At 72.4% G+C, this 56180-nt stretch carries 55 protein-coding genes, 1 tRNA gene and 1 riboswitch (2 of these 57 only partly in view); of the genes, 18 read left to right on the top strand and 38 right to left on the bottom strand.

Annotated elements, in window-relative coordinates:
* The 7 genes from HF995_RS12165 to HF995_RS12135 form a co-directional block, all read right to left on the bottom strand.
* Positions 1-610 carry the 5' portion of an HAAS signaling domain-containing protein gene (locus tag HF995_RS12165; protein WP_168448074.1) on the bottom strand. It extends 104 nt beyond the left edge of the window, so the window shows 610 of its 714 coding nt (coding positions 1-610); its start codon is at positions 608-610; its stop codon lies beyond the left edge, outside the window.
* Positions 610-975, bottom strand: a complete 366-nt coding sequence (locus HF995_RS12160) for a PadR family transcriptional regulator (RefSeq protein WP_168448073.1) — start codon at positions 973-975, stop codon at positions 610-612. The genes HF995_RS12165 and HF995_RS12160 overlap by 1 nt, the downstream gene beginning before the upstream one ends.
* A 68-nt stretch (positions 976-1043) precedes the next feature.
* Positions 1044-2303 (bottom strand): MFS transporter, encoded by a 1260-nt coding sequence (locus HF995_RS12155; protein WP_286189603.1) that lies wholly within the window; start codon positions 2301-2303, stop codon positions 1044-1046.
* Positions 2304-2528: 225 nt separating this feature from the next.
* Positions 2529-2927 carry a VOC family protein gene (locus tag HF995_RS12150; RefSeq protein ID WP_168448072.1) on the bottom strand — a complete coding sequence of 133 codons (399 nt, stop codon included), beginning with the start codon at positions 2925-2927 and terminating at the stop codon, positions 2529-2531.
* Positions 2924-3643: an anaerobic ribonucleoside-triphosphate reductase activating protein gene (locus HF995_RS12145; protein WP_168448071.1), complete on the bottom strand. Its 720-nt coding sequence runs from the start codon at positions 3641-3643 to the stop codon at positions 2924-2926. Before HF995_RS12145 ends, HF995_RS12150 begins: the two co-directional genes overlap by 4 nt.
* Positions 3640-5505, bottom strand: coding sequence for a ribonucleoside triphosphate reductase (locus tag HF995_RS12140; protein WP_168448070.1), 1866 nt, complete (start codon positions 5503-5505; stop codon positions 3640-3642). Before HF995_RS12140 ends, HF995_RS12145 begins: the two co-directional genes overlap by 4 nt.
* Positions 5506-5695: 190 nt before the next feature.
* The gene (locus tag HF995_RS12135) at positions 5696-6676 is read right to left on the bottom strand and encodes an LLM class flavin-dependent oxidoreductase (protein ID WP_168448069.1); all 981 of its coding nucleotides are present in this window, start codon (positions 6674-6676) and stop codon (positions 5696-5698) included.
* A gap of 361 nt (positions 6677-7037) precedes the next feature.
* Positions 7038-7145, bottom strand: a riboswitch (SAM riboswitch).
* 156 nt (positions 7146-7301) lie between these two features.
* Here HF995_RS12135 and HF995_RS12130 point away from each other — a divergent pair.
* Positions 7302-9884 (top strand): DEAD/DEAH box helicase, encoded by a 2583-nt coding sequence (locus HF995_RS12130; RefSeq protein ID WP_168448068.1) that lies wholly within the window; start codon positions 7302-7304, stop codon positions 9882-9884.
* On the opposite strand, the gene HF995_RS12125 is transcribed toward HF995_RS12130, so the two are convergent.
* From HF995_RS12125 to ssd, 10 genes are all read right to left on the bottom strand, one after another.
* Positions 9881-10591: an NAD(P)H-dependent oxidoreductase gene (locus tag HF995_RS12125; protein ID WP_168448067.1), complete on the bottom strand. Its 711-nt coding sequence runs from the start codon at positions 10589-10591 to the stop codon at positions 9881-9883. The two genes, HF995_RS12130 and HF995_RS12125, sit on opposite strands and share 4 nt — an antisense overlap.
* Entirely contained in the window at positions 10588-11022 is a 435-nt protein-coding gene (locus tag HF995_RS12120; RefSeq protein ID WP_168448066.1) for a MarR family winged helix-turn-helix transcriptional regulator, read from the bottom strand. The genes HF995_RS12125 and HF995_RS12120 overlap by 4 nt, the downstream gene beginning before the upstream one ends.
* Before the next feature lie 116 nt (positions 11023-11138).
* A complete protein-coding gene (locus HF995_RS12115) occupies positions 11139-11792 on the bottom strand; it encodes a maleylpyruvate isomerase family mycothiol-dependent enzyme (RefSeq protein WP_168448065.1) in 654 nt (217 codons plus the stop codon).
* Positions 11793-11852: 60 nt separating this feature from the next.
* Positions 11853-12248 carry an Rv3654c family TadE-like protein gene (locus tag HF995_RS12110; protein WP_168448064.1) on the bottom strand — a complete coding sequence of 132 codons (396 nt, stop codon included), beginning with the start codon at positions 12246-12248 and terminating at the stop codon, positions 11853-11855.
* Positions 12245-12604, bottom strand: coding sequence for a TadE family type IV pilus minor pilin (locus HF995_RS12105; protein ID WP_168448063.1), 360 nt, complete (start codon positions 12602-12604; stop codon positions 12245-12247). Before HF995_RS12105 ends, HF995_RS12110 begins: the two co-directional genes overlap by 4 nt.
* Entirely contained in the window at positions 12601-12918 is a 318-nt protein-coding gene (locus HF995_RS12100; protein WP_168448062.1) for a DUF4244 domain-containing protein, read from the bottom strand. Before HF995_RS12100 ends, HF995_RS12105 begins: the two co-directional genes overlap by 4 nt.
* Positions 12919-13050: 132 nt before the next feature.
* Complete coding sequence (locus HF995_RS12095) at positions 13051-13695, bottom strand: type II secretion system F family protein (protein ID WP_210727455.1); 645 nt, start codon at positions 13693-13695, stop codon at positions 13051-13053.
* Positions 13692-14399, bottom strand: coding sequence for a type II secretion system F family protein (locus HF995_RS12090; protein ID WP_168448061.1), 708 nt, complete (start codon positions 14397-14399; stop codon positions 13692-13694). Before HF995_RS12090 ends, HF995_RS12095 begins: the two co-directional genes overlap by 4 nt.
* Positions 14396-15613 carry a TadA family conjugal transfer-associated ATPase gene (locus tag HF995_RS12085; protein WP_168448060.1) on the bottom strand — a complete coding sequence of 406 codons (1218 nt, stop codon included), beginning with the start codon at positions 15611-15613 and terminating at the stop codon, positions 14396-14398. Before HF995_RS12085 ends, HF995_RS12090 begins: the two co-directional genes overlap by 4 nt.
* Complete coding sequence (gene ssd / locus HF995_RS12080; RefSeq protein WP_168448059.1) at positions 15610-16449, bottom strand: septum site-determining protein Ssd; 840 nt, start codon at positions 16447-16449, stop codon at positions 15610-15612. Before ssd ends, HF995_RS12085 begins: the two co-directional genes overlap by 4 nt.
* Before the next feature lie 163 nt (positions 16450-16612).
* Between ssd and HF995_RS12075 the strand changes: the two genes are divergently transcribed.
* Positions 16613-17416, top strand: coding sequence for an HAD family hydrolase (locus HF995_RS12075; protein WP_168448058.1), 804 nt, complete (start codon positions 16613-16615; stop codon positions 17414-17416).
* Between the two features lie 10 nt (positions 17417-17426).
* On the opposite strand, the gene HF995_RS12070 is transcribed toward HF995_RS12075, so the two are convergent.
* From HF995_RS12070 to HF995_RS12035, 8 genes are all read right to left on the bottom strand, one after another.
* The gene (locus HF995_RS12070) at positions 17427-20873 is read right to left on the bottom strand and encodes a proline dehydrogenase family protein (protein WP_168448057.1); all 3447 of its coding nucleotides are present in this window, start codon (positions 20871-20873) and stop codon (positions 17427-17429) included.
* A 113-nt stretch (positions 20874-20986) separates the two neighbouring features.
* Positions 20987-23008: an acetate--CoA ligase gene (acs, locus tag HF995_RS12065; RefSeq protein ID WP_210727454.1), complete on the bottom strand. Its 2022-nt coding sequence runs from the start codon at positions 23006-23008 to the stop codon at positions 20987-20989.
* 345 nt (positions 23009-23353) lie between these two features.
* Positions 23354-24199 carry a formate/nitrite transporter family protein gene (locus HF995_RS12060; RefSeq protein WP_168448055.1) on the bottom strand — a complete coding sequence of 282 codons (846 nt, stop codon included), beginning with the start codon at positions 24197-24199 and terminating at the stop codon, positions 23354-23356.
* Positions 24200-24252: 53 nt separating this feature from the next.
* Positions 24253-25638, bottom strand: coding sequence for an NAD-dependent malic enzyme (locus HF995_RS12055; protein ID WP_168448054.1), 1386 nt, complete (start codon positions 25636-25638; stop codon positions 24253-24255).
* Between the two features lie 269 nt (positions 25639-25907).
* The gene (locus HF995_RS12050; RefSeq protein WP_168448053.1) at positions 25908-26483 is read right to left on the bottom strand and encodes a hypothetical protein; all 576 of its coding nucleotides are present in this window, start codon (positions 26481-26483) and stop codon (positions 25908-25910) included.
* Between the two features lie 32 nt (positions 26484-26515).
* Entirely contained in the window at positions 26516-27730 is a 1215-nt protein-coding gene (locus tag HF995_RS12045; RefSeq protein WP_168448052.1) for an ABC transporter permease, read from the bottom strand.
* Positions 27727-28467, bottom strand: coding sequence for an ABC transporter ATP-binding protein (locus HF995_RS12040; RefSeq protein WP_168448051.1), 741 nt, complete (start codon positions 28465-28467; stop codon positions 27727-27729). The genes HF995_RS12045 and HF995_RS12040 overlap by 4 nt, the downstream gene beginning before the upstream one ends.
* Positions 28467-29849, bottom strand: coding sequence for an efflux RND transporter periplasmic adaptor subunit (locus HF995_RS12035; protein ID WP_168448050.1), 1383 nt, complete (start codon positions 29847-29849; stop codon positions 28467-28469). Before HF995_RS12035 ends, HF995_RS12040 begins: the two co-directional genes overlap by 1 nt.
* Before the next feature lie 127 nt (positions 29850-29976).
* Between HF995_RS12035 and mshD the strand changes: the two genes are divergently transcribed.
* The 3 genes from mshD to HF995_RS12020 are packed head-to-tail and all read left to right on the top strand — an operon-like array spanning position 29977 to position 34364.
* A complete protein-coding gene (gene mshD / locus HF995_RS12030) occupies positions 29977-30966 on the top strand; it encodes a mycothiol synthase (protein WP_168448049.1) in 990 nt (329 codons plus the stop codon).
* Positions 30967-31017: 51 nt separating this feature from the next.
* Positions 31018-33303: an RNA degradosome polyphosphate kinase gene (locus HF995_RS12025; protein ID WP_168448171.1), complete on the top strand. Its 2286-nt coding sequence runs from the start codon at positions 31018-31020 to the stop codon at positions 33301-33303.
* On the top strand, positions 33300-34364 hold the full coding sequence (locus tag HF995_RS12020; RefSeq protein ID WP_350308881.1) for an NUDIX domain-containing protein: 1065 nt from the start codon (positions 33300-33302) through the stop codon (positions 34362-34364). The genes HF995_RS12025 and HF995_RS12020 overlap by 4 nt, the downstream gene beginning before the upstream one ends.
* 85 nt (positions 34365-34449) lie before the next feature.
* Here HF995_RS12020 and HF995_RS12015 read toward each other — a convergent pair whose 3' ends face one another.
* From HF995_RS12015 to HF995_RS12005, 3 genes are all read right to left on the bottom strand, one after another.
* Positions 34450-35454: an inorganic phosphate transporter gene (locus HF995_RS12015; protein WP_168448048.1), complete on the bottom strand. Its 1005-nt coding sequence runs from the start codon at positions 35452-35454 to the stop codon at positions 34450-34452.
* A 6-nt stretch (positions 35455-35460) separates the two neighbouring features.
* The gene (locus HF995_RS12010; RefSeq protein ID WP_168448047.1) at positions 35461-36081 is read right to left on the bottom strand and encodes a DUF47 domain-containing protein; all 621 of its coding nucleotides are present in this window, start codon (positions 36079-36081) and stop codon (positions 35461-35463) included.
* Positions 36082-36395: 314 nt separating this feature from the next.
* Complete coding sequence (locus tag HF995_RS12005) at positions 36396-36992, bottom strand: hypothetical protein (RefSeq protein ID WP_168448169.1); 597 nt, start codon at positions 36990-36992, stop codon at positions 36396-36398.
* A 179-nt stretch (positions 36993-37171) separates the two neighbouring features.
* Between HF995_RS12005 and HF995_RS12000 the strand changes: the two genes are divergently transcribed.
* The gene (locus HF995_RS12000; protein ID WP_168448046.1) at positions 37172-37702 is read left to right on the top strand and encodes a MarR family winged helix-turn-helix transcriptional regulator; all 531 of its coding nucleotides are present in this window, start codon (positions 37172-37174) and stop codon (positions 37700-37702) included.
* Positions 37699-39318: an MDR family MFS transporter gene (locus HF995_RS11995; protein WP_168448045.1), complete on the top strand. Its 1620-nt coding sequence runs from the start codon at positions 37699-37701 to the stop codon at positions 39316-39318. The genes HF995_RS12000 and HF995_RS11995 overlap by 4 nt, the downstream gene beginning before the upstream one ends.
* Positions 39319-39441: 123 nt before the next feature.
* Here the strand turns inward: HF995_RS11995 and msrB are convergent, their stop codons facing one another.
* Entirely contained in the window at positions 39442-39843 is a 402-nt protein-coding gene (gene msrB, locus HF995_RS11990) for a peptide-methionine (R)-S-oxide reductase MsrB (RefSeq protein WP_168448044.1), read from the bottom strand.
* Between the two features lie 202 nt (positions 39844-40045).
* Entirely contained in the window at positions 40046-41602 is a 1557-nt protein-coding gene (locus HF995_RS11985; RefSeq protein WP_168448043.1) for a DEAD/DEAH box helicase, read from the bottom strand.
* Between the two features lie 333 nt (positions 41603-41935).
* Between HF995_RS11985 and HF995_RS11980 the strand changes: the two genes are divergently transcribed.
* On the top strand, positions 41936-42664 hold the full coding sequence (locus HF995_RS11980; RefSeq protein ID WP_350308880.1) for a M50 family metallopeptidase: 729 nt from the start codon (positions 41936-41938) through the stop codon (positions 42662-42664).
* Between the two features lie 119 nt (positions 42665-42783).
* On the opposite strand, the gene HF995_RS11975 is transcribed toward HF995_RS11980, so the two are convergent.
* Genes HF995_RS11975 through HF995_RS11965 form a run of 3 tightly spaced genes read right to left on the bottom strand, consistent with a single transcriptional unit; the run spans position 42784 to position 44766 of the window.
* A complete protein-coding gene (locus HF995_RS11975) occupies positions 42784-43623 on the bottom strand; it encodes a MerR family transcriptional regulator (protein ID WP_168448041.1) in 840 nt (279 codons plus the stop codon).
* 46 nt (positions 43624-43669) lie between these two features.
* Entirely contained in the window at positions 43670-44368 is a 699-nt protein-coding gene (locus HF995_RS11970; protein WP_168448040.1) for a HEAT repeat domain-containing protein, read from the bottom strand.
* Positions 44299-44766, bottom strand: a complete 468-nt coding sequence (locus tag HF995_RS11965) for a DUF2809 domain-containing protein (RefSeq protein WP_168448039.1) — start codon at positions 44764-44766, stop codon at positions 44299-44301. The genes HF995_RS11970 and HF995_RS11965 overlap by 70 nt, the downstream gene beginning before the upstream one ends.
* A 235-nt stretch (positions 44767-45001) precedes the next feature.
* On the opposite strand from HF995_RS11965, the gene HF995_RS14170 reads away from it, so the two are divergent.
* From HF995_RS14170 to HF995_RS11945, 4 genes are all read left to right on the top strand, one after another.
* Positions 45002-46261 (top strand): sensor histidine kinase, encoded by a 1260-nt coding sequence (locus HF995_RS14170; protein WP_168448038.1) that lies wholly within the window; start codon positions 45002-45004, stop codon positions 46259-46261.
* Positions 46258-46929: a response regulator gene (locus tag HF995_RS11955; protein ID WP_168448037.1), complete on the top strand. Its 672-nt coding sequence runs from the start codon at positions 46258-46260 to the stop codon at positions 46927-46929. Before HF995_RS14170 ends, HF995_RS11955 begins: the two co-directional genes overlap by 4 nt.
* A gap of 127 nt (positions 46930-47056) precedes the next feature.
* Positions 47057-47818, top strand: a complete 762-nt coding sequence (locus HF995_RS11950; RefSeq protein WP_168448036.1) for an ABC transporter ATP-binding protein — start codon at positions 47057-47059, stop codon at positions 47816-47818.
* A gap of 5 nt (positions 47819-47823) precedes the next feature.
* Positions 47824-49722, top strand: coding sequence for an FtsX-like permease family protein (locus tag HF995_RS11945; protein ID WP_286189619.1), 1899 nt, complete (start codon positions 47824-47826; stop codon positions 49720-49722).
* On the opposite strand, the gene HF995_RS11940 is transcribed toward HF995_RS11945, so the two are convergent.
* A complete protein-coding gene (locus HF995_RS11940; RefSeq protein ID WP_168448034.1) occupies positions 49694-50245 on the bottom strand; it encodes a HEAT repeat domain-containing protein in 552 nt (183 codons plus the stop codon). The two genes, HF995_RS11945 and HF995_RS11940, sit on opposite strands and share 29 nt — an antisense overlap.
* A 145-nt stretch (positions 50246-50390) precedes the next feature.
* On the opposite strand from HF995_RS11940, the gene HF995_RS11935 reads away from it, so the two are divergent.
* On the top strand, positions 50391-51017 hold the full coding sequence (locus tag HF995_RS11935) for a DUF6518 family protein (RefSeq protein ID WP_210727452.1): 627 nt from the start codon (positions 50391-50393) through the stop codon (positions 51015-51017).
* A gap of 1 nt (position 51018) precedes the next feature.
* On the opposite strand, the gene HF995_RS11930 is transcribed toward HF995_RS11935, so the two are convergent.
* Positions 51019-51636 (bottom strand): dihydrofolate reductase family protein, encoded by a 618-nt coding sequence (locus HF995_RS11930; protein ID WP_168448033.1) that lies wholly within the window; start codon positions 51634-51636, stop codon positions 51019-51021.
* A 149-nt stretch (positions 51637-51785) separates the two neighbouring features.
* On the opposite strand from HF995_RS11930, the gene HF995_RS11925 reads away from it, so the two are divergent.
* Positions 51786-51861: transfer RNA gene (locus HF995_RS11925), tRNA-Lys, on the top strand.
* Here HF995_RS11925 and HF995_RS14165 read toward each other — a convergent pair.
* The 3 genes from HF995_RS14165 to HF995_RS11910 all read right to left on the bottom strand — a co-directional run bounded on the left by HF995_RS14165 (position 51862) and on the right by HF995_RS11910 (position 53264).
* Positions 51862-52389 carry a hypothetical protein gene (locus HF995_RS14165; RefSeq protein ID WP_168448032.1) on the bottom strand — a complete coding sequence of 176 codons (528 nt, stop codon included), beginning with the start codon at positions 52387-52389 and terminating at the stop codon, positions 51862-51864.
* A 114-nt stretch (positions 52390-52503) separates the two neighbouring features.
* Complete coding sequence (locus HF995_RS14160; protein ID WP_350308879.1) at positions 52504-52611, bottom strand: hypothetical protein; 108 nt, start codon at positions 52609-52611, stop codon at positions 52504-52506.
* A 47-nt stretch (positions 52612-52658) separates the two neighbouring features.
* Complete coding sequence (locus HF995_RS11910; RefSeq protein WP_168448030.1) at positions 52659-53264, bottom strand: recombinase family protein; 606 nt, start codon at positions 53262-53264, stop codon at positions 52659-52661.
* On the opposite strand from HF995_RS11910, the gene HF995_RS11905 reads away from it, so the two are divergent.
* The 4 genes from HF995_RS11905 to HF995_RS11890 form a co-directional block, all read left to right on the top strand.
* The gene (locus HF995_RS11905; protein ID WP_168448029.1) at positions 53263-53892 is read left to right on the top strand and encodes a hypothetical protein; all 630 of its coding nucleotides are present in this window, start codon (positions 53263-53265) and stop codon (positions 53890-53892) included. The two genes, HF995_RS11910 and HF995_RS11905, sit on opposite strands and share 2 nt — an antisense overlap.
* An 18-nt stretch (positions 53893-53910) precedes the next feature.
* Positions 53911-55026 carry a helix-turn-helix domain-containing protein gene (locus tag HF995_RS11900; RefSeq protein WP_168448028.1) on the top strand — a complete coding sequence of 372 codons (1116 nt, stop codon included), beginning with the start codon at positions 53911-53913 and terminating at the stop codon, positions 55024-55026.
* 188 nt (positions 55027-55214) lie between these two features.
* Positions 55215-55772, top strand: a complete 558-nt coding sequence (locus HF995_RS11895) for a type I restriction-modification system subunit M N-terminal domain-containing protein (RefSeq protein WP_434060861.1) — start codon at positions 55215-55217, stop codon at positions 55770-55772.
* 74 nt (positions 55773-55846) lie between these two features.
* Positions 55847-56180, top strand: partial view of an AAA family ATPase gene (locus HF995_RS11890; protein ID WP_168448027.1) — the 5' portion only. 908 nt of this gene lie beyond the right edge of the window; 334 of the gene's 1242 nt are visible here — the first part of the coding sequence; its start codon is at positions 55847-55849; its stop codon lies beyond the right edge, outside the window.

Here is a 56180-nt window from a genome sequence, read left to right as displayed (position 1 = left end):
GCAGGACCGGGTCCCCCGCGCCCAGGGCGCGCGCCTGGACGACGCCGCCCACGGCGAGCAGCACCACGGCGAGGGCGAGTCCGGCCCACGGTTCGACGTCGGCCACCTGGGTCTGCCAGAGCAGCATCGGCAGGAGGCACGCCGTGGCCAGGAGACCGATCCCGACGCACCACGGCCAGGGACGCGCGATCATGCTCCGCAGCACCGCGTCGTGCCGCACCGCGAACGCGGCGAGGACGGCGACCATGATGCCGAGCGTGGTCACGCCGCCCGCCGAGACGGGCAGGCCCTCGCCGGTCGCGAGGGCTCCGACGGCCTGCGGCGCGAGCAGGAGCCCGATGATCTGGAGGCCGCTGCCGGCGAGCGTGCGACGCACGCCGGGCTCGTCGGGCTCGCTGGGCAGGTCGAGGCTGTCGGCGTACTCGACGGGGTCGCCGAACGCCTCGAGCGCGCCCTCTCCCGAGTCGGCGCAGTGGGCGTCGACCTCGGCGAGGGCGTCGCCGATGCGGTCGCCGGGAACGTCGCGCAGCCTCAGCCGGACCACGAACTCGTCGGTCCACGCGTCGTCGACGTGGGGTGCGAGGGACGCGAGGTCGGGGGCGTGTGCCATCAGAGCACCTCCGGGGTGTGGTCCGGGCCGTCGGGCGCGGGCGCGAGGATCGAACGGGTCGTCGTCGTGAAGAGGTCCCAGCGGGCGGTCGCGTCCGCGAGCGCGGTGCGCCCGGCCGCGGTGAGCTCGTAGAACTTGCGGCCGGGGCCGCCGTCGCCAGCGCGCCACTCGACGGTGACGTAGCCCGCGGCCTCCATGCGTCCGAGCAGCGGGTAGAGGGTGCCGCCCTTGAGCCGGCCCAGGCCGAGGTCCGCGAGCTTCTCAGCGATGGCGTAGCCGTACGTGGCGCCGTCGGCGAGGACCCGCAGGACGCAGGGTTCGAGGACGCCGCGGAGCCACTCGGCGGGCCACGCGGTCTCGGACATGACTAGAACGTACCGCTACCTAGTCAGATTGTCTACCTACCGTCGTCGGCCGAGTGCCACAGGCCCGGTCACCGCCGCGCGCGACGCTCCACGACGACGTTCGCGCCACCCAGCACCAGCAGCAGCACCGCCGCAGCGAACGGCAGCCACATCGCCGCCGACACACCCACACGCTCCGCCACCTGGCCCGTCAGCGCCGACGCGAGCGCCTGCGCGAGGCTCAGCGCCGCCGTCGCGAGCGTCATCGTCGTCGCCGCACGCCCGACCGGGCTGCGGTCCGACGCCATGCTCAACAGCGTCACGAGCACCGGCCCCACGCCCACACCCATGAGCAGCAGCACCGCCGTCGGCGACGCCGCAGCCCCGAGCTGCGCGTACAGCGCAGCCGACGCCGCGATCACGGCCGCGAACCCGACCCACCGCCACCGGGCCGCGAACGCACGCGGCAGCGCCGCCGCACCCAGCGCGAGCGCCGCAGACGTGAGGCCCAGCGCGCCGTACAGCAGGCCCGCGTCGTCCGCACGGCCCTGCACACCCATGTGCGCGGTGAGCGACGTCAGCGTCGTCCCGAAGAACAGGCCGACCGCGAACGCACCCGTCACGACGACCAGCACACGCACCCGCACGACCTCGCTCAGCGGCGCCCGCTCAGCATCGCGTGCCGCGTGCGAGCGCACCGCACCCGTCGGGTGCAGCGCGAACGCCACGACCGCCGTCAGGCTCAGCCCCGCCGCCGCGACGAGCGGCAGCCACGGCGCAACCCACGCCGCGAGCAGACCCACGAGCACCGGCCCGACCACGAACGCCGTCTCGTCGATCGCCGACTCGTAAGACATGACCCGCGAGAACGTCGTCACGCGTCGGCTCGGCGCGACGCGCTCACCGACGAGCGTCACGAGCCGCGTCCGCGACAGCGGCGCGACCTGCGGGACCGTGGCACCCGCGAGGAACGAGCACGCCACGACGACCGGCGTCGACACGCCCTGACCGACGACGAACGCGAGCGTGAGCACCGCCACGACGTTCGCGAGGGCAACAGCAGGCAGGACCTTGCGCTGGCCGCGACGATCGACCGTCGCACCGACGACCGGCCCGGCGATCACGACACCGACACCGACCGCAGCCGCCGCGAGGCCGCCGACGGCGACCGACCCGGACACCGCGACGACGTACGTGAGGACACCGACGACCACCATCGCGAACGGGAGGCGCGCGACGAACGCGAGCGGGTAGTAGCCGAGGCCGGTCGCGGCGATCAGGGTGGGGGCGTGCTCGGTGCCGGTCGTGGTGACGCGGGCGTCGGGGCGCGCGGGCGTGACAGTGCTCAACTCGATGCTCCTAGAAAAGGTCTGGCTGGTGCCGCCTTGCTGCGAGGAGCAGGTGATGCACGCCGTGGGTGAACCGCGCCGTCATGGCGAAGGGCTCACGCTCGATCGGGTGCCGATGGGCACCGTCGACGACGTTAGCACGGGGGTACCACCAGGGGCCCTGCGTGTGAGCGAGCCCACGTGAGGGAAGCCCGGCCCGGAGCAAGGACCCGCAGCAGCGGCGCGTCAGCGTCCCGTGGCGAGCGCGACGACGGCACCGCCGGGGGCGCGCACGTACGCGACCGTCTCACCCCACGGTCGGGCGCCCGCGGGAGACAGCTCGGCCGCGCCCAGCGCGACGGCGCGCTCCAGCTCGTGCGCGACGTCGTCCACGCGCAGGTACAGCTCCGCCGGGTGGACCTCGCCCGCGGCGAGGTCCCCGACCCCTGCGCCGAGGTTGGCGACATAGGACTCCCGGCGGTACCACGCGACGCCGGGCCCCGCGCCGTCAGGCGCCCCGTGCTCCGCGAACACGCCCGGCACGCGCTCGGTTGCCGACAGGCCCGTGAGCGCGGCCCAGAACGTCGAGGCAGCATCCACGTCGTCGACCGCGATCACGACGATCGCCAGCCGGGGCACCGTCACGACGAGACCACGTCGAGGTGCGCCGGTCCGTGCCCGGCGGCCCGCACCACGGCCGCTCCGTTCGACGCACGGCTCATCTCGGCGAACCGCTCGACGAACTCGGGCCGGGCGCCGTCCGTGCGCACCTCCTGCAGGACGTGGTCGGTGACGCCGGCCTCGGCGAGCTCGGCGGTCAGACGCGCGACGTCGTCGGGCGAGAGGACGGTCGGGTCGACCGTCGTGCGCACCTGCATCGGCACCCCGGCCTCCTGCAGGACGCGGAGCGTCTCGAACGCCGGCCGGGCGCCGCCCGGCCTCCGCGTGACGGCGTCGAACCGGTCGCGCGGGCCCTTGATGTCGAGGCCGACCCAGTCGAGCAGACCCTCCGCGGCGAGGTCACGCACCCGGCGCGGGTACGCGCCCCCGGTGTGCAGCCCGACGGCGTAGCCGGCCGCGCGCACCTCGCGCATCGCGGCGGCGAGCCCCGCCTGGCGGGTCGGCTCACCACCCGAGAAGACGACGCCGTCGAGCAGTCCGCGACGGCGCGCGAGGACCGCGCGCACCTCCGCCCAGCTCGACTCACCTTGCGCGCGCGGGTCGATGATCGCCGCGTTGTGGCAGTAGCCGCAGTCCCACGGGCAGCCCTGCAGGAAGACCGTCGCGACGAGACGACCTGGCCAGTCGCAGGACGAGAACGGCTCGAAGCCGGCGACGTTGAGGTCGTCCGCGAGGATCATGCTGACCGCAGGTGCGCTCGCGCCCGCTCCTCCGTGAAGAACTGCCGTTCCGCGTGCTCGCCCTTCTTCCCGATGTTGAACGAACTCACGGGCCGGTGGTAGCCCATGACGCGCGTCCACACCTCGCACACGACCGGCTCGGCGTCCGGTCGTCGCTCGGCGCAGCGCGGGCACGTCGGGTGCTCGCCCGCGAGGTAGCCGTGGTTCGGGCAGATCGAGAACGTCGGCGTCACGGTGATGTACGGCAGGCGGAAGTTCTGCAGGGACCGGTGCACCAGCTCGCGCGCGGCGTCCGCCGAGCTCATCTTCTCGCTCATGTACAGGTGCAGCACCGTGCCGCCCGTGTACTTGCCCTGCAGCTCCTCCTGCCGTTCGAGCGCCTCGAACGGGTCGGCGGTGAACCCGGCCGGCAGCTGGGAGGAGTTCGTGTAGTACGGGTTCGACTCGGTGCCCGCCTGCAGGATGTCCGTCCAGCGCGCCCGGTCCTCCTTCGCGAAGCGGTACGTCGTCCCCTCCGCGGGGGTCGCCTCGAGGTTGTAGAGGTGGCCCGTCTCCTCCTGGAACTCGACCATGCGCGCGCGGACGTGGTCGAGGATGCGCACGGCCATCGCGTGCCCCTCGTCGTCCGTGATGTCGAGAGCGCCCTGCGGCTGCTCGGCTGTCGCGGTGAAGTTGCGGACCATCTCGTTGAGACCGTTGACGCCGATCGTCGAGAAGTGGTTGTCGAGGTTGCCGAGGTAGCGGCGCGTGTACGGGAACAGGCCCTCGTCGATGTAGTGCTGCACCACCTGTCGCTTGACCTCGAGCGACTCCTTCGCGAGGTCCATCAGCTCGTCGAGCCGGGCGACCAGCGCGGACTCGTCGCCGCGGAACAGGTATCCGAGGCGTGCGCAGTTCACGGTGACGACGCCGATCGACCCGGTCTGCTCGGCCGACCCGAACAGTCCGTTGCCGCGCTTGAGCAGCTCGCGCAGGTCGAGCTGGAGGCGGCAGCACATCGAGCGGACCATCCCGGGCTCGAGCTCGGAGTTGAGGAAGTTCTGGAAGTACGGCAGCCCGTACTTCGCGGTCATCTCGAACAGTCGCGTCGCGTTCTCGGACTCCCACGGGAAGTCCTCGGTGATGTTGTAGGTCGGGATGGGGAACGTGAAGACGCGGCCCGACGCGTCACCCTCTGTCATGACCTCGATGTAGGCGCGGTTGATGAGGTCCATCTCGGCCTGGAGTTCGCCGTACGTGAAGTCCATCGGGGAGTCGTCGACGAGCGGCACCTGGTCGCGGAGGTCCTCGGGGCAGGTCCAGTCGAACGTGAGGTTGGTGAACGGCGTCTGCGTGCCCCAGCGGGAGGGGACGTTGAGGTTGTAGATGAGCTCCTGGACGCACTGCTTGACCTGGTCGTAGGTCATCGCGTCCTTGCGGACGAACGGCGCCATGTACGTGTCGAACGAGGAGAACGCCTGCGCGCCGGCCCACTCGTTCTGCATGGTGCCGAGGAAGTTGACGATCTGCCCGACGGCGGAGCTGAAGTGCTTGGGCGGGTTCGACTCGACCTTGCCCGGCACGCCGTTGAAGCCCTGCGTCAGGAGCATGCGCAAGGACCAGCCGGCGCAGTACCCGCCGAACACGTCGAGGTCGTGGATGTGCAGGTCGCCGTCGCGGTGCGCCTGCCCGACCTCGGGGCGGTACACCTCGGAGAGCCAGTAGTTCGCGGTGACCTTGCCGGCGGTGTTGAGGATGAGGCCGCCGAGGGAGTAACCCTGGTTGGCGTTGGCGTTGACGCGCCAGTCGGTCCGGTCCAGGTACTCGCGCATGGTCGACCCCACGTCGACCTGGGTCCGCGTCGCTGCGTCAGCCTGAGCCATTCGATTCCCCTACATCTAGTGGTCGAGTCACACCGTTGTCACTAGATGTTGATTCTGCTCTGCTGCACCCGCGTGGCGGAGGGGCCTAAAGTCCCAGCCGCGCCCACATCCGCAGAACGACGCGCGAAACTCCCCCGCACGCACCGCTGCCCCGCCCGGGATGCCCGGGCAGGGCAGCAGGCAGCGCGTCTCACACCCCGGCGAGGACCCCCACGCCCGACGGCGTGAGCGCGAGGCTCTCGCGCAGCGTCGCCCCCGGGTACTCGCGGCGGAACACGCCGCTCGCCCGGAGCGCGGGCACCACGCCGTCGACCAGGCCCGCGACGTCCGCGACGAGCGACGACGGCGTCACGACGAACCCGTCGACCGCACCCGCCTCGAACCACGCCTCGGCAAGCTCCGCGAGGTCGAGCGGCGTCCCCACGTGGATGAGCGAGTCGGAGTGCTGCGCGACGACGTCCGTCCCCTCGAACGCGTCGAGCAGCTCGACACGCGCCTGCGCGCTCTCCGCGTCCGGACCCGTGACGGCATACACGTCGACGAGGACGAGGACGTCGTCAGCCGCACGGCCCGCCTCGACGGCGATCGTCCGAGCCCGACGGCGCTGCTCGAGCGCCGAGTCGAGGTCCGTCGCGGCGATCCGCAGGACGTCCGCGTGCCGGGCGGCACGCTCGAGCTGAGCGTCCGAGCGCACGCGCACGACCGTCGGCGCGACCGACGACACGGCCCGCGTCACGGCCGTCACCGACCGGTCGGGCGCGCTGCCGTCGACCTGCCACCCTGCGCGGCCGCCGGACACCCGGCTGATCGTCTGCAGCGCCGTCGCGACGTGCTCCGGCTCGGTCGCCTCGGGCGAGATCGTCGCGACGAGACCCACGCCGTGCGTGACCTTCCCGAGGCGCGACGCGACGACCGCCGCGTCCAGGCGGCCGCGCAGCAGGCCGACCGTCTCGGGCTGGAGACGGAACGAGTCGTCGATCGCGACGAAGTCGAGGGTGCCGCGCTGCGCCGCGGCGACGAGGTCGGCGAGACGCTCGGCGTCGAACGCGCTCGCGAACGACGCGACAGGCACGCGGCTCGTGACGCGGCGCGCGCCCGCGCTCGTGAGGTCGATACCCAGGTGGATCTGACGGTCGGCGGTCGTGGGACGAGAAGGGGTGGTCGAGGTCATGGTCTTCGCTCTCTGCGTGACGGCGGCGCGCAGCACCGACCCCACGGACTCACGTCGTCAGGGGGGACGGTGCGCAGCGTGCGCCGAGGTGACTGCAACGGCCGGGGGCTCCTGAGGAGCCGGCATCGGCGGTGTCCGAGAAGGACGGTCAGGCGACGACGTGCGCGCTCGGGAGCGCGACGGCGGTCGCCGGCAGGGGTCCGCCGTGGGCGGACCTCAGCGGGTCAGTCGCGGGGACAACAGGCGACGGACCCGCAGGGCATACAGGTCGGACACATCACAGGGGCGAGCGAGATCGACGCGGGTGTGCGAAGCCGTCCTGCCATCATCGTGCGTGTCTCCTGTCCGAACCGCTCTCGCGGCTGCGCTCTTGCACCGAGATCCGGTGCCAGGTCCTCACCCGGAGCACCCCACCGCGCGGGAGGGTTGCTGACCAGCGAGCCGGGGCTTGTCGCTGATACTCGTGACCTTGTCCTGTCGAGTCCTTCCGGTCACCTGGTTTGACACCCTGCGTTCCGGAATTACTGCGCAATCTAGGCGCGGGGTCCAGGGGTGTCAACAGGTGTCCACGCCTGGACCGAGGTGCGGACACCTGGCGGCACGGTGCTGGTGCGAGGATGGCCCCGTGCCCGCACCCGACCTCCTCGACGTCCTCCTCGCCGGAGGGCGCCGCGCCGAGAACGCGACGCACATCGCCCACCTGCCGGCCCGCGAGGGCGTGCACGCCGACTGGCCCGCGTGGGCGGACCCTGCGCTCGTCGCGGGCTACCGTGCGCTCGGCGTCGAACGCCCGTGGCACCACCAGGTCGAGGCAGCCGACGCCGCGTGGCACGGCCGGCACACCGCGCTCGGCACGTCGACCGGCTCAGGCAAGTCGCTCGCCTTCTGGCTGCCCGCCCTCACCTCCGTGCGCGCCGACAGCCTCGCCGCCGCGGAAGGCACCGCCGCGTTCAGCCGCATCGAGAACGTCCGCTCGCGCGGATCCGTGCTCTACCTGTGCCCGACCAAGGCGCTCGCCGCCGACCAGCTCAGCGGTGTCGAACGCCTCCTGCGCGCCGCCGACGTCCGCGACCTCCGCGTCGCGACGTGCGACGGCGACACCCCGTTCACCGAGCGCCGCTGGGTCCAGGACCACGCCGACGCAGTCCTGACCAACCCCGACTTCCTGCACTTCTCGATGCTCCCCAGCCACGCCCGCTGGGTGCGGTTCCTACGCTCCTTGCGCTACGTCGTCGTCGACGAGGGGCACGCCTTCCGCGGCGTCTTCGGAGCGCACGTCTCGCTCGTCCTGCGCCGTCTCCAGCGCCTGTGCGCGCACTACTCCGGCGGTCCCGGGCCCGTCTTCCTCGTCGCGTCCGCGACGACCGCCGAGCCCGCGCGCAGCGCCGCGCGCCTCGTCGGGGTGGACGAGCGCGACGTCGTCGCCGTCACCGAGAACACCGCGCCGTCCGGCACCCGCACGTTCGTGCTGTGGGAGCCGCCCGAGCTCCCGCCCGCCGACTCCGGCATCGACGGGTTCCAGGTCGTCGCCCCCTCCGGACCCGGCGCCGACGGCGCCACGACCGGGACCGACGAGTGGTGGGTCGAGACTCCCGAGGTCGAGGACCGTCCCCGGCGGTCCGCGACCGCCGAGGCCGCCGACCTCCTCGCCGACCTCACCTGCGCGGGCGCCCGCAGCCTCGCGTTCACCCGCTCGCGCCGCGGCGCCGAGTCCGTCGCGCTGAGCGCCCAGCGCGCCCTGCACGCCGTCGACCCCGCGCTGCAGCACGCCGTCGCCGCCTACCGCGGCGGGTACCTCCCCGAGGAACGCCGCGCGCTCGAGGACGCGATCCGCACGGGCGCGCTGCGCGCCCTCGCGACGACGAACGCGCTCGAGCTCGGCGTCGACATCTCCGGGCTCGACGCCGTGCTCATCGTCGGGTGGCCCGGTACCCGCATGTCGATCTGGCAGCAGGCCGGGCGCGCGGGGCGCGCCGGCGCCGACGGGCTCGTCGTCTTCGTCGCGCGCGAGGACCCGCTCGACACGTACCTCGTGCACCACCCCGAAGCGATCCTCGACGCCCCGCTCGAGGCGACCGTCTTCGACCCCGGGAACCCGCACGTCCTCGCCCCGCACCTCTGCGCCGCCGCCGCCGAGCTCCCCGTGCGCCCCGACGAGCGCGACACGTTCGGCACGCACGCCGCCGAGGTGCTCGACGTCCTCACCGCGCGCGGCGCGCTGCGCCGCCGCCCGAGCGGCTGGTTCTGGACGCATCCCGAGCCCGCGTCGCAGCTCACCGACCTGCGCGGCACGGGCGGGCAGCCCGTCCGCGTCGTCGAGGCGGCGACCGGACGCATGCTCGGCACGATCGACCAGCCCGCCGCGGACGGGTCCGTGCACGACGGCGCCGTGTACGTGCACCAGGGCGCGACGTTCGTCGTCGACCACCTCGACCTGCAGGACCACGTCGCGCTCGTGCGACGCCGCGACGTCGACTACGGCACGTGGTCCCACGACGTCACGACGATCGCCGTGCAGAGCACCCTTCGCTCGCGGACGTGGGACTCCGGTCCCGCGCCCGTGACGTGGGGCGTCGGCGAGGTCGACGTGACGACGCAGGTCATCAGCTTCACGAAGCGGCGCCTGCCCGGGCTCGAGGTCGTCGGGTCGCAAGAGCTCGACCTGCCGCCGCGGACCCTGTCGACCGTCGCCGTGTGGTGGACCGCTCCTGCCGCGGTCCTCGAGGCGGCCGGCCTCACGGCCGAGACGGTTCCCGGCGCGCTGCACGCCGCCGAGCACGCCTCGATCGGGCTGCTGCCGCTCCTCGCGACGTGCGACCGCTGGGACCTCGGCGGGGTCTCGACCGCGCTGCACGTCGACACCGAGCACGCGACCGTCTTCGTCTACGACGCCTATCCCGGCGGCGCAGGCTTCGCCGAGCGCGGCTACGAGCTGGGCGCGACCTGGCTGCGCGCGACGCGCGACGCGATCGCCGCGTGCCCGTGCACGAGCGGCTGCCCCGCGTGCGTCCAGTCGCCCAAGTGCGGCTCGCAGAACAACCCGCTCGAGAAGGACGCGGCGGTGCGGCTCCTCGACGTCGTCCTCGCGTGCACCCCCGCCCCGCGCGGTGTGCGCGACGGCGAGGGCGCGGAGGGCGACCTCGACCCGGGGCGCGGCCGGAACCGGCGCCCGCACGGCGGACCCGACGCGGCGACAACCGCCCGCTAGCCGACCGGACCGGGTCGGAGCGTCTCGAACCTGGCTGGCGTGCGGCTCACCTTCGGCGTCCGCGCGGCATCGGTGCGACCCTGGCGCTCGGCCCGGGCGATCCATGCGGCGCGGCACTCGGCGGAGGAGAAGCGCACCCGCGCGAGACGAGTCGTTCCCACCGTCCGCACGCCGCAGTAGCCGAGCGTGGCGTGCGTGAGCGACCTGAGTGCGGCACGGCGGTACTGGACGGTGTCCCACCACGCGGGGCTGTCCATCGTCATGATGAGGCGTGCAGTGCGACCGGTGAGGTGCTTGTCCCAGAGCGACGAGCCTGCACGGTAGGAGAACGCAGACCTCGACAAGATCACCCGGTCGATCCACCCCTTGAGCAGGGCCGGGTAGGTGCCCCACCACTGCGGGAACACGAGCACGATGTGGTCGGCCGCGTGGACCGCCGTGATCATCGCCTCGACCTCGGTCTCGCGCGCCGGCTCCTGGTCAGGGCCGAGCCAGCGCTGGAGGCTGTGCTCGCGGGACGCGAGGTCGAAGTCCGTGTCGCCGAGCCGCAGGACGGTGACGTCGGCGCCCGCGGCTCGCGCGCCATCGGCGTACGCGTCTGCGAGCGCCCCGCACAGGCTGTCGCTGCGCGGGTGACCGAGGACGACGAGGATCGAGGGTCGCGCGGTCGAAGTCCGGGCGGGTGAGGGTGGCGTCGTCGAGGTCATCTCGCGCTCTCCTTGGACAGGACGGTACCGAGCATTGCGAGCACGTCAGCGTGGATCCGCTCGAGGTCGAGGTCGGGGCGGTCGACGAACATGTCCTCGAACTCAGCTTCGAGGACGTCCCCGGCCTCACGTGCGAGCCGCAGGCCTGCCTCGGTGAGGGTGAGGACGACCCGTCGAGCGTTCGCGGGATCGGTCTGGGTCTGCACGAGGCCCTTGCCGACGAGGACGGGGACACGCTTGCTCACCGCGGCCTTCGTGACGCCGAGACACTCGGCGAGGTGGGTGACGTCGATCGGTTGCCCCTCCTCGAGCACGGCGAGGAAGGTGAACTGGCTGATCGTGACTCCCCAACGCGCCTGCAGGATGCGGTCTGCGTACGCGTCGAGCGCGGTCGAGAGCTCGTTGATCGAGTAGGTGAGGCGTGTGCTCATACCCGAAGTCAACCCGTTGACACGCGCAGTGTCAACGGGTTGACATCTCGTCGTGCGTCAGGCGCGGACGACGCCGCGCAGCCCGGCCCCGCTCCTCGAGGCTCGGCTCTCGACCCTCAGCTACCTGTACCTGCAGACACCCTCGCCCGCAGGTCCTCGAGCCCCGGCCCCTCGAGCTCGTCGAGGTAAGCGTCCCGCCCTGCCATCGACATGACGAGCGCGAGCGTGCTGCCCTCGGCGCGAGGCCCGGCGCCTGCGCGGAACGGCCCGTCGGAAGCGACCAGCTCCAGGCCTGCGGCGACCTTTCGGCTCGAGACGGCGAAGTCCTGCTTCGCGAAGAACTCCGCGACGGGGGTGAGCGCCTCGACGCTCGGACGCCGCGGCAGGCCCAGCGGTTCGCGGATGTCCTGCGCATGGACGAGGACCTCGCCCAGGTAGGCCGCCGTATGACCTGTCGGGGCGATCGTGCTGTCGACCGCCGCGCGGAACCGCGCGAACGTCTCCTCGGGGTCACGGCCCTTGTGCTCGTCGAGTCGCCTCTGGTTGTGCACGTCGGTGCGGAACCTCGCGCCGACGATGCTCCGGATCCAGCGGCCGCGACCGGTCAGCGCGGCCGCGACCAAGTGCGCGACGACGTCCTCGACGTCCCACCGCCCGCACAAGGTGCGGTGGTGCCACTGCTCCGGCTCGAGCCGGGCGAGGTCGTCTGCGAGCGCGGCTCGTTCCGCGTGCACCAGGCCCCAGAGGCGGTCTCGGTCATCGGTCCTCATGTGTCTCCCCTGCTTCGTGTCGACGGTGGCGCGGACGCGCCGGGTCGGCCGAACCCCCGATCACGGGGCGGCACGTGCGGCCAGCAGCCAGGACGGCCCTGCGCGGGCTGTCGCTTCCACCGACCGCGCACCGAATGCTCCCGAGGCACCGCCACGGTCACGTTCGACGCTGACCGTGACGCTACCGTCGTCTGCCACGATGCACCTGGTGAGACGACCTCCGTTGCGCGTCGCCGCCTCGCTCCCCGTCTCGCAAGCCCCGGAGCGAGCAACCGCGTGGCGCTGCGCTGCCGCGAGCGCGGCGAGGTCTGCCGCAGTCTGAGCGTCTGCCCGCGCGGTGTGCGCTCCCGCGAGGATCGCGACCGCAGCGACGAGCGCCGCTGCGACCGCGAGGAGGGCGACGACCAGGACCGCGGCCGATCCCTCGTCCCCGCTCCCGGCCTGGCCGGTGCTCACTGCTCGACCCATGCGGTCGACGAGGCGCTGACGTGGAACGACAACCAGGACGTCCCGATGTCGCGGCTCACCTCCACGGTGCGCCAGCCCTCGTCCTCACCGGTCATGACTGCGGCGCGGTCGCCCGCGACGCGGCGGGCCGCGGTCGTCACGGCAGCCGGGTCCTCGCCGAGCGACGCCGCGCGTGCCCCCGCACGCGCGGCGCCGGCGACCTGCAGCCGTGTCATCCCGACGTTCCCGACGACGAGCAGCACGAGCAGCAGGACCACGACCGTCGGGAGCAGCACCGCGAGCTCCGCCGTGACGACGCCCGAGTCCCCACGGGGTGCGACCGCCGGCCGCGGCGACCTGCTCATCCGACTGCCAGGGCCTTCTGGACGAGGCCGAGGAGCAGCCCGCGGACCTCGCTCGAGGTGAGGATCACGAGCAGCAGGCCGGCGAAGCCGACCGCCGCGATCAGGACGACTGCGTACTCGGCAGTCGCGAGGCCGGCGTCGCGCCCGCGCACGACGGTCCGCGCCCACCGAGCCCTGGCCCGTGGCGCGAGCCGCACGAGCCGGGCGGGTCCGTGCCGTTCGCGGCGGGCTCGCTCGCGCAGGGCGCCGTTCGGGGCGGTCGGACAGCTCGCGGGCCTTCCCGGCGCGGCGATCGTGCTGGTCATCGTGGTCATGGGTTCCTCCGTCGATCCGTCGCGGCCGGTCGGCCGCGCTCCGAGCCTGCGCCGGCACGTGGCGGCGCCGCTCCGGCTGCACCCGTCCGCGTGCGGTCGATGCGCGGCGGCCGCGCCTGTGGACGGGAGCTGTCACAGAAGTCCCTGCCCGAGAGCCACGACCACCGGCACGAGCCCCATCAAGATGAACGCGGGGAGCAGGCACGTCCCGAGCGGCACGACGAGGCGCACGCCCAGACGTTCCGCGGCAACCTGCGCCGCAGTCGCGTCGTCGTGCGCGAGGCGCGCCTCAGCCGCGTGCAGGAGAGGGCCCGGCGCCGCCCCGTCCACCCAGGCCGGGCGCAGGCAGTCGCGTACGAGCGCGACGACGCGGTCGTCGGCCGTCCGCCGGCGACCGAGGCGCGGGCGCGCACGCGCGCCTGTGTCGGCGAGGCCGTGCCACGCCTCGTCCCACGAGGCTCCGAGCTCGAGCGCGGTCCCCGCACGGGCAAGCCTCGCGCCGTCGGCTCCCGCGACGGCCTGACCCGTGACCCTGATCGCCCGCGGTAGCGACGTGCCAGCGCGCAGCGCCACCGCCAACAGCTCGAGGACGACGCCGAGGTCGACCTCCTCGGCCTGCTCCGCCGCAGGTTCCCCGCCCGCCACGTCGGAGCACCCGGGCGCGGCGACGAGCGGCAGCCGCCGCCCCGTCTCGAGCCCCCGCCACGGCACCACCGCGGCGAGGAGCCCCGCAGCGACCACGACCGCAAGCACGAGGTCGATGGTCACCGCGCTCACGACGACACCCGTCGTCCCCGGGCTCCCGCAGCCTCGCGGACGAGCCGCCGCGTCCAGGCTCGACCCGCGAGCATGAGCAGCGCACCCGCCCCGATGGCCACCGTCGTGACGCCCTGCCCGGCTCCTGACGAACCGGGGCCCGCACCCATCAGCACGGCGACGCCGAGCCCACCGACGGGCAGCCAGCCCAGCAGCCGCGCGGTCGCTCGAGGGCCCGCGAGCGCCGCCGCCCGGCGCGCCTCGCCCTCACGGGCGCGCACGACCGCGGCAGCGACGCCGTCGAGCACGGGGGCGAGCGACGCTCCGACGTCCGCGGCGACGCGGCACCCCGCGACCACGCCCACGACGTGGCGGTCGGGGGACGGAGCGCGCGCGGAGCGGGCGAGAACTCGCGCCCACCCCTGCTCGGCGCCGTCCGCGCACCGTGCCCTCAGCGCCTGGGCGTCCGGAACCCCGGACATGTCAGCGAGCACGCCCACGCGCGCCCACGCCGAGGCAGGCGGCGCTCCCGCCCGAAGCATCGTCGCGACCTCCGTGACGAGCCGGTCGAGCGGGACGCCCGCGTCGCCGCCGCGACGGTCGCGCGACGACGAACCCACGGCACGCGGGCGTGCCACGCCGTCGATCCGCGCCGCCGAGCCGCGTCGGCACCACGCCACGAGCGCCGCCGTGACTGCGACGAGGATCGACGCGAGCGCGGTCACGCGATCCCCCGCACCGCAGCCACGACCGGATCGTCCAGGCCCACCAGGCTCGGCGGGCCGAGCCGCGCGACGAGCCCGTCCCACCCCGGCCCGCGCACGGGCGCACCGTCGTCCCACGTGAGGGCGTCCTCGACGACGAGACGGTCACCGTCGCGGACGACCGCCCCGATCCCTGCGACCTCCCGCCGCCGTCCGCGCCGCTGCAGGTGCACGACGGCGTCGAGCGCGCTCGCGGCCTGCGCCGCCATGGACGCGGACGTCATGCCCGCGAGGCCAGCGAGCGCGTCGAGCCGCGCGGGGACGTCGCCCGGCGAGTTGGCGTGCACGGTCGCCCAACCGCCCTCGTGGCCGGTGTTGAGCGCGAGCAGCATGTCCCGCACCTCGGGGCCGCGGCACTCTCCGAGGACGATGCGGTCGGGCCGCATCCGCAGCGCGGCCCGCACGAGCGCGGAGAGCGTCACCTCGCCCGCGTGCTCGACGTTCGCCTGTCGCGCGGTCAGGTGCACGACGTGCGGGTGCACGGGCGCGAGCTCACGCGCCTCCTCGATGCACACGATGCGCTGCTCGGGCGGGACGAGGGCGAGGACGGCGGCGAGCAGCGTCGTCTTCCCGGTCCCGGTCGCGCCGGACACGAGGACGTTCGCGCGCGCCCGTACGAGGGCCTCGAGCGTCGCCCGGGCCCCGGGCGGGAACGCGTCGGCCGCGTCGAGCGCGTCGATGCCGAGCGCTGCGCTGCGGAGCACGCGCAGCGAGATGAGCGCCCCGGACGTGCACACAGGCTCGATGATGGCGTGCAACCGCGTGCCGTCGGGCAGGCGCGCGTCGACGAGCGGGGATGCGTCGTCGAGCCGCTGCCCGCCCGCGGCGGCGAGGCGCACGGCGAGCTCGCGCAGCGCCGCCGGCCCGCCGAGGTCGACGTGGACCCGGTCGAGGCCCGCGCCGCGATCGACCCACACCTCAGCGGGCCCGTTGACGAGGACGTCGGTCACGGCAGGGTCGTCGAGGAACGGCTGGAGCGGTCCGGCGCCGAGGACGTGCGCGCGGACGTCGGCGACGACGCTCTCGAGCGCACGGCTGCCGAGCACGGCGCCGCGGCTGCGCAGGGCGTCCCGGACGTGCCGGCCGACGTCGGCCCTCTCACCGTCGCGCGCGGCGGCACCGAGGCGCGCCCGGACGTCTGCGACGAGCGTCGCGTCGACCGCCGGCCGCGTCACGCGATCCTGCCGGACGTGAGCTCCGCTGCGGCCGTGCGGGTGGGCCAGGGCCCCCGGACGGCATCGCCGAGGACGGGCGCCGACGCAGCGACGTGGTCGAGCGCCCGGACTGCGGCGCGGTGCAGCCGCGCCCCGCACGGCCCGACGCCACGCTCGACGGCCGCTGCGAGGGCCCGTTCCGACTTCATCTCGGCGGCGACGGGGCAGTCGAGCGCCGCACCGAGCTGCGCCGCCGTCAGCCCTGCGGGGGCGCGGCCGCGCACGACCAGCGCGACGTGCGCGCCGCCTGCTCTCGCCCGCGCGACCACGCCGAGCGCCCCCGCGACCGTGGGGAGGTCCTTGCGCGCCGCGACGAGCACGGCGTCGCACTCGTCGCCGCCCCACGCCGGGGCATCGGGCACCGGGCGCGGGAGGTCCAGCACGAGGGCCGCCTCCCGGCGCAGAGCGCTCAGCACGTCGCGGCGCACGTCGTCGTCGACCGGCTCCCGTCGCGTGCGGTCGACCGACAGGACGGGCACGTCGCCCCAGCGCGGCAGGAGCCCGACGAGCTCGCGCGCGGGGACGTCGCCGCGCGCGTCACGCAGGTCGGGCCAGCGGATGCCCGGCTGGTCCTCGATGCCAAGGAGGACGTCGATCCCTCCCCCGGCGTCGTCGAGGTCGACGAGCACCGCCGGGTGCGGGCCGCGCCGGTGGCGCGCTCGTGCGAGCGCGGCCGCGAGCACGCTCGCGCCCGCGCCGCCACGTGCGCCGCACACCCCGACGACCGCCTCGCGCACCGCAGGCCCGGCTGCTTCTCCCCGCGGGTCCCTCCCCGCCGTGTCCGCCCAGCCCCGCATCGACCGCCTCCCGTCTGAAGCGTGCCCGCACGGGCACACCGGCCAGGTTCGGTCGCGGCGGGTTCAGGCGCCCAGGGCGGGACCGGACGTGCGGGCTCCGGCGTCCGACACCAGGACTGTGGGCGGCACCGACCCGCTCCGACCGACCCGATACGCTCGGCAGGTGGACGCCCGTCAGCCAGCACGACGGACGCCGCCGACCGCGGCGTTCTTCGACCTCGACAAGACCGTGATCGCGACGTCGTCGGTCTCGGCCTTCTCGCGCCCCTTCCTCGCCGGCGGCCTCCTCTCGCGCCGCGGGATGCTGCGCAGCGCGTACGCCCACCTGCTGTTCATGCTGGGCGGCGCCGACGCCGACCAGACAGAACGCATGCGCGCCAACATCTCCTCGCTCGTCACCGGCTGGGACGTGACCCAGGTCGAGGAGATCGTCGCCGAGACGCTCCACGACCTCATCGACCCGTACGTGTACGCGGAGGCCGTCGAGCTCATGGCCGTGCACCACGCGGCGGGCCGCGACGTCGTCATCGTCTCCGCGTCCGGCGCGGAGGTCGTCGAGCCGATCGCGGCGGCGCTCGGCGCCGACCACGTCATCTCGACCCGCATGGAGGTCGTCGCCGGCCGCTACACGGGCGGCATCGACTTCTACGCGTACGGGGAGAACAAGGCGCTCGCGATCCGCGAGCTGGCCGAACGTCGCGGGTACGACCTCGACGGGTCGTACGCCTACTCCGACTCGATCACGGACGTGCCGATGCTGTCGGCGGTCGGGCACGCGTTCACGGTCAACGCGGACCGCGCCTTGCGCCGTGAGGCGGCAGAGAACGGCTGGGGGAACCTGACGTTCTCGCGTCCCGTCGCGCTGCGACCCTTCATCTCACGCACGACGTCGGCCGTCGCCGGAGCTGCAGCCCTCGCTGCGGCGGTCGCGATCGTGTGGGCGGTCTCCCGCCGCCGCCGGCGCTGAGACTCACCCGTCAGCGGACCGCCGGGACGTGGCCGTGACGGTGGAGCGTCGTGGACACGGCCTGCTCCCGCAAGAACGCGAGCAGCTCACGCTCGCCCGACGCGACGACCGGACGGTCGAGCACGGTCGTCCGGCCCGCCCACGGCGCCGCGGCGGCCCGTAGCCCGGGCGTCTCACCGAGAGCCCGCACCCGACCGTGCACAGACCCGCGCGCGACGGCGTCGACGAATCGGTCAGCATCCTCGACGCGCACGTCGCGCACGGTCCGGGCGCCGTGCCCGGCACCGTCCGCAGGACGTACCTCGGCGGGCAGCTCGCCCCAACCCGGGTCGACCGACAAGGTCACGGGCACACCGCACCTCTCGGCCGCCGCGACGACGCGACGCACCTCGACAGCCGATGAGCCTGCGCCGACGCGCACGACCGCGTCCGGTACGGGGACGTACCGCAGGACGTTGCTCTCGACCGTGAGCCGGCTCGGGTCGTGCTCGCGCGAGAAGCGCTCGGCCCAGACACGCTCGTCGGACGCGAGGGACCGCTGGAGCCACGCCTCGGGCTCGGCCCCACGGTCGGGGACTCCCTCGGCGTCGTGCCAGCGGCCGAGCTGGGCGACGTAGTGCGGCCCGCCCGCCTTCGCGCCCGGTCCGACGACCGACTCCTTCCACCCGCCGAACGGCTGCCGCTGCACGATCGCCCCCGTCGTGTGCCGGTTGACGTACAGGTTCCCGGCCTCGACGCGGTCCTTCCACCGGGCGATCTCCTCCTCGTCGAGGCTGTGCAGCCCGGCGGTGAGCCCGAACGCGACGGCGTTCTGCACGTCGATCGCGTCGTCGAGCGTCGCGACGCGCACGACGCCGAGCACAGGCCCGAACACCTCGGTGCGGTGGAACCACGAGCCGGGCTGGACGCCCGAGCGGACGCCGGGCGTCCACAGGCGGCAGCGTCCCTCGGCGAGCCCGGCGGGAGGCACGTCGAGCGGGTGCGGCTCGACGAGCCACGACTCACCCGCCTCGAGCGTGGTGAGCGCGCGCCACAGCTTGCCCTCCGCGGGCGTCGTGAGCGGCCCGACGGCCGTGCCGAGGTCGGTCGGCCACCCGACGCGGAGCGACGTCACGGCGTCGGCGAGCTGGCGCCGCAGCCGGTCGTCCGTGCCCGCCGAGCCGACGAGGATGAGCAGGGACGCGGCCGAGCACTTCTGCCCGGCATGCCCGAACGCCGACCGCACGACGTCGGTGACGGCCACGTCGACGTCGGCCGACGGCGTCACGACGATCGCGTTCTTGCCTGACGTCTCGGCGAGGACGTCGACGTCCGGCCGCCAGCCCGCGAACGTGCGAGCCGTGTCGATCGACCCGGTGAGGATCACGCGTGCCACGTCGTGGTGCGTCACGATCGCACGCCCCACCTCGCCCTCGAGGGCGAGCACGACCTGGACGGTGTCCGCCTCGAAGCCCGCCGCCTCGAGGGCGTCGCGGACGGCGGACATCGCGACCTGCGTGCAGCGCGGCGTGACGTGCGACGGCTTGACGACGACCGCTGACCCGGCAGCGAGCGCCGCGAGGACGGATCCGCACGGGATCGCGACGGGGAAGTTCCAGGGCGGCGTGACGAGGGTGACGCCGTCGGGCTCGAAGGTCGCGTCGGGGTCGTCCTCGAGCGCCTCGGCGGCGAGCGCGTAGTACCGGGCGAAGTCGACCGCCTCGCTCACCTCGGGGTCGGCCTCGGCGACGGTCTTGCCTGCCTCGTGGACGGCGGTCGCGGTGAGGTCGCCGCGGAGGTCCTCGAGCCGGTTCGCGGCGTCGCGCAGGACGGCGGCGCGCACGGACGGCGCGGCGGCGGCCCAGGCCGAGCTGACCGACGTCGCGCGGGCGAGCACCTCGTCGACGTCCGCGGGAGAGAGCACGTACGTCGCGGCGGGGAGGTTCGCGAGGAGCCGGGCGTCGGTGTCGCCGTCGACGAGCGTCGCCGCGCGGGCACGCGTCCCGGGGAGCGCAGGGTCGGCGTCGGACGCGTTGTGGAACGGTTCACGGTCGGGGTGGGCGGCGTGCGCCGGGTGCGCGGGGTGCGCGGGGTGCGCCCCTGGCGGTTCCGGCGGCGCGAGACGGCGCGGGGTGCGGCCGACCTCGCTGCGGCGGGCGACCGCGACGCGGAAGGCCTCCGCCTGCGCCGCCATCGCGTCGGGTGAGCCGAACGCGGCGTGCAGGTAGTTCTGCGGGGCGGCGTTCTCCTCGAGGCGCCGGACCAGGTAGCCGACCGCGACGTCGAAGTCCTCCGGCGCGACCGCGGGCAGGTAGAGCAGCACGCTCCCGGTCGCCTCACGCACGACGCGCGCCTGCGCGGGCGCCATGCCCTGTAGCATCTCGACGTCCATGTGGTCCGTGACGCCGCGCTCGACCGCGACGAGGTGGGCGAGCGCGACGTGGAACAGGTTGTGGCTCGCGACGCCCACCCGCAGGCAGCCGTGGTGGCGCGGTGCGAGGGCGCGGTCGACGAGGTCGAGGAACGACGCATCGACGTCGGCTTTCGTCGGGTACGGCGTGGGCTGCCAGCCGTGGAGCTCCGCCTCGACGTGCTCCATCGCGAGGTTCGCGCCCTTGACGAGTCGCACCTTGACGGGCGCTCCACCGGCTGCACGTCGACGGCGGGCGATGGCGGCGACGCGCTCGAACGCGTCCGACGCGTCCGGGAGGTAGGCCTGCAGCGCGACGCCGAGGCACAGCGGCGCGAGGCCCGGGTCGTCGGCGAGCGCCTCGAACACCTCGAGGGTGAGCTCGAGGTCGCGGTACTCCTCCATGTCGAGGTTGACGAACGTCCCGTCTGCGGCCGCGGCGCGCGCGACCGGGCGCAGCCTGCGCAGCACGCGGTCGCGTGAGCCCGCGGTGTCCCACGTCGAGATCTGCGGGACGACCGACGACGTCTTGACCGAGACGTAGTCGATGTCCGGGCGGCGCACCAGCTCGAGGAGGCGGCGGGCGCGCTCGCGCGCCTGCTGCTCGCCCAGCACGGCTTCGCCGAGGAGGTTGACGTTGACGCGGAACCCCTGGTCGCGCAGCCGCGCGACCTGCTCGCCCAGCCGAGGGCCGTCGTCGGCGACGAGGTGCCCGACGAGGCTTCTCAGCCGCGCCCGCGCGGCCGGGACGACGAGGCGCGGCAGTGCGGGTGCCGTGAGCGCGCCCGCTCCGAGCATGGTGCGGTCGACGACGGACAGGAACGTGCTCGGCCGACCGCGCAGCCTCGCGAGCTCACGCGCGGCGACGGCGTCGTCGCGCGGGCGGACGACGCGATCGACGAAGCGCAGGGCGAGCTCGAGACCGTCCGGGTCGGCGACGAGCCGCGCGAGACGGCGCGTGGTGCGCCGCTCACGCGTCGTCTCGGCGGCCGCCCCCTCCTGCGCGGCGTGCATCCAGGCGCGGGCGAGAGCCTCAGCGTCCGGGACCAGGTCGTCGAAGGTCCGCATCCTCTGATCATGCCGCTGGGAGGCTGCCGCCGCTCCCTGATCTGCGTGGGTGCCCGGCCGCGCGGGGTGTGCGTCTGACGGAGGAACGCCCGGGCGCCCTGCTGGCGCCCGGCTCAAGACTTCGAGAGGCCCTGCGAGATGAGGTCCATGACGGAGGAGTCTGCGAGCGTGGTCGCGTCGCCGACCGTACGGTTCTCGGCGACGTCGCGCAGCAGGCGGCGCATGATCTTGCCCGAGCGTGTCTTGGGCAGCTCGGCCACGACGAGGATCTTGCGCGGCTTCGCGATCGGTCCGATCTCCTTCCCGACGTGGCTGCGCAGCACCTCGACGATCTGGTCCGGGTCCTGCGTTCCGAGCGCTTCGGCGGCGTCCTCGCGCAGGATCACGAACGCGACGACGGCCTGACCGGTCGTCTCGTCCGCCGCGCCCACGACCGCTGCCTCGGCGACGGCCTCGTGCGACACGAGCGCCGACTCGATCTCGGTCGTCGACAGCCGGTGCCCCGAGACGTTCATGACGTCGTCGACGCGGCCGAGGAGCCAGATGTCCCCGTCCTCGTCCTTCTTGGCGCCGTCACCAGCGAAGTAGATGCCCGGGAAGCGGGACCAGTACGTGTCCTTGAACCGTTCGAGGTCACCCCAGATGCCGCGCAGCATCGCGGGCCACGGCTCGGTGAGCACGAGGTAGCCGCCTCCGCCGTCGGGCACGGGGTGCGCCTCGTCGTCGACGACCGTCGCTGCGATCCCCGGGAGCGGCACCTGCGCGGAGCCGGGCTTGGCCTCCGTCACGCCGGGCAGCGGCGAGATCATGATCGCGCCCGTCTCGGTCTGCCACCACGTGTCGACGATCGGTGTGCGGTCGCCGCCGATGACGCGGCGATACCACATCCACGCCTCCGGGTTGATGGGCTCCCCGACCGAGCCGAGCACGCGCAGGCTGGACAGGTCGAAGCGACCGGGGATCTCGTCGCCCCATTTCATGCACGTGCGGATCGCGGTCGGCGCGGTGTAGAGGATCGTGACCTTGTACTTCTCGACGATCTCCCACCAGCGGCCCTGGTGCGGGGTGTCGGGCGTGCCCTCGTAGATGACCTGGGTCGCGCCGTTGACGAGCGGTCCGTAAGTGACGTACGAGTGGCCGGTGATCCAGCCGATGTCCGCGGTGCACCAGTAGACGTCGGTCTCGGGCTTGAGGTCGAACACGGCGTGGTGCGTGAACGCCACCTGCGTGAGATACCCGCCGGTCGTGTGCAGGATCCCCTTCGGCTTACCGGTGGTGCCGGAGGTGTAGAGGATGAACAGGGGGTGCTCGGCGTCGACCCACACGGGCTCGTGGAGCACGTCGGCCGTCTCGAGGAGCTCGTGCCACCACAGGTCGCGGCCGGGCTCGATCGTGACGTCCTGACCGGTGCGGCGGACGACGACGACGTTCGTCACCGTGGTCTCCTCGCCGTCGCGCGGGGCGAGGGCGTCGTCGACGGCAGGCTTGAGCGCGGAGGCCGCGCCGCGGCGGAAGCCGCCGTCGGCGGTGATGACGACCTTCGCCTCCGCGTCGCGGATGCGGGAGCGCAGCGCGTCTGCGGAGAAGCCGCCGAAGACGACGGAGTGCGGCGCGCCGAGGCGCGCGCACGCGAGCATCGCGACGACCGCTTCGACGATCATCGGCAGGTAGATGACGACACGGTCCCCGGCGCTGACGCCGAGGGACGCGAGCGCGTTCGCGGCGCGTGACACCTCCCGCTGCAGGTCGGCGTACGTCAGCGTGCGGGTGTCGCCGGGCTCGCCCTCGAAGTGCAGGGCGACGCGGTCGCCGCGACCCTCCGCGACGTGCCGGTCGACGGCGTTGTAGCAGGCGTTGAGCGTGCCGTCGGCGAACCAGCGCGCGACCGGGGCGCCGGACCAGTCGAGCGTCTCGGTGAACGGCTTGCGCCACGAGAGCCGCTCGCGGGCCTGGTCGGCCCAGAACGCGACGCGGTCGGCAGCGGCCCAGGCGTACGCGTCCTTGTGGACGTTGGCCTGCGCGGCGAACTCGCGCGACGGCGGGAAGGAACGCGTCTCGTGGAGCAGGTTCTCGAGGCCCGGCTCGTGCGCCGGGGCGCCCTGCTGGTCCTGGGCGGGAGTCTCGTCGGTCGTCATCGGTCCTCCGGTGCGCATCGTCGTTGGTGCGTCGGGACCTAGGTCCCTGTCGGGAGTCTAGACCCCGACACACCGGGCGCGTCCGTCAGAGCCTGAACATCCCGACCTGCGCACGGAGGTCCTCGGCGAGCCTCGCGAGCTCGTCGGTCGAGCCCGCGAGGGCGACGGACGCGGACGACGACGACTGGGCGGCGTCGGCGACCCCGGTGATCGGCGGGAAGCTGCGGCTCTTGGGCGTCTCGACGGCCGCACGGGTTCTCCCGGCGCACCCGGGGACAAAGACCCGCCAGGTCCTGGTCGGCTGCGACCAGGACCTGGCGGGTGAAGGTGCTTCTCAGACGCGGGTCAGACGAGCGCGGCGGTGCCGGTCTCCGTGCTCTCGACAGGCGGCTCGACCGTCACCTGCGGCTGCGGCGCGCGGTCGCGGGAGGCACTGACCGCGTAGGCGAGCCCGACCACGACGGCACCACCGACCAGGTTGCCCAGACCGACGACGGTCATGTTCCGCGCGAACTCTGCCCACGACGTCTCGGGGAGCCCCGCCATGAGCCCCACGGCGAAGGACGTCATGTTCGCGACGACGTGCTCGAACCCGGAGGTGATGAAGGCGAGCAGGCACCAGAAGATCGTGAACAGCTTCGCGCCTTCGCTCGTGAGCCGCACGCTCGACCAGATGGCGAGGCAGACGAGCATGTTGCAGAGCACGCCGCGCCAGAAGAGCTCAGGGATCGCCTCGTGGGACTTTCCCTCGAGCATGCCGGCGAGCATCGCGCCGGCCGGGGTGGACCGGTCCAGGAGACCGGTGAGGTGGACCATGCCGCCGAACGCGAACGCGCCGAGCATGTTGCCGAAGAAGCAGAAGAGGATCGTGCGACCGCCCTCCCACCAGCTGATGGCGCGAGAGTACGCACCCTGCGTCATCGTCATCATGGTCGAGGTGACGAGCTCGCCGCCGGCCGTGAAGACAAGGGTCAGCGCGACGCCGAAGACGAGTCCCTGCACGAGCTTTGTCGCGGGTGATCCTGCTGCGAGGAAGGGCCCCGCTGCGGAGACCATGAGCACGACGGCGATGCCGATGTACGACCCGGCGAGCATCGACTGCACGGTGTATGCGATGGGGCGGCGGGTGAAGGCGACCTTGGTGGCCGCCGACTGCGCCTGGTAGGCCATGGTCTCGTCGATGCTCAGCACGTCTCCACGATGCGGGGCGACCGGGCCAGATTCGTGGGACCTTCGGGCTGCGGTCAGGCCCGGCTCGCGTTCGCCACCGCTTCGGCGACGACGGTCGTCACGTCAGGGTTGAACACGCTCGGGACGATGTAGGTCGCGTTGCGCTGGTCGGGGTGCACGGTCGAGGCGAGCGCGCGCGCCGCTGCGAGCAGCAGGTCGTCGGTGATCCGCGACGACTCAGCGTCGAGCAGGCCGCGGAACACGCCGGGGAACGCGAGCACGTTGTTGATCTGGTTCGAGAAGTCGCTGCGGCCCGTGCCGACGATCGTCGCGTGCTTCGCGGCCTCGACAGGGTCGATCTCCGGGGCCGGGTTGGCCATCGCGAAGACGATCGCGTCGTCGTTCATCGTCGCGACGTCGGCGGCGTCGATCACGTTGGGTGCGGAGACGCCGATGAAGACGTCTGCGCCAGCCATGGCGGCCTTGAGCGTCCCGGTGAGCCCGCGCGGGTTCGTGTGCTCGGCCGTCCACCGCAGCTGCTCCGTCAGCCCTGGCCGGCCGGTGTGGACGACGCCGTCGATGTCCGCGACGACGACGTCCTTCGCTCCTGCCGCGAGCAAGAGCTTGAGCACGGCGGTCCCGGCCGCGCCAGCACCGGACAGGACGATCCGCACCGACTCGAGCTCCTTGCCCACGACCAGCAGAGCGTTGATGAGCGCCGCGAGCGCGACGATCGCCGTGCCGTGCTGGTCGTCGTGGAACACGGGGATGTCGAGCTCCTCGCGCAGCCGCCGCTCGACCTCGAAGCAGCGTGGTGCCGAGATGTCCTCGAGGTTGATCCCCGCGAACACGGGGGCGATCGCCTTGACGGTCCGCACGATCTCGTCGACGTCGGTCGTGTCGAGCGCGACGGGGAACGCGTCGATCCCCGCGAACCGCTTGAACAGCGCGGCCTTGCCCTCCATGACGGGGAGCGAGGCGAGCGGCCCGATGTCACCGAGCCCGAGCACGGCGGTGCCGTCCGTGACGACGGCGATGGTGTTGCGCTTGATGGTCAGGCGCCGCGCGTCGGCGGGCTCCTTGGCGATCGCCTCGCAGACGCGCGCGACGCCGGGCGTGTAGATCATCGACAGGTCGTCGCGGTTGCGGATCGGGGTCGTCGGCTCGATGCGCAGCTTGCCGCCGAGGTGCAGGAGGAACGTGCGGTCCGAGACCCGGTCGACCTCGACGCCTGCGACGTGGCGCAGCGCCTCGACGATCCGCTGCGCGTGGGCGTCGCCGCTCGTCGCGCACGTGACGTCGACGGTCATGCGGGCGGAGCCGGACTCGGTGACGTCGATGCCGGTGACGAGGCCGCCCTGGTGCTCGATCACGGTCGTCAGCTCGCTGACGACGGTCGGCCTCGCCTCGACGTGGAGGCGCGCGGTGATGGACGACGAGACGCTCGGCGCTGGGCTCATGGCTTCATTGTGCTCGCGGCCTGCGGCGCCAGCCAGACGCGGACACGCGAACGGCGCCCCAAGCGGGACGCCGTCCGGTCAGCAGGAACAGGGGTTATCAAGCGTGCAGTGTGCTGTGTCGAGAGCAGCGGCCCCGTTCACAGGTCCTATGCGTGGACTGATCGCGCGTGGGTTCCGCCTGTTCCTCTGTGCTGTTATGACTCCATTCTGGCCCCGAGAATGGCGGAATATCAAGGCTCTCAGGCCCTGGTCTTTTCATCTGCCAACACCTAGCGTGGATTCTTGGGGCCTGCACCGACGAGGTCGGCGACGTCGCCCACGAGGATGCTCGACGCCGTCACGGCGTCGTCCTCCGTCGTCCCCGTGACGCTCACGGCGTCGCCCACCGCGAGGCTCGACACCTCGCCGTCGTCGACCAGGGAGACCGCGGTCTCGTCCGACGTCGTCACCGTGACCTCGGTGCCGTCGGCCGTCGTGAGGGTGAGCGTCCCGTCACCGATCGCGCTGATCTCGCCGCTCGTCGCGCCGGGGAACGCGGTGGGCGTCCCGCCGTCCGGGAGCGCGCCGTCCGGCAGGTCCCCGCGCGACTGCGGGAACGCCCCGGCCTGGCTCCCACCGGGACCACGCCCGGTGTCGTCGCCCCCGAGAGCCGTGCCGGTCAGCACGCCGCCCGCGAACAGGACGGCGCCAGCGACGACGGCACCGAGCACCGTGGTCACCGTCGACCGTCTGTGCTTCGTGAAGACGATGCGGCCACCGTCAGGCAGCGTCTGAGGCTCCCCGGCGAGCAGCGCCTCGGGGGTCGTGCCGGGTGTCGTGGCGGCAGCGGGGTTCTCGTGAGTCATGTCAGCTCCAGGTGTCGATGAGGTGGTGGGGTTCAGTCGTGGCGCAGGGCGTCGACGGGGCGCATCGCCGCCGCGCGCCAGGCGGGATACCCGCCGAAGAGGACGCCGACGCCGAGGGAGACGGCGAGAGCGAGGACGACGGAGGACCGCACGATCACGGGTTCGATGCCCATGATCGTGAAGCGCGACCCGACGAGCGCCGCGAGCACGCCGAGCGCGCCGCCGAGCAGGGAGAGCAGGGTCGCCTCGGTGAGGAACTGTCCGAGGATCGCGCCGCGGCGCGCCCCGAGCGCCTTGCGGATGCCGATCTCGCGGGTCCGCTCGGTGACGGTGACGAGCATGATGTTCGTGACGCCGATCCCGCCGACGACGAGCGACAGGACGGCGACCGCAGTCAGCATGGACGTGAAGGTGCTGGTCGCAGAGCCGGCGGTGGACAAGAGCTGGGACTGGCTCGAGACCGTGAACGGGTCGTCCTCGCCCGCGGTGACGCCGAGGGCGTCGCGCAGCACGACGGTCGTCTCGATGACGGCCGCGGAGACGTCGTCGGCGCTCGTGGCGTCGACGACGATCGTCGACAGACCTCCGTAGCCCGAGATCGTGCGCTGCATGCGGCTCAGCGGCATGACCACGAGGTCGTTCGTCGAGGACGTCCCCGCCGAGTCCTTGGCCGCCATGACGCCGTTGACGACGTAAGGCGTGGAGCCGACCACGACGGTGCGACCCACGGGGTCGTCGTCGCCGAACAGCGTCTCGGCGATCTCGGCGCCGAGCACGACGACGCGCCGGGCAAGCTCCTCGTCGTTCGCGGTGAAGCCCGTGCCGAGCGCGACCGGGGAAGCGGTCGCGTCGAAGTAGCCGGCGCTCGTGCCGACCACCTGCGCGCTCGCGCTCAGCGCGTCCACGGCGACGGTCGCCGAGGACGTCACCTGCGGCACGACCGACGCGAGGTGCGGCGAGCCGCCGGACGCGATCGACTGCTCGAGCGCGGCGACCGTGTCGAGGGTCAACGTCTGGTCGCGGACCGCCCCCGAGGGGACCCCGCCGGACGACGAGCGGACCGTGATCGTCGTCGTGCCGAGGGCACGGATCTGGTCGGTGACCGCCTGGGCGGACCCGTTGCCGACACCGACGAGCAGGATCACCGAGCCGACGCCGATGAGCACGCCGAGCAGGGTCAGCACCGACCGCAGCGGGTTGGCGGCCATGCCGCGCAGGGCGCTGCGGGTGACGTCCCACGCGTTCACCGGGCCACCCCCGCAGGTTCGCGGCGCGGTCGCGGCTGGTCGAGGCCGTCGTCCGTGCGGTCGTCCGCGACGATCCGGCCGTCGCGCATGTGCACGACCCGGCGGCAGCGCGCCGCGACCTCGTCCTCGTGGGTGATGAGCACGATCGTCGCCCCGGCGTCGTTGAGCCGCCCGAAGATGTCGAGCACCTCCTCGGTGGACCGAGAGTCGAGGTTGCCGGTGGGCTCGTCCGCGAGGATGAGGCGCGGTGCGTTGACGAGGGCGCGCGCGACCGCGACACGCTGCTGCTGGCCTCCCGAGAGGGCGTTCGGCTCGTGCTCGGCGCGGTCGGCGAGCCCGACGATCTCGAGCGCCGCCTGCGCTCGCGTGCGCCGCTCGGGCGGCCGGACACCCGCGTAGACCATGGGCAGCTCGACGTTCGCGCGCGCCGTCATGCGGGGGACCAGGTTGAACGACTGGAACACGAAGCCGATGCGCCGCCCGCGGACGGCCGCGAGCTGGTTCTCGGTCAGCATCGCGACGTCAACGCCGTCGAGCCGGTACGTGCCGGCCGTCGGGACGTCGAGGCACCCGAGGATGTTCATCATCGTGGACTTGCCGGAGCCGGACGCGCCCATGATGGCGACGAGGTCGCCCTGCTCGACGACGAGGTCGACGCTGTCGACGGCCCGTACCTGCGACGTGGGGTCCTCTCCGTAGACGCGGCTGACGCCGCGCAGCTCCAGGACGGTGCTCATCAGTTGCCTCCCGGCAGCTGGCCGCCGGTGAACCCGCCGGTACCGCCCGGGACGCCCCCGGGGAAGGACCCCGAGTCCGGGAAGCCGCCCCGCTGCTCGCTCGTCGTGGCGGTGCCGACCTCGGTGTCGACGGAGACGACGACCGTCTCGCCGGCGGTGAGCCCGGACGTGATCTCGGTGAGGGAGTCACCCTGGACGCCGATCTCGACGGAGCGCACGGAGGTGCTGCCGTCGGTCGCCTGCACGGTGACGCTGCCGGTCGTGACGCCGTCGGTGGTCGTCGAGACCTCGACGGCCTGGCTCGAGACCGCGACGACGTCGGTCGCGCTCTCGGTCGTCACGGTCACGGAGGCGGTCTGTCCCAGGCGGACGCCGTCGGGGACGGCGTCGAGGGTGATCGTCGCGCCGAACGTCACGACAGAGCCTGACGTGGTGCCGACGGGGTCGAGCGCCGTGACCGTGGCCTCGGCGGTGACGTCGTCGACCGCGGGGAACGTGACGGTCGCGGCCTGACCGACCTCGAGCCTCGCGGCGTCGGCCTCGTCGAAGGTCGCAGCGACCTGCATCCTCGCGAGCGAGGAGATCGTGACGAACGCGCTCGAGGTGCTGGCGCCGGAGACAGCGCCCGACGCGCCCGACGCTGCGGACGTGGCAGCGCCTGTCGACTGCCCGACGGCGCCCGTGACCGCGGTGACGACGCCCGTCACGGGTGACGTGAGCGTGAGGTCGTCGAGCGCGGCCCGCGCGTCGGCGAGGTTCGCCTGCGCGTCGGCGAGCGTCGCGAGGGCCTTCGTGAGGTTGGCCTGGGCGGAGGAGCGCTGGGCCTTCGCGGACGTCACCTGGGACTGTGTCCCGGTCGGCGCCGCGCTGCTGGTGCCCGCACCGGACGAGGTGACGGTCGGGCTCGCCTTCGCCTCCTTCTCGGCAGCTGCGGCCGCTTCTTTCGCGGCCGCGAGCGCATCCTGCGCCTCGGTCACCGCCTCGTTCGCGGACGTGACGTTGAGCCTCGCGGTCGCGACCTGCGCCTTGGCCTCGGTCACGGCGTCCTGCGCGGCATCGATCAAGTCCTGCACCGAGTCGTCCTCGAGGGTGCCGAGCAGGTCGCCCTTCGTGACGGTGTCGCCGAGGGCGACGTCGATCGACGCGATCGTGCCCGACGTCGCGAACGAGACGTCCGTGACCTTCGCCGAGCCGAGGTTGCCCTGCGCGGCGATCGTCGCCGTGACATCGGCGCGCTGCGCGGTCACGGTGCGCACCGCCCCCGTCGCAGCGTCGGCGCTCTGACCGTCGCCTGGTCGCAGCAACCACCATGTCCCGGTGCCGACGAGGACGAGGGCCGCCACGAGGGCGGCGTTGATCAACAGGCGTCTGCGTGAGGTCATGGCACGAGCGTCACGCCCGCACCTGGGACGCCTGTAGGTCGAGCCTGTGCCTGGCCTGTGACCACCGTGGGCCAGATGCCGGGGGTACGCCGTCGCGCGTGCGACGTCACCGTGGTGGACTGGACGGGTGAACATCCTCCTCGTCCACAAGAGCCTCGACACGGCCGACGCCACCGCAGTGCGCTCCCTCGCCGGGCGCGCCGAGGAGCAGGACGGCACCGCGCCGCTGTCCGGTCAGACGCTCCTCTGGCTGTCCGCGCAGGCGCCGGTCGTCCACGTCCTCGCGCACGACGGCGCAGGCGCGCTGGTCGGTTACGCGCAGGTCGACGTCGGCGGCGACGAGCCGTCAGCCGAGCTCGTCGTCGCGCCCGAGCTGCGCCGTCGCGGCATCGGCACCGCGCTGCTCGACGCGGTCGCGGACGTCGCACGCGACGTCCCCGCCGCGACGGGGAGGCACGCCGCGGCGTCGACACCCGGCGCGTTCTCCGTGTGGGCGCACGGCAACCTGCCCGAGGCCCTCGAGTTCGCGGCTGCGCGCGGCCTCGAGCCTGCCCGCGAGCTGTGGGTCATGTCGCGCGACGTCGAGCCTGCCGTCGGCACGGTACTCCCGGGCGGTGGCGCTCCGGTCGAGCCCGCGACGGAGGCCGCGGTCGAGTACCCCGCCCTGCCGATGGGGACCCGGCTGCGCTCGTTCGAGGTCGGGCGCGACGAGGACGCGTGGCTCGCGGTCAACGCGCGGTCCTTCGCCACGCACCCCGAGCAGGGCCGCCTCACGCGCGACGACCTGCAGGCCCGCCTCGAGGAGCCCTGGTTCCGCGCCGAGGACCTCCTGCTGCTCGAGGACGCCGGCTCAGGAGCCCTCGCGGGCTTCGTGTGGGTCAAGGTCGTCGACGAGAGCGGCGGCGAGCTGTACGTCGTCGGTGTCGACCCTGACTCGCAGGGGCGCGGTTACGGGCACCTGCTGACCGCCGTCGGGCTCGCGCACGTCGCGGCGCGCGGACTGCCCCGCGCGTTCCTCTATGTCGACGCGGACAACGTCCCCGCCGTCGCGACCTACCTGCGGGCCGGCTTCGAGACGACGGCCCGCAGCGTCCGCATGCGGTCGACGCGCGCCTGAGCGCCCTCAGGCGGTCGCGCGGCGTCACCACGAGGTGCCACGATGAGCAGCATGAACGACGCGACCGGACCAGCCGCCCCCGCCAGCGCTCCCGCTCCGGGCGAGGCCCGCGCCCCCGGCGTGCCGACGATCCCGCTCGACCCTGAACTCGCCGCGCACATCGCCGAGCACATCGCGGAGCCCGAGCAGCAGGGCGGCGAGCGCACGCCGGAGCTCGTCCCGCTCCCCGACGACCGCTTCGCGGACCGCGAGCTGTCCTGGCTCGCGTTCAACCAGCGCGTCCTCGAGCTCGCCGAGAACCCCGGCCTGCCCCTCCTCGAGCGCGTGCGGTTCCTCGCGATCTTCGCGTCCAACCTGGACGAGTTCTTCATGGTCCGCGTCGCCGGCCTCAAGCGCCGCATCGCGACCGGCATCGCGGTCAACTCTGCGTCCGGGCAGACGCCGCGCCAGGTGCTCGAGGGCATCGCCGAGCACGCGCACATCCTCGCGGCCCGGCACGCTCGCGTGTTCGACGACCTCAAGCCCGCCCTCGCTGACGAGGGCATCACGATCGTGCGCTGGGAGGACCTGGCCACCCAGGAGCAGGACCGCCTGCACAAGTACTTCCGCAAGCAGATCTTCCCGGTGCTCACCCCGCTCGCCGTCGACCCCGCGCACCCGTTCCCGTACATCTCGGGGCTGTCGCTCAACCTTGCGGTCATCGTCCGCAACCCGAGCACCGGCAAAGAGCACTTCGCGCGCGTCAAGGTGCCGCCGCTGCTCCCCCGGTTCATCGCCGTCGACTCCCGCGGCCGCCCCTCTGCGCCCGGCGCGCAGACCGGCGCAGAGGGCAGCGAGCGCACGTCGTTCGTGCCGCTCGAGGACGTCATCTCGCAGCACCTCGACCACCTCTTCCCGGGGATGGAGATCCTCGAGTTCCACAGCTTCCGCGTCACCCGCAACGAGGACGTGGAGGTTGAGGAGGACGACGCCGAGAACCTCCTGCAGGCGATGGAGAAGGAGCTGCTGCGGCGACGCTTCGGCCCGCCGGTGCGCCTCGAGCTGACCGAGTCGATCACGCCACGCATCCGCAAGCTCCTCGTGCGGGAGCTCGGCGTCGAGCCCGAAGAGGTGTACGAGCTCACCGCGCCGCTCGACCTCACGGGCCTGCACCTCATCGCCGACATCGACCGACCTGACCTCCAGTACCCGCGCTTCGTCCCGACGACGCACCGTTACCTCGCGGAGGTCGAGTCGGCGAAGCCGACGGACGTGTTCGCGGCGATCAAGCGCCGCGACATCCTGCTGCACCACCCGTACGACTCGTTCTCGACGTCCGTGCAGACGTTCCTCGAGCAGGCCGCGGCGGACCCGTCGGTCCTCGCGATCAAGCAGACTCTCTACCGGACCTCAGGCGACTCGCCGATCGTCGACGCCCTGATCGACGCCGCCGAGGCCGGCAAGCAGGTGCTCGCGCTCGTCGAGATCAAGGCTCGCTTCGACGAGCAGAACAACATCTCCTGGGCGCGCAAGCTCGAGCAGGCGGGTGTGCACGTCGTCTACGGCATCGTCGGGCTCAAGACGCACTGCAAGCTGTCTCTCGTCGTGCGGCAGGAGGCCGACGGGCTGCGCCGCTACTGCCACGTCGGCACCGGCAACTACAACCCGAAGACCGCCCGCCAGTACACGGACCTGGGCCTGCTCACGTGCGACCCGGACGTGGGCCAGGACCTCACCCGGCTGTTCAACCAGCTCTCCGGGTATGCGCCCAAGTCCGAGTTCCACCGTCTGCTCGTCGCGCCGCGCTCCGTGCGGACCGGCTTGATCGAGCGCATCGACCGCGAGGCGGAGCACGCGCGCCTCGGACGGCCCGCGTGGATCAAGATCAAGGTGAACTCGATCGTCGACGAGGCCACGATCGACGCGCTCTACCGTGCCTCGCAGGCGGGCGCCCAGGTCGACCTCGTCGTCCGCGGCATCTGCGCGGTGCGTCCAGGCGTGCCCGGGCTCAGCGAGACCATCCGGGTCCGGTCGATCCTCGGCCGCTACCTCGAGCACTCGCGCATCTTCGCGTTCGCGAACGACGGCGTCCCGGACATCTTCATCGGCTCCGCCGACCTCATGCACCGCAACCTCGACCGTCGCGTCGAGGCGCTCGTGTCCATCGCCGACCCCGAGCAGGTGCAGAACCTCATCGCGCTGCTCGACGCCTCGATGGACGACTCGACCGCGTCCTGGGTCCTCGACGCCGCAGGCACGTGGGAGCACCGCCACACCGGCCCCGACGGTGAGCCGCTCCAGGACATCCAGGCAGTGCTCATCCAGCGCCAGCGGCGACGCCTCGGGCTCGGGCGGTGAGCCGCCTGTCGACGCAGGGACACGTCCCGAGCGGCAGCAGCCTCGTCGACACGGGCGAGAGCTCGCACCGGCACGCGATCGAGGCCGCCGGCGCGCTCGTGTGGCGCGTCCGCAAGGGGGAGCTCCAGGTCCAGCTCATCCACCGCCCCCGCTACGACGACTGGTCGTGGCCCAAGGGCAAGCTCGACCCGGGCGAGACGCTGCGGGAGTGCGCGGTCCGCGAGGTCGCGGAGGAGACCGGCAAGCCGATCGTCCTCGGGATCCCGCTGCCGATGCTGCGGTACAAGACGCCCGAGGGGCGCTTCAAGCGTGTGCACTACTGGGCCGCACGACGCGCGACCGACAAGGACGCGCCTGCGCTGCGCGCGCGCACGCCCGTGCCAGCCGTGGACCCCGCCGAGATCGACGAGGCGTGCTGGCTCGGCGTCGACGATGCCCGACGCCGCCTCACACGCCCCGCGGACCGCGAACCTCTCGACGCGCTCGTGCACGCGCACGCGAAGGGCCGCCTCGACACGCGCGCGCTCGTCGTGGCGCGGCACGCAAGGGCGCGCAAGCGCGCAGCGTGGGCGGGCACCGAGGAGGACCGGCCGCTCACCCCAGCGGGATACCTGCAGGCCGCGACGCTCGTCCCGATCCTCGCGGCATACGGCGCGGTGTCGATCACGACGTCGCACTGGCTGCGCTGCGCCGACTCGATGGCGCCCTACGCCCGCGCCACGGGCCTCGCGTCGGGCTTGAGCTTCGACCTGACGGAGCTCGCTCACGAGACGTCCCCGCGGAAGGTCGCCGCCGTCGTCGACCGCCTCCTCAAGGAGCCGCGCTCGGCAGTGATGTGCACGCACCGTCCTGTGCTCCCGACGGTCGTGCGAGCCCTCTCCGCGCGCACCCGCGAGGCGGTCCGCGCCGACCTGCCGTCGCAGGACCCGTACCTCAAGCCGGGCGAGCTGCTCATCGCCCACGTCGCCGACCACCGCGACGGCCCGCGCGTCGTCGCCGTCGAGCGCTCGCAGAGCCACCTGCACCAGGCGATCCTCACGGCGAAGGCCGGGGTCTCCTGAGCGTCACCAGCCCCTGACGACGACGGCTCCCGTGCTGAGCACGGGAGCCGTCGGTACGTCTGGCCGCCTCAGGCGGCGGGCGACCTCAGCCGAGGATCGGGTGCAGGATCCAGAACACGATCGCGGCGACGCCTGCGGCGGCCGGGATCGTGAGGACCCAGGCCATGCCGATCGACTTCGCGACGCCCCAGCGCACAGCCGACAACCGCTTGGTCGCGCCGACGCCCATGATCGCGGTCGTGATCGTGTGCGTCGTCGACACGGGGGCGTGCAGCCAGAACGCGTTCACGTACAGGACGACCGCGGAGACCGACTCGGCGACGAAGCCGCGCGCCGGGTCGAGCTCGATGATGCGGCGGCCGAGCGTGCGCATGATGCGCTTGCCGCCCGTGGCCGTCCCCGCCGAGATCGCAGCCGCAGCCAGGATCTTGATCTCCCACGGGATGGCGTCACCCTTCGTGGTCCACCCGATCGCGGTCGTCGCGAGGAACATGACGCCCATGGTCTTCTGCGCGTCCTGGAGCCCGTGGCCGAGCGCCATGGCCGCAGCCGACGCCGTCTGCGCGATGCGGAAGCGGCGCGACGCCTTCGCCGGTGCGACGTTCTTGAAGACCCACAGGACCCCGACCATGACGAGGAACGCGAGACCGAAGCCGACCGTCGGCGAGATGACCATCGGGAGGACGACCTTCTCGACGATCGACGCCCAGTAGACGGCGATCCCGCCAGCGAGCCCCGCGCCGACGAGCCCACCGATGAGCGCGTGCGTCGAGGAGGACGGCAGGCCGAACCACCAGGTGATGAGGTTCCACACGATCGCGCCGACGAGCGCGGCGAGCACCGCGACGAGCGTGAGCCGCGTGCCGACGTCGTCGATGTGGATGATCTCGTGAGCGATCGTCTCCGCGACCGCGGTACCCATGAGGGCGCCAGCGAAGTTCATGACCGCGGCCATGGCGAGCGCCGCACGCGGCGTGAGAGCGCGCGTCGACACCGAGGTGGCGATCGCGTTGGCCGCGTCGTGGAAGCCGTTGGTGAAGTCGAACGTCAGCGCGAGCGCGGCGACGACCAGAACGAGTGCGACGTCCACGAGGGGTCAGGACTCCTTGACCGCGATGGTCTCGACCGTGTTCGCCACCTTCTCGAACGCGTCGGCAGCCTCCTCGAGGATCTCGACGACCTCCTTGAGCTTCATGAGCTCGATCGGGTCGGTCACGTCGTCGAACATCTGCGCGAGGAGCTTGCGGTGCAGCTTGTCGGCCTGGTTCTCGAGGCGGTTGATCTCGACCCAGTAGTCCGAGAGGTCCTGCATGGAGCGCAGGCGCGGCATCGCCTCGGCGGTGATCTCCGCGCAGCGCTGGAGGATCTGGATCTGGTCGGCGACGCGGCGCGGGAGGTCGTCGAGCTTGTAGAGCACGATCAGGTCGCTCGCCTCCTCCATGAAGTCCATGCAGTCGTCGAGCGCGGAGGCGAGCGCGTAGATGTCGTCACGGTCGAACGGCGTGACGAACGTCGAGTTGATGCGTCGCAGGATCGAGTGCGTCGCCTCGTCGGCGAGGTGCTCCACCTCGTTCATCTGCTTCGCGATCGCCTTGCGGCCCTGCCTGTCGGCACCGAGGAGCTCGCTGAGGAGCTTCGAACCGGTGACCAGGTGCTCCGCCGAGGCGGTGAAGAGGTCGAAGAAAGATGTATCGCGCGGGGTGATACGGAAGCGCACGGGAAGCTCCGATGACGAGGGGAGGTGTCGCGTACAGCGTAGAACCTCGTTTGGGTGAACACGCAACTTCACGGGCGTCCGGCAGGCATCTGCCGGATGAGGGTCAGGTGCTGCACCATCTCGCCCGGGGACCGTGCGGGACCTATGCCCCGGTGCGGGAGTGAGATGAACGACGCCGGGCCGGGAGCGCCTCTCGGCGCGGGGCCGCTCGTAGCGGCTGATGATGGAGCCCGGGGCTACCGCAGCCCGGCGTCGCACGTCCACTCTAACGCCGCGGTCTGCCGTGCACTTCCCGAACGGCGCACCGGGTCAGGTCAGTCGAGCATGCCCGCGCGCCACAGGTGGGCGCAGCTCTCGAGCTCCTCGGCGGTGCGTACGAGCGACGAGGCCCGTCGCGTCATGTGGGTGGCGCGGACGCCGTCGGTGACGTCGACCGAGTCGGCGTCGAACGCCGCGCCGACGGCGAGGATGCGGCAGAACGCGCTCGCACGTTCGAGCGCGACGGCGAGGTCCCCTGCGAAGACGCCGGAGAGGACGGCGTCGGCCAGGCGGAGCATGTCCTCGGGCGAGGGGCCTGAGGCTCCGGCGACGGCCTCGTGGACGGGCGCGTGCACGACGCCGAGGCGGAAGCGGAGCGTGACCGTCGCGGGGTCGCGGCGCACCCACTCGCGCAGCACGTAGAGGCGCCACAGCGCGCCGGGCAGGGTCTCGGGCGCGGAGTCCGCCCACAGCCCGGCGACGACGTCGAGCCCCTCGGTCTCGACGAGGCGGACGAGACGTTCGACGACCTCGGGGTCCTCGTGCGCGTGGGCCTCGCGGACGAGCGCGCACGCAGTGGTGTGCGCGATCTCGGCGCGCAGGGTGGGGTCGTTGACGCCGGGGATCTCGTCGGCCTGCTGCGGATCGAGCATCGCAGGCCGACGGTGCGGTCGGCGTGGTCCGGTGGCGTCAGTCATCCGTCCAGTGTTGGGCACGAGGGGTCGCGGCGGCCAGTCAGGGCGTGGGCTGTCTCGCTCGTCACGTCCAGCCCAATTTGCTTGCATGCTGCAAGCAACGGCATCTATCGTGGTCCGGCACCCGAAGGAGCACCATGACCACCCCACCCGGGATCCCCCCGCACATCATCGGCCTCGCCCGCGCCCTCGAGGTGCTCACCTCGGCGCAGCGGACCCTCGGCGCGCGCATGTCGCACGACCTCGACCTGCCACGCGCGACGATCGGGCTCCTGCTGCACCTCTCGCGCGCCGGCTCGACCCAGGTCGGCTGCCTCGCGCAGCACCTCAAGGTCGACACGTCCGTCGCGTCCCGGCACGTCTCCGCACTCGTCGCCGCAGGCCTCGTCGAGCGCACGGTCGCCGACGACGACCGCCGCGGCCGCTCCGTCGGCCTCACCGACGCAGGACGCGCCAAGGTCACGGAGCTCTTCGCGCGCCTCACGACCGACCTCTCCGCCGCGTTCGCCGGCTGGGACCCCGCAGACCTCGACACCGCGGCGGCCGCCGTCATCGCGGTCGCCGACGCCATCAACCGGATCGACGCCCCCGCGGCGACGTCCGCCCTCCCCGGCGCCGACGGTGCCGCCGGTCCTCTCCCCACGCCCGACCAGAAGGACCACGCATGAGCAAGTCCCCAGCGCCCCACGCACCCCAGACCGGTGCGGCCCAGAGCCCCGACCACCTCCCCGGCGAACCCTCGACCATGTCGCACACCGACATCCTCCGGTCGATCTCGGGCATCTTCATGGGCCTGTTCGTGTCGATCCTGTCGACGTCGATCGTCAGCTCGTCGCTGCCCCGCATCGTCGCGGACCTGGGCGGCAACCAGTCCGCCTACACGTGGGTCGTCACCGCCACGCTGCTGACGACGACGATCAGCACCCCCATCTGGGGCAAGGTCGCCGACCTGTTCGACCGCAAGGTCATCGTCCAGCTCTCGCTCGTCCTCACCGTCGTCTCCGCAGGCCTCGCCGGTCTCGCGCAGAGCAGCGGCACCCTCATCGCGTGGCGCGCCCTCCAGGGCGTCGGCGCAGGCGGCCTCACCGCCGTGAGCATGGTGCTCATCGCCGACATCGTCGCGCCCCGCCAGCGTGGCAAGTACATGGGCTACATGGGTGGCATCATGGCCGTCGCCACGATCGGCGGCCCGCTCCTCGGCGGCTTCCTCACCGACGCCGTGAGCTGGCGTGCGAACTTCTTCATCGCCGTGCCGTTCGCCGTCGTCGCGATCGTCCTGCTGCAGAAGACGCTGCACCTCCCGCCGTTCACCCGCCCCGAGAAGGTCGACATCGACTACTGGGGGGCGCTGCTCATGTCCGCCGGCATCTCGACGCTCCTCCTCTGGGTCACGTTCGCCGGGAACTCGTTCGACTGGGCCTCCTGGCAGACCACCGCGATGGTCGGCGGCTCCGTCGTCGTCCTCGCGATCGCCGTCTGGGTCGAGTCCCGCGTCGCCGCGCCGATCATCCCGCTCGACCTCTTCCGCAACCGCACGGTCACCCTCGCGATCATCGCGAGCGCCGCCGTCGGCGTCGTGCTGTTCGGCACGACCGTGTTCCTCAGCCAGTACATGCAGATCGCCCGCGGGTACTCCCCCACCGTCTCCGGCCTGCTGACCATCCCGCTGATCCTCGGCCAGCTCACGTCCTCGATCGCGACCGGCCAGGCCATCTCACGGCGCGGCCGCTACAAGGTGTTCCTCGTCGTCGGTGGCGTCCTCATGCCGGTCGGCCTCGGGCTCATGGGCACGATCGACTACCAGACGAACCTCGGCCTCATCTGCCTCTACATGGCGATCATCGGCGTCGGCATGGGCATGCTCATGCAGAACATGATGCTCGCGGCCCAGAACACGCTGTCGCCCGCCGAACTCTCGACGGGCTCCGCGACGATCGCGTTCTTCCGCTCGCTCGGCGGCGCGCTCGGCGTCTCCGTGCTCGGCGCCATCCTCGGCTCGCGCATCACGTCGGACATCACGTCCGGCCTGAAGTCCCTCGGGGTCGACGGCGGGCCGCTCTCCGGCGGCACCCTGCCCAACGTCCACGAACTGCCCGCGCCGATCGCCAAGATCGTCGAGTCCGCCTACGGTGCCGGCGTCGCCGAGGTGTTCCTCGTCGCTGCGCCGATCGCGCTCGTCACGCTCGTCGCGATCCTCTTCATCAAGGAGGTGCCGCTCGGCACCAAGTCCAACCTCGAGCTGCGCATGGAGGAGCTCGCCCGCGAGGACGCCGAGCAGTCCTGACCCGCTCGGGCCCTGGTCCCGGCCCCTCCGAGCCCGGGCCCGAGCCAGCCCCCCGGACGACAGATCGCCCCGGTGCACACGTGACGTGTGCACCGGGGCGATCTGTTGCGCTGGGTCGGCTGCTCAGGCGTCCGGGTCGAACGTGAGCGACACCGAGTTCATGCAGTAGCGGTTGCCCGTGGGCGTCTGGGGCGCGTCGTCGAAGACGTGGCCCAGGTGCGAGCCGCAGCTCTTGCAGCGCACCTCAGTGCGGACCATCCCGAGCGAGTGGTCCTCGAGCAGCTCGACGGCGTCGGAGCTCGTGGCCTCGTAGAAGCTCGGCCAGCCGCAGTGCGCGTCGAACTTCGTCGTCGACCGGAACAGCTCGGCGCTGCAGGCGCGGCAGCGGTAGATGCCCTCGCGGTTCTCGTCGAGCAGCTCCCCCGTGAACGGGCGCTCCGTCCCGGCCTCGCGCAGGATGTGGAACTCCTGCGGGGTCAGCACGACCTTCCACTCGTCGTCGGTCTTGTTCACCTGGTACGTCATGTCTCTCCTCCTCAGGGGGCGCAACACCGTCACGCCCCCACATCTTCCCTCGCCTCGGCACCACGCGCCGAAGGGGACGACCGCGCGCACCCACCGGGCACGACGACGCCGAGGTAGGGGGTCGCACGCGAGACAGGCCCATGGAGGGCCCTACCTCGAGCGCAACCCCCTACCTCGGCGAAGGGGAAGATGACCCGGTGGGTCAGCGGCCGCGGCCGCGGGAGAAGTCGGCAGCGGTACGCGTGCGACCCGACGTCGCGCCCTGGCGCGAGCCCCCGGAGCGGCCCTGACCCGAACGGCCGGAACCGCCGGACGACGGCGTGGACGTCGAGTACGTCGTCGGCGCCGAACCAGCACCGCGGCGCCCGCGACCGCCCTCGGCGGACTGACCCGACCGGCGGCCACCACCCTGGCCAGCCTGCTCGCTGCGCTGACCGCGCTGCGCGCCACCGCGCTGCCCGCCGCCCTGCTGCGCGCCGCGACCAGCACCGCGCGCAGTCTCGCCCGCGGGCTTCTTCTTCCGCGGCTGCTTGGGCGCGGGCTGCGCGGCGGCCGGGGCCGCCGACGGCGCCACGAGCTCCGCGACGTCACCGACCAGCTCGGCGATGCGCGCGTCACCCGCACGCACACGCTCGGGCGTCGCGGCGATCTTCGCCTTGCGGGTCAGGTCCTTCACGTCGCCGCGCTGCTCGGGAAGCATGACGGTGACGACGTCGCCACCGTGCCCGGCGCGAGCCGTGCGGCCCGAGCGGTGCAGGTACGCCTTGTGCTCGGCTGGCGGGTCGACGTGCACGACCAGCTCGACCTCGTCGACGTGGATGCCGCGCGCCGCGATGTCGGTCGCGCACAGCACCTTGACCGCGCCCGTCGAGAACGCCTCGAGGTTGCGCTCGCGCGCACCCTGCGACAGGTTGCCGTGCAGGTCGACGGCCGGGATGCCGTCAGCGGTGAGCGTCTTCGCGAGCTTCTTCGCCTGGTGCTTCGTGCGGGTGAAGAGGATGCGGCGGTTCGTGCCGCTCGCGAGCTGCGTGACGACGTCACGCTTCACGCCCGCGTCCGCGACCTCGAAGATGTGGTGCGTCATCGCGGCGACCGGCGACTGCGCCGAGTCGACCGAGTGGTGCAGCGGGTCGCTCAGGTAGCGCTTGACGAGGACGTCCACGCCGTTGTCGAGCGTCGCCGAGAAGAGCATGCGCTGACCGCGCTTGGGCGTGCGGTCCATGATGCGCTTCACACCGGGCAGGAAGCCGAGGTCGGCCATGTGGTCGGCCTCGTCGAGCACGGTGATCTCGATGTCGTCGAGCGTCAGGTGGCCCTGGCCGAGGAGGTCCTCGAGGCGACCCGGGCAGGCGACGACGATGTCGACGCCAGCCGCGAGCGCGTTGACCTGACGCGACTGGGCGACACCACCGAAGATGACCGTCGTCGTCAGGCCGAGCGACTTGGCGAGCGGGGCGAGCGTCGCGTCGATCTGCGACGCGAGCTCACGCGTCGGGGCGAGCACGAGACCGCGCGGACGGGCAGCCCGACGGCGGCCCTCGGGGCGGGCCGCGTCGAGGCGAGTGACCATCGGCAGGGAGAAGGCGAGGGTCTTGCCGGAGCCGGTGCGGCCGCGCCCGAGGACGTCGCGTCCTGCGAGGGTGTCGGGAAGCGTGGCCGTCTGGATGGGGAACGGGGTCGTCTTGCCGTCCTTGGCGAGGGCGTTGACGACGGCGGTGGGCAGATCGAAGTCCGCGAAGGACTGAGGCGTGGAAGGCATGGTGCTCTCTGGGTAGGTCTCCCGCGCACACGGGCGGGGACGAGGCTGCGACGAGCCTGATTGCTGGCTGCTTCCTGGCAGCCTTCGGCACCGACCGGCTGTCCGGTCTCGACCGAGGGTTCGGGGTCCGCCGCGAGAGAACTCAGGCTCGCACGCGCCCGCGATCTCGCTGGGACGTGCTGACTCCACGACGCTGGGCCGGCAGATCGCGCGGCCCGAAGAGGTCCCATCATGTCAGACGGCGCGGCGAAGCACCTCCCCCGTCCGCGTGACGTTCGCCTCCCGTCCCCGCCCGACCAGGCCTGTCACAGGCGTGGCAGGCAGGATGGCACCGTGCAGACAGTCCTCGACGTCCTCGGCCAGATCTGGTCCGCGGCGACCACCCCGTCCGACCATCCCGACCTGCGGCTCGTCCTCGTGACCGCCGCCGCCGCGCTCGTCGTCGTGGCCTGGCGGCCCTCGTGGTCGGTCGTGCGGCACGGCGTGACGACCGTGCACGAGGCGGGGCACGCCGTCGTCGCGCTCCTGACAGGCAGGCAGCTGCAGGGCATCCGCGTGCACTCGGACACGTCCGGGCTCACGGTGTCGAAGGGACGGCCACGCGGACCCGGCATGGTCGCGACGACGTTCGCCGGCTACACGGCACCCGCAGTCGTCGGGTTCGCGGCGGCGTACGGGCTGAGCCGCGGCTACGCCGTCGGCGTCCTGTGGGCGCTCGTGCTCATGGCGGTGTTCGTCCTGGTCATGATCCGCAACTGGTACGGGCTGTGGACGGTGCTCGTGACGCTCGTCGCCCTCGTCGGCGTGACCTGGTGGGGCAGCGACGGCCTGCGCCTCGGTGCCGCGTACGCCGTCGTGTGGCTCCTGCTGCTCGGCGCGCCGCGGGCGGTCGTCGAGCTGCAGGTGCAGCGTCGTCGCCGAGGCGCGACCGGCTCCGACGCGGACGTGCTCGGCCGGCTCACACGGACGCCCGGGGGGCTCTGGGTCGCGATCTTCGCGCTCGTGACTCTCGCCGCGCTCGCACAGGGCGCGCGATGGCTAGCGCCCACCCTGCTGCCCTGACGCGGCCCCGCGCCCCGCGGCCCGGCCCCCGCGCCCCGCGAGGTCGTGACCTCTGACCCGAGGTCGCGAGCCAGGACTCACGACCTCGCGACCAAGCTCACGACCTCGGTGAGCGGGCGTCAGCCCACCGGCACCGCGACGTCGGTGCGCTGCTCCTCGTGCGGCGGGTACGTGATCTCGCGGTTCGCACCGCACGGCTCGGCGCCGGCCCCGCCGTCGAGCGTGAAGCGACCTGACGACAGCGCGTCGTGGACCTCGACCATGCGAGCGAAGCCGACGGCGTCGGGCGGGCCCGGGACCGTGACGACGGCGAGTGTCGCCGCAGGCTCGACGCGCAGCACGCTGCCGCGCGCGGGTCGCAGCGGTGCGACGACGGGGACGCACGTCTCGACCTCGCCGTCGCCGTCGGGCGTCACGCGTCCGCGGTACACGGTGAACACGGGGCCTGCGACGTCGTCGGGCGTGAGCTGCTCGAAGAGCGTGCCCGCGCTGCGCCGCAGCGCGTCCGGGAGGCCGGCCGCGTCCGTCCGGCACGTGACGGTCAGGACGAGCTGCTCGGGGACGTCCCTGCGCGCCGCTGCGAGCGCGGGCAGGTCCTCGCCCGCAAGACGGCGGCGCACGAGCTCGGCGAGAGGCGCGCGGCCGGCGTGCGTGGCCTGTTCCTGCGCCCACCACCCGTCGAACGCCCCGACGGCGCCGCCCGGGTCGGTCGGGCCCGAGGTGTCGCCCGCCTCGAGGAGATCGGCGACGACGCCGAGCGGCGCGCCGAGCGACCGGAGCAGCGCGATCATTCGCGCGCGGTCCACCTGCGTGCGGTCGAACAGCCGCCACCCCTCGGACGTGCGTGCGGGGCGCAGGAGCCCGCGCTCGTCGTAGAGCCGGACGGCCTTGGTCGTGAGCCCGGCAGCCCGGGCGAGGTCTCCGGTCGTGAGCCGGTCGGCGGATGCGTCGTTCGTCATGTCGTGGACGCTAGGCCCTGCCCCAGGGGCAGGAGCAACACGGTGGTCACGCAGGGCTCGTCAGGAGGGCTGCGAGGCGCTTCTTGCCCGTGTTGGTCCTGACGATCCAGGCGACGTCCGGGTCGGCGACGTCGAGGGCACCGAACGTGGGCAGGCCCGCGGTCGGGTCGGCGGCGACGGCCACGCTCCAGCAGTAGCCGAGGGCTTGGCGCAGCGTGCGCACGTCGGCGCCCCGACGCTGCCCGGGCGGTAGCGCGGCGAGGCGCGTGGTCAGGCGCTCGCACGCTGCGAGCGCGGCGGCCGTCGCCTGGGGGTCGCGGAGCAGTCGTGGCTCGCAGACGGCGGCGACGGCGGCACGCCCGACGAGCGGGTCGGGGTCGGCTGCCCACTCCTCCACGAGCACGAGCAGGGCAGGGAGGTTCCTGTCGCCGAGGAGCTGCAGGCCGATCGCGACACCTTCACGGACACGCCAGCGCTCGTCCGAGGCGAGGGCTCGCGCGCGGGCCGCGGCGGCCGGGTCGTTGGCACGCCGCCCGAGCGCGGCTGCCGCGCACATGACGAGGTACTCGTCGCCCGAGTCCAGGAGCGCGTCGATCGTGGCCTGCGACGCGAGCGCCGCCGCAGCGTCCACGAGGGGGAGGTTCGCTCGCGGGCCGGGCAGCCCTGAGTGCTCGCTCAGGAAGGCCGGCCAGTCCCCCGTTGCGCGTCTCTGCAGCTCGTCGTGCCATCCGGCAGCTCGTGACATGCCTCGACCGTACGCCGTGCCGGGCCGCGGCGGGTGAGGCGATCCGTGAGGGCCGCGAGCGTGGCGCCTGCGACGGCGACCGCGAGGTCGCGGGGGACGAACGTCGAGCCGAGCACGAGGCGGGCGGGCGCCCACAGCTCACCGACGCGTGCGGGCAGTCCCGTGAGCTGGGCGAGCTCGACCGTGACGCCGAGCACGGCAGCGGCCATGACGAGCGTCGTGGCCCGGGCCCGCGGCGCGAAGAGCGCGAGCAGGAGGTAGAGCAGGACGGCATAGAGCAGGCCGCCGACGACGTCACCCACGACCCCCGGCAGCGACCGTCCGAGCAGCCCCGCGACGACGACCACCGCCATGACGGCGACGAGACGCGGACGGGAACGAGGCTGGCGGCTCTGCATCCGCGCAAGGTACCAGGGGGTTTGCGACCGTTGCCGACGTCAGGCAGGCGCAGTACCGTCAGGCAGGCCGTGCCCGGGAGGGGCGCGGGTGGCTGGGGCGGGGACGCTCCGCCTGACCGGAGGGAACGCTGGTGGCGTCGGTATCTCTTTTCGCCCTGATCGCGGGGGTCGTGGCGGTCGCCGCGGTCGTCGCGGTGATCGTCGCTGTCGTCGTGACGTCGAGCCGCAACGATCCGTGATCGTTGCCCGTCCCGTGCGCCGCGACGCGGTGCGCGCTGCCGTCTGCTTGTCCGTCGCGCTCGTCGGCCTGCTGGCGGCTCCGTTCCTCCCTGATCCAGAGGCCGCTCCCACCGACGTGGCTCCCGGCTTCGGCGACGCGGCGTGGTGGGTGGTCCTCGCCACGGTGACCGTGCAGGCGGTCGCACTCGCCTGGGCGAGCTCCGCCCCGGCGCGTGTGCTCGTGGGGGTCGCGGGTGTGCCGTTCCTCGCAGCGGTCGCCGGGACGGGCGGCCTCGCCGGGATGACGACGCTCGCGGTGATGGTCGCGGCGTACGTCGCGGTGGTCTCGAGACCGTGGGCGGAGATGCGGCCCGCGGTCGTCGCGGCCGTCGTGCTGACCGTCGTGACGCACGCCGTCGCCGGGCTGCGGGACGGCATGTTCGAGCCGCTGCTCGCGGTGACCGCGGCTGTCGGCCAGGGAGTGGTCGTCGTGGGCGGACCCGCGCTCGTCGCCGTGCTCGTCGCGTCCCGGCGGGCGGTCGCCCGGTCGCGCGAGCAGGAGCTCGCGGCGCTGGCCCGCGAGCGCGACGCGCTCGTGCGGGAGGCTCGCGCGCAGGAGCGCACGGCCATGGCGCGCGAGCTGCACGACATCGCCGCGCACCACCTGTCCGGCATCGCCGTCATGTCGGCGGCGATCGAGCGGCAGGTCACGACCGACCCGGCCGCCGCGCAGGAGGGGGTCCGGCAGGTGCGCAGCCAGAGCACGGCGGTCCTGCGGGACCTGCGTCGGCTCGTCGGGCTGCTCCGGGAGGACGACGCCGCAGAGCTGGGCGTCGAGGCGCTCGCGGGGGTTGCGGAGCTCGTCGCGCACGCGTCGGCGCGCGGCGTCCCGGTCGAGCTCGTCACGCTGCCCGCCGGCGGTGGTCCGACCCTCGCGGCGGGCATCGGCCCGCTCGCGCAGCTCACGGCATACCGGCTCGTCCAGGAGTCGCTCGCGAACGCGTCACGGCACGCGCCCGGGGCGCCGTGCGTCGTGACGCTCGACGGGCGTGACCCGGCCGCCGTCGTCGTGTCCGTGCGGAACGACGCCGCGGCCATCCCGCCCGAGCGCGACACCTCCGGGGGATTCGGCCTCGTCGGCATGCGTGAGCGCGCGGCGCTCACGGGGGCGGAGCTGAGCTACGGTCCGGAGGTCGACGGTGGCTGGGACGTGACGCTGCGCCTGCCCCGCGACCCTGACACCGAGCTCGACACGACCGACGGGGGCACCGCGTGATCCGCATCATCGTCGCCGACGACCAGCCGCTCGTCCGGGCCGGCCTGGCCGCCCTCCTCGGCTCGGAGCCTGACATCGAGGTCGTGGGCGTCGCGTCCGACGGCGACGAGGCGGTCACGCTCGCGCACGAGCTGCGGCCCGACGTCGCGTGCCTCGACATCCGCATGCCCGGCCGCGACGGCATCAGCGCGACGCGTGCGCTGTGCGGGCCCGACGTCGTCGACCCGGTGCCAGTGCTCGTCCTGACGACGTTCGACCTCGACGACTACGTGTTCGGTGCGCTCGAGGCGGGGGCGTCGGGGTTCCTGCTCAAGGACGCCGAGCCGCACGAGATGGTCGCGGCGGTGCGTTCGATCGCGGCGGGGCACGGCACGCTCGACCAGAGCCTGACGCGTCGCGTGCTGCGGGAGTTCGCCGAGCGGCGTCGTACGCAGCCGGTCTCCGCGCAGCGCGGTTCCGAGCTGCTCACGGCGCGCGAGACCGAGATCCTGCTGCTGCTCGCGCAAGGCATGTCGAACGAGGAGATCGCCCGCGAGCTCGTCGTCGAGGTGTCGACCGTCAAGTCGCACCTCGCCCGGATGCTGCCGAAGATCGGCGTCCGGTCGCGGCTGCAGGCGGTCGTGTGGGCGTACCAGAACCGCGTGGTGACGGTCCCCGACGAGGGCTGACCGGGCCGCTTGCATCGAAAGGTGCAAACCGCAGGGTTGCGTCCTGAGCGGCTCGAACGCGCCCCCACCCCGCTCATAGCGTCGAGGACGACGGAAAGCACGTCCCCTCGACCTCTCGGAGCACCCCATGTCCTCCATCACCACCCCCGCCCCGCCGGACACCCGCACGGCCGTCCGCCTCGTCCAGGTCCGCAAGACGTACCCCAACGGCCTCGACGAGACCGAGGCCCTCGCGTCCGTGTCCGTCGCCCTGCGGCCCGGATCGTTCACCGCGATCATGGGCCCGTCCGGGTCCGGCAAGTCGACGTTCCTCAACTGCGCGGCCGGGCTGGACCGCCCGACGAGCGGGCACGTCGTCGTCGGCGACGTCGACCTCACGACGCTCAAGCCGGACGCGCTCACGCAGTTCCGCCGCCGCCACATCGGCTTCGTCTTCCAGGCGTACAACCTCGTCGGGCACCTGACGGTCGCGCAGAACGTCCAGCTGCCGCTGCTGCTCGACGGGCGGCGCCCCGACCGGGCGTGGCAGGACCACCTCGTGCACGCCGTCGGGCTCGACGGCATGGCGGACCGCCTGCCGGGCCAGCTCTCGGGCGGGCAGGCGCAGCGCGTCGCGATCGCGCGGGCGCTCATCACGCGGCCGACGGTCGTGTTCGCCGACGAGCCGACGGGCGCGCTCGACTCGCACACGGGCCAGCAGGTCCTCGACGTGCTGCAGGGCGCGGTCCGGGACCTGGGCCAGACGCTCGTCCTCGTGACGCACGACCCGCGTGTCGCGTCGGTCGCCGACCAGGTGCTGTTCCTCGCGGACGGGCGCGTCGTCGGGCACGTCGAGCAGCCGACGACCGAGCTGGTCGCGGAGCACCTCCTCGCAGCGGCGGGGCGGTGACGACGATGTGGTTCTTCTCCCGCTCCTCCGCCCGCGCGAACCGCGCGAGCCTCACCGGGTCCGCGATCATCGTCGCGCTCGCCTCCGCGCTGCTGACCGCGACGGGCGTCCTCCTCGAGTCGGGGCTGCGCACGGGCCTCGCCTCGGACACGGTCGGCGGCAGCGCGATGCTGCTCGCGATGGTCGCGAGCTCCTTCGCGGGCACGACCATCCTCATCGTGGTCTTCATGCTGTCGTCGACGATCGCGGGTGCGCTGCGCCAGCGGCGTCGCGAGCTCGCGCTGCTGCGCGCGATCGGTGCGACGGGCAGCCAGGTCCGCTCGCTCGTCACCCGCGAGGTGCTGATGGTCCTCGCGGTCGCGGCGCCGGTGGGTGCGGTGCCCGGCCTGTTCGGGGCGCGGCTGCTGACGCCGGCGCTCGAGTCGAGCGGGATCGTGCCCGCCGGGTACGAGCTGACGCTCTCCCCGGTCCCCGTCGTCGCGACGCTGCTGCTGCTCGTCCCGACGTGCCTGCTCGCCGCGCGCCTCGCCAGCCGCGAGGCGGTCCGCACGAGCCCCACGGCGGCGGTCCAGCAGAGCCAGGCGGAGCCGGCACGGCTCGGCAAGGCGCGCATCGCCACGGCGGTCTACCTGACGGCGGGCGGCGTCGTCCTCGCGCTCACGCCGTTCTTCCTCCCCGGCATCGGGGGCACTATGGCGGGCGTCATGTCGGCGTTCCTGCTCATCACGGCGGGCGCGCTCGCAGGCCCGGCGATCGTGGCGTGGCTCGCGGAGCGTGGGCTGCGTGCGACGGCGCCGCTCGGTTGGGCGAGCGGGCACCTCGCCCTGGCGAACGCGCGGGGCTTCTCGCGCCGTCTGACGACGGCGGTCGTGCCGCTCGCTCTCCTCATCGCGCTCGGCACGGTGCAGTCGGCGTTCGACCGCACGACGGTCGCTGCGGCGGGTGAGCAGCTCACGGCTGGCCTGCACGCGGACCTCGTCGTCGACGCGTCAGCGGGCACGACGGCGGCTCAGGTCGCCGCCGTCCCGGGGGTCGCTGCGACCTTCGCGACGGGTGTCGTCCCGGCCGACGTGAAGATCGAGGACGACGACGAGGAGATGCCGCTGTTCGACTCGCTGTCCTGGGAGGCGGGCTCGCTCGCCGTGCTGCCGCGCGGCGCCGGCTCAGACATCCTCGACCTCGACGTGCGCGAGGGTTCGGTCGCGGCGCTCGACGGCGTCGACACGGTCGCGGTGGGCCGCGACGCCCTGTTCGGGACGGGCAAGGGCTACGGCGACACGATCGAGGTGCGGTGGCCCGACGGCGAGGAGCGCACGGCGACGATCGTCGCGGTGTACGGGCGGTCGCTCGGCTTCGGCGACCTCGTCGTCGGCGAGGCGACGCTCGCCGCGCACGGCCTCGCTGCCCAGCCCGACTCGATCCTGGTGCAGACCGCGCCGGGCGCGGCGGACGACGTCGAGCGGCAGCTCGCGGCGCTCGGCGCACCTGTGCGCGACGTCGCCGCGCACGTCGAGGCCGTGAAGGGCTCGGGCGCGTCGATGCAGGACCTGTCGATGATCCTCCTGCTCGCGCTGCTGGGGTTCGTGACGCTCGCGGGCGCGAACACGCTCGCGATGCTCTCGGGTCAGCGTGGCGGGGAGCTGGCGCTCTTGCGGCGCACGGGCGCGACGGGTCGCCAGCTCACGGCGATGGTCCTCGTCGAGGCGGTGTTCGTCATCGGTGCGGCCGTGCTGCTCGGCACTGTCGCCGTCCTGCCTGCGCTCGTGGGCGCGGGCTACGGGATGCTCGGCACGCCCTTGCCGGTGGTGGACTGGGCGATGTTCGGCGGGCTGGCTGCGGTCGTGGCGGTGGTCGCGCTCGTGACGACCGTCCCGATCACTCTGCGGCGGCGAGCCGCGAGCTGAGCGCGTCCCGCGCCTGCTGCGCGACCGGACGGACGGTCTTGTCACGGTCGGAGAAGTGCCGGGCGATGACCGCGTGGTGCTCAGCGCCGCCCTGCTGTGCGAGAGCGCGCAGGGCGGCGCTGCGCACGCGCGCGTTCTCGTCGTCGGTCAGCCGCACGAGGTCGTCGAGCGCGAGGATGCCACGCTCGAGCACGACGCGCAGGCACATCTCGCGGACGCGCCACGCCTGGTTGTTCAGGCCCGTGAGGACGAGCGGCGCCGCGGAGTCGTCCCACACGTGGAGCAGGGCGCGGGCACCCCACAGCTCGGGCCAGTACAGGGGCGGCGCGCCGTCGAGGATGCCGAGGCCGTGCCGACCGCCCGCGTACAGGAGGAAGTCCTTGCCGGCGTTCTCGCCGCGCAGCAGAGCGGCCGCGCTGGCCACCACCTTCTCCTCGCCGTAGTGGTCGACGGCGGCGCGCAGGCGCTCCCCGGTCGGCAGGTCGAGGGGGATGTCGGGGTGGGGGTTCAGCTTCTTCTCCATGATGGGCCCAGCCTAGGCGCGTTCTGTCGTCGCGGGGCCGTCGTCAGCCGGGGACAGGGCGTAGGCCCGCGGGATGAGGTGCGGCGGTCACGGTTGATCCCTGCGGCCGACGCGCCAGAGCGGGTGCGCTTGGTGGGATGAGGTCATGACCGCGACTCTCCTCTCGCCCGCCCCGACCGCGCGCCGCGCCGCGCTCCCGGTCGTGTTCGTCCTTGCCGCGAGCTGGTCGCTCGGGTTTGCGACGTTCCACGCGCAGGGCTGGCTGCCCGACGCCCTCGGGCCGCTCGCCAACTCTGCGAGCGGGTGGACGTTGCTGACCGCGTGCCTCGTGGCGATCGCCCGCCCTGGGTGGCGGCTGGGCGCGGTGCTGGGTGCGGCGAGCTTCGTCCTTCTCGTGCTGGGGTACGCGGCGGCGGCCGACGTCGCCGACCTGTTCTACAGCCCGGTGCGGTTCGGGGTGATCGGACTCGTGGTCGGGCCGTTCGTCGGGGCTGCGGCTGCGTCGCTGCGGGACGGCGGCCGTGCTGCGGCCGCCGGGACCGCCCTGCTGGGCGGGATCGGGCTGGGTGAGTCGGTCTACGGCATCACCGTGGTGAGCGGGACGACGGGCCTGACGTACTGGGTCGCGGCGGGGGTGTGTGCGCTCGTGCTCCTGGGCGGGATGCTGCTGGGTCGCCTGCGGAGGCGCGACGACCGGATCGTCGCGGTCGGCGGTGCGGTGGTCGTGGCGGTGGCGTTCGGTGTGGCCTACCGGGCGCTCGGCGGCGCGTGAGTCACCCGTCGAGGTCCCCGACGGTGCCGGTCTCGGGGTCCGCCCCGGTCGGGGCGTAGCGGAGCTGGACGGCGCCGGAGGAACCTGCGACGGGCGGTTCGAGGAGCCGCAGCCCGGAGGCGCGCACGCCGTCGGGGAACACCTTCTTCCCCTGGCCGAGCACGACCGGGTACACCCACAGCGTCAGGACGTCGAAGAGGCGCTCGGTGAGCAGCGTCTGCACGAGGTTGATGCTGCCGATCACGTGCGTGCTCTCGTGCCGGTCTCGGACCGCCTGCACTGCTGCGGCGAGGTCGGTGCCGAGGAGCGTCGAACCCTCCCAGGTGAGGTCGGGGTTCCCGCGGCTCGCGACGTACTTGGGGACGGCGTTGAGCTGGGCGCCGATGTCGTCACGGTGGTGCGGCCAGTACGCCGCGAAGATGTCGTACGTCCGACGGCCGAGGAGGAGCGCGTCCATCGCCTCGATCCCGGCGGTGACGGACTCCCCGACCAGCTCGTCCATGTGGGGCGCCTGCCAGCCGCCGAACGGAAACCCGCCGTCACGGTCCTCGTCCGGGCCGCCGGGCGCCTGCGCGACGCCGTCGAGGGTGGTGAACAGGTCGATGTACAGCTTCCCCATGGGTGCTCCTCGTCGAACGGCCGGGCGACCCTCCGAGCGTACGTCCGGCCTTCGCGCGGCACGACCGCACGCCCGCACCCCTGACCCGCGTAGCATGTCCACGGCGGCACGGTTCCCGCGATGACTTTCGGTCCTCCTGCTCGTGCCCCGGGCCTCTAGCTCAGTTGGCAGAGCATCGGACTTTTAATCCGCGGGTCGTGGGTTCGAGCCCCACGGGGCCCACCATTAGTACCGGAGTAAAACCGCCGACATGAGAAGTGTCGGCAAGGTTCGACGTCCGGTGTTGTAGAGATCTTGATTGAACAGGCCTGCCCTTCGGGGCGGGCTTGTTTGCGTTTGTACGGCGGCGTGAGGCGACGTGAGTTCCTGCGGTGTGACGTAGGGCGGGGTCGAGGAGCGTGCTGAAGGGCTCCGCGAGTTCACCGTCGGCGCGGAGCCGCCGTGGTCGTTCGGGTTGATGTGGACGACGGTGTAGAAGACCTGGTTGAGCTGCCGCTTGATGTGGTCGGGTACGGACTTGTACATCTGGTCGCAGTCTTCAGCGAGGGTGAGCGCGTCGCTGAGGTTGGTGAGCACGTCGTCGTGGTCGGACGTGGCAGCGTCGAGCTCGTGCTGGACGCCTGCGAGTTCCTTGCCGATGCGTCCTTGCTCTTCCTTGAGGAGGTCGGCGGGGAGGGCGTCCTGGTAGTGGAGCTGGAGGAGCTTGCGCTGCTGCTCTTTGAGCGCCGTGGCGGTGCTCTTGAGCTCTGTCACGCGCTGGCGCTGCTCCGTCGAGGCAAGCGCGATTTCCTCGCGGAGGTATTGCTCGAGCTGGGTGCGCTCTTCGTGGGTCAGCCGGTTGTTCGGGTAGAGGTGCTCGACTTGCTGTTAGACCTCGTGGACCAGGACGGCTTTGAGATCGCAGTCAGTGTTGCCGGAGCGTCGCCCGATGCAGACGAAGTACGGGTAGAGCTCGCCCGAGCGCGACTTGGTCATCTGAACGATGAGGCGCGATCCGCAGCGTCCACACATGACGGTGGACTTCAGGAAGTGGGTATGGACGCGGTTGTACTCGCCGTGACGCCGTGAGGCGAGCACGGTCTGCGCCTTGTGCCATGTCGCGTCGTCGACGCGGCTTCGTGATTGCCGGGGTACTCGGCATCTTGCCAGGTGACGATGCCGCGGTAGTACGGGTTGGTAAGGATCTTCCCGACCGTCTTCGCTGTCAGCGCGTTCGCAGGACGCCCAGGCGTGGCGCGGGTCGTGAGGCCGCGTGCCGTCAGATGGCCGGCGAGGGCTTCGGTCGGCCACTTCCCGGTCGTATACAGCTCGAAGGCGCTACGGATGAGGTCGGCGCGGTCGGGGTCGAGTTCGACGTAGCGAACCTCGACGCCGGCGGCGTTGATGCGGCGTTGGCTGAGGTAGCCCAGCGGCGCTCGGGAGATCGTGCCTCCGGTGATGGCCTTCTGTTTCATCCCCTTGGTCGCCTCGGCGCCGAGGTTGTCGGAGTACCACTGGTTGATCGAGATGCGGCGTTGCCTGGTAGGCCGGGAGCTACTGGCGACACCGTACCTCATTTGATGTAGCGATTCTTTCACTGGGTGTGCTAGCCTGCTCCTGACGGCGACCGTAAGAGAGGACTCCGACATGGCGATCCGTACCCCGAAGACCCGCGAGGCGCTCGCGGCCCACCTCTCGCCCATGCGCCTTCAGGCATCGGTGTTCGAGCGTGCCGTGGCGGTCGCGGCTGCTGAGTCTCGGTCGTTCTCTCCGGGAGCTCCGAAGTCGGCTGCGGAGATTACGCGGTGGCTGCGGACAGTCGAGACTGTCCACGCAGAGCTCATGGCGCTCCAGCTTGGGTGGATGCGGCTTGACCCGCAGAACCTTCCCTACTTCCTGCAGCCCGACCTGCAGCTCGGGCTGATCGTCAGCAGCGGCGACGAGCGCACCGGCGTAACCTACGCGAGCCCGAGCAACCGCAACGCCAAGGGCCTGGCGTTCGCGCGCCGCGTTGACGAGAACGGCCAGGTGGCGATGTTCGGCCAACCGACTGACCAGGGCGAGGTCGACGTTGAAGACGTCTGGGTTTTGCTCTACGACGAGCGCGACGGCGTCGTCCACCTCGAACTCTCGCGTCCGTCGTCCATGTCCGGCAACTTCGTCAGCACGTGGTCGGAGCGCATCATCTTCCCGGCCTTCGACCTCGCGCTTGGCGCTTTCGCGTTCGAGGACGACAACGATGAGGGCGACTTCGGCTTCACCGTCGCTCGCCGCTAAGGCGAGTGGATCCCTGCAATGACAACACCATTCGTTCCTGCGCGTCTGGAAATGGCGCGCGCCATTCGACAGATGACAGCGACAGCGTTGGCCGCCGAGGCCGGCACGACTGCGCCGTGGGTGTCCCAGGCCGAGAACACGAAGAAGACGCCGAGCCCGGAGCTCGTGCGTGAGTTCGCGCGCGTCCTGAACTTTCCGGTCGACTTCTTCTATCGGCCAGTGGCGACCCTGCCCCCGGCGGATGCCTTCCACTTCCGGGCATCCTCTCGGCTCGCCAAGAAGGACGAGCAGACCGCGCGCTCACTGTCGACGCTCGCCATCGAGCTGTCGGACTGGATCGAGAAGACCTATCGGGCGCCGGTGCCGGCCGTGCCCGAGATCCAGGATCTCTTTGACGCCGACGAGACCGTGCCGCCCGAACAAGCCGCTGACGCTCTCCGCGGCGCATGGGGACTCGGAGTGGCGCCGATCAAGAACCTGTTGCAGCTCCTCGAGTCCAAGGGCGCCAAGGTCTACTCGGCGGGTGGACCGCTTCAAGCGATTGACGCCTTTTCGTTCCGTCACGGAGCGACGCCCGTCATCTTCCTCAACGTCCATAAGTCGGCAGAGCGGTTGCGCTTCGATTTGGCGCACGAGCTCGGCCACCTCGTGATGCATGGAGGGTCGCTCCACGTCGAGCCCGGCAAGGAGAAGGAGCAGGCGGCCAACGACTTCGCCTCGTCGTTCCTCATGCCGCGCGCTGACGTACTCGGCGCGATCCGGGGAAACCTGATGCTCGAGGACATCCTGGTGCTCAAGCGACGTTGGCGAGTCAGTGCGATGGCGCTGAACCTCCGGGCGCATCGGCTTGGTGTGATCTCGGACTGGACATACGGCACGCTCGCGAAGCAACTGTCGAGCGCAGGGTTCAGGCGAGGCGAGCCGGGCTCGGACCTGCTCACCGAAAGCTCCAGCTTGCTTACCCAAGTGATGACGGACATGCGGGCTCGCGGCGAGGGCTTCGTGGAGATCGCCCGAGCACTCGACGTGCGCGCTCAGGACATCCGCGACCTCATGCTGGGGCTTGTCACGTTCGCGCTTGAAGGCGACGCGCCGCGCAGCTCTCGAAGCCGCGCGAGCCTACGCGCGGTATAGGGAAGGCTTCGCGAAAAGTGCTGATTATGGGACAATGTTCATATATCGCGGAGCTGGTTGAGCAACTTGGCTCCCGTCCGAGGTCCTTCTCAGTAGGCCACTCAATCGGTCAACGTCGGCGCTCGTCGAGACCGTTTCGACAGGCCCCGATACAACCCGTAAGTGCCATGGGCGCATGGAGACCACTCGTGACGCCAATCACCAAAGAAGCCCAGCGTGCAGAGTCGCACAAGACGATCTGGCGCATCGCGAACGACCTGCGAGGGTCCGTCGATGGCTGGAACTTCAAGTCCTACGTCCTCGGCATGCTCTTCTACCGGTTCATCTCGGATAACCTGACGGCGTACATCAACAAGGGTGAGCACGACGCAGGTGGGGCGTCCTTTGACTTCGCCCGCCTTCCTGACGCCGCGGCGGAGGTTGGGCGACGTGAGACGGTCGCGGAGAAGGGCTTCTACATGCTCCCGTCGGAACTGTTCGGCAACGTTCGCGATCGCGCGGCTGGGGACGAGAACCTCAACGAAACGCTGGAGCGCGTCTTCAAGAACATCGAGGGCTCCGCGCTCGGCGGAGACAGCGAAGACGACCTAAAGGGCCTCTTCGACGACCTCGACGTCAACAGCAACAAACTCGGGAGCACCGTCGCGAAGTGCAACGAGAAACTCGTGAAGGCCCTCGACGCGATCGGCGACCTCCCGCAGGGCGACCTGCAGGACAACTCAATCGGCCTATTCGGCGACGCATAGAAGAAGCGAATCGTGGTCGAAGCTCTTATACGGTTCTTCGAGCGGTTCTTCGGCCTCGGGACGGGGGATACAGAATGACGGTGGGCGCGGTTCCGGATGGTGACGTTGATGGCCGTTCCGACGGGGTCTTCATCAAGGTGATTACCGTGGCGGAGGACGGGCGTGCCATCTTCGCGCGCACGACCAGTGGTGGAAGTACTCAACTCTCTTTCCCCGATCCGGTCGACCTGCGGCGAGGCGAGATCATCTTCATCGACAATCAGCAGCAGTGGTTTCGTGCGCCCGATGCCGTGTGGGCCGAGGACAGCGGTGTCGGTGTAGTCCGCAAGCTTCTCGATGACAGCGTGGTCATCGAGACGAGTGGCGGCGGGATGCGCGTGCTGAACGGAAAACCCGACGTCGCAGTGG

Source organism: Sanguibacter hominis ATCC BAA-789 (genome assembly GCF_012396185.1).
GTDB lineage: Bacteria > Actinomycetota > Actinomycetes > Actinomycetales > Cellulomonadaceae > Flavimobilis > Flavimobilis hominis.
The sequence above is the reverse complement of the archived record's forward strand: the minus strand, read 5'-3'. Positions and strand labels throughout refer to the sequence as shown.

Bases quoted from the DNA above. Each gene is read 5' to 3' on its own strand.
- HF995_RS12160 (WP_168448073.1), bottom strand. From the start codon at position 975: ATGTCCGAGACCGCGTGGCCCGCCGAGTGGCTCCGCGGCGTCCTCGAA.
- HF995_RS12145 (WP_168448071.1), bottom strand. From the start codon at position 3,643: ATGATCCTCGCGGACGACCTCAACGTCGCCGGCTTCGAGCCGTTCTCG.
- HF995_RS12140 (WP_168448070.1), bottom strand. From the start codon at position 5,505: ATGGCTCAGGCTGACGCAGCGACGCGGACCCAGGTCGACGTGGGGTCG.
- HF995_RS12135 (WP_168448069.1), bottom strand. From the start codon at position 6,676: ATGACCTCGACCACCCCTTCTCGTCCCACGACCGCCGACCGTCAGATC.
- HF995_RS12125 (WP_168448067.1), bottom strand. From the start codon at position 10,591: ATGACCTCGACGACGCCACCCTCACCCGCCCGGACTTCGACCGCGCGA.
- HF995_RS12120 (WP_168448066.1), bottom strand. From the start codon at position 11,022: ATGAGCACACGCCTCACCTACTCGATCAACGAGCTCTCGACCGCGCTC.
- HF995_RS12115 (WP_168448065.1), bottom strand. From the start codon at position 11,792: ATGAGGACCGATGACCGAGACCGCCTCTGGGGCCTGGTGCACGCGGAA.
- HF995_RS12105 (WP_168448063.1), bottom strand. From the start codon at position 12,604: ATGAGCAGGTCGCCGCGGCCGGCGGTCGCACCCCGTGGGGACTCGGGC.
- HF995_RS12100 (WP_168448062.1), bottom strand. From the start codon at position 12,918: ATGACCACGATGACCAGCACGATCGCCGCGCCGGGAAGGCCCGCGAGC.
- ssd (WP_168448059.1), bottom strand. From the start codon at position 16,449: ATGCGGGGCTGGGCGGACACGGCGGGGAGGGACCCGCGGGGAGAAGCA.
- HF995_RS12070 (WP_168448057.1), bottom strand. From the start codon at position 20,873: ATGCGGACCTTCGACGACCTGGTCCCGGACGCTGAGGCTCTCGCCCGC.
- acs (WP_210727454.1), bottom strand. From the start codon at position 23,008: ATGACGACCGACGAGACTCCCGCCCAGGACCAGCAGGGCGCCCCGGCG.
- HF995_RS12055 (WP_168448054.1), bottom strand. From the start codon at position 25,638: ATGAGCCCAGCGCCGAGCGTCTCGTCGTCCATCACCGCGCGCCTCCAC.
- HF995_RS12050 (WP_168448053.1), bottom strand. From the start codon at position 26,483: ATGACTCACGAGAACCCCGCTGCCGCCACGACACCCGGCACGACCCCC.
- HF995_RS12040 (WP_168448051.1), bottom strand. From the start codon at position 28,467: ATGAGCACCGTCCTGGAGCTGCGCGGCGTCAGCCGCGTCTACGGAGAG.
- HF995_RS12035 (WP_168448050.1), bottom strand. From the start codon at position 29,849: ATGACCTCACGCAGACGCCTGTTGATCAACGCCGCCCTCGTGGCGGCC.
- HF995_RS12025 (WP_168448171.1), top strand. From the start codon at position 31,018: ATGAACGACGCGACCGGACCAGCCGCCCCCGCCAGCGCTCCCGCTCCG.
- HF995_RS12005 (WP_168448169.1), bottom strand. From the start codon at position 36,992: ATGCTCGATCCGCAGCAGGCCGACGAGATCCCCGGCGTCAACGACCCC.
- HF995_RS12000 (WP_168448046.1), top strand. From the start codon at position 37,172: ATGACCACCCCACCCGGGATCCCCCCGCACATCATCGGCCTCGCCCGC.
- HF995_RS11995 (WP_168448045.1), top strand. From the start codon at position 37,699: ATGAGCAAGTCCCCAGCGCCCCACGCACCCCAGACCGGTGCGGCCCAG.
- msrB (WP_168448044.1), bottom strand. From the start codon at position 39,843: ATGACGTACCAGGTGAACAAGACCGACGACGAGTGGAAGGTCGTGCTG.
- HF995_RS11985 (WP_168448043.1), bottom strand. From the start codon at position 41,602: ATGCCTTCCACGCCTCAGTCCTTCGCGGACTTCGATCTGCCCACCGCC.
- HF995_RS11975 (WP_168448041.1), bottom strand. From the start codon at position 43,623: ATGACGAACGACGCATCCGCCGACCGGCTCACGACCGGAGACCTCGCC.
- HF995_RS11970 (WP_168448040.1), bottom strand. From the start codon at position 44,368: ATGTCACGAGCTGCCGGATGGCACGACGAGCTGCAGAGACGCGCAACG.
- HF995_RS11965 (WP_168448039.1), bottom strand. From the start codon at position 44,766: ATGCAGAGCCGCCAGCCTCGTTCCCGTCCGCGTCTCGTCGCCGTCATG.
- HF995_RS11950 (WP_168448036.1), top strand. From the start codon at position 47,057: ATGTCCTCCATCACCACCCCCGCCCCGCCGGACACCCGCACGGCCGTC.
- HF995_RS11945 (WP_286189619.1), top strand. From the start codon at position 47,824: ATGTGGTTCTTCTCCCGCTCCTCCGCCCGCGCGAACCGCGCGAGCCTC.
- HF995_RS11940 (WP_168448034.1), bottom strand. From the start codon at position 50,245: ATGGAGAAGAAGCTGAACCCCCACCCCGACATCCCCCTCGACCTGCCG.
- HF995_RS11935 (WP_210727452.1), top strand. From the start codon at position 50,391: ATGACCGCGACTCTCCTCTCGCCCGCCCCGACCGCGCGCCGCGCCGCG.
- HF995_RS11930 (WP_168448033.1), bottom strand. From the start codon at position 51,636: ATGGGGAAGCTGTACATCGACCTGTTCACCACCCTCGACGGCGTCGCG.
- HF995_RS14160 (WP_350308879.1), bottom strand. From the start codon at position 52,611: ATGACCAAGTCGCGCTCGGGCGAGCTCTACCCGTACTTCGTCTGCATC.
- HF995_RS11905 (WP_168448029.1), top strand. From the start codon at position 53,263: ATGGCGATCCGTACCCCGAAGACCCGCGAGGCGCTCGCGGCCCACCTC.
- HF995_RS11910 (WP_168448030.1), bottom strand. From the start codon at position 53,264: ATGTCGGAGTCCTCTCTTACGGTCGCCGTCAGGAGCAGGCTAGCACAC.
- HF995_RS11900 (WP_168448028.1), top strand. From the start codon at position 53,911: ATGACAACACCATTCGTTCCTGCGCGTCTGGAAATGGCGCGCGCCATT.